This window comes from Psychrobacter sp. AOP7-C1-14, assembly GCF_052376135.1.
Taxonomy (GTDB): Bacteria; Pseudomonadota; Gammaproteobacteria; order Pseudomonadales; family Moraxellaceae; genus Psychrobacter.
Genome location: NZ_JBQSVH010000008.1, coordinates 1 through 57,671, shown reverse-complemented (window position 1 = coordinate 57,671; position 57,671 = coordinate 1). Strand labels below are relative to the sequence as shown.

Annotated in this window: 49 protein-coding genes and 4 pseudogenes (1 of these 53 running past the window's edge); 22 read left to right on the top strand and 31 right to left on the bottom strand. The window is 42.0% G+C overall.

The window, feature by feature from the left end:
• On the bottom strand, positions 1 to 704 hold the 5' portion of the coding sequence (gene pdxA / locus ACT3QN_RS07485; protein ID WP_444522731.1) for a 4-hydroxythreonine-4-phosphate dehydrogenase PdxA. It extends 385 nt beyond the left edge of the window; 704 of the gene's 1,089 nt are visible here — the first part of the coding sequence; it begins with the start codon at positions 702 to 704; its stop codon lies off the left edge, out of view.
• 296 nt (positions 705 to 1,000) lie between these two features.
• On the opposite strand from pdxA, the gene dnaB reads away from it, so the two are divergent.
• The 3 genes from dnaB (at position 1,001) to argF (ending at position 4,815) form a co-directional block, all read left to right on the top strand.
• Positions 1,001 to 2,404, top strand: a complete 1,404-nt coding sequence (gene dnaB / locus ACT3QN_RS07480) for a replicative DNA helicase (RefSeq protein ID WP_444522730.1) — start codon at positions 1,001 to 1,003, stop codon at positions 2,402 to 2,404.
• Positions 2,405 to 2,567: 163 nt separating this feature from the next.
• Complete coding sequence (alr, locus tag ACT3QN_RS07475) at positions 2,568 to 3,674, top strand: alanine racemase (protein ID WP_444522729.1); 1,107 nt, start codon at positions 2,568 to 2,570, stop codon at positions 3,672 to 3,674.
• Positions 3,675 to 3,891: 217 nt separating this feature from the next.
• Positions 3,892 to 4,815: an ornithine carbamoyltransferase gene (argF, locus tag ACT3QN_RS07470; RefSeq protein WP_444522728.1), complete on the top strand. Its 924-nt coding sequence runs from the start codon at positions 3,892 to 3,894 to the stop codon at positions 4,813 to 4,815.
• 134 nt (positions 4,816 to 4,949) lie between these two features.
• On the opposite strand, the gene rpiA is transcribed toward argF, so the two are convergent.
• Complete coding sequence (gene rpiA / locus ACT3QN_RS07465) at positions 4,950 to 5,609, bottom strand: ribose-5-phosphate isomerase RpiA (protein ID WP_444522782.1); 660 nt, start codon at positions 5,607 to 5,609, stop codon at positions 4,950 to 4,952.
• Between the two features lie 306 nt (positions 5,610 to 5,915).
• Between rpiA and ilvA the strand changes: the two genes are divergently transcribed.
• The 8 genes and pseudogenes from ilvA (at position 5,916) to ACT3QN_RS07425 (ending at position 12,662) form a co-directional block, all read left to right on the top strand.
• A complete protein-coding gene (gene ilvA / locus ACT3QN_RS07460) occupies positions 5,916 to 7,469 on the top strand; it encodes a threonine ammonia-lyase, biosynthetic (protein ID WP_444522727.1) in 1,554 nt (517 codons plus the stop codon).
• Between the two features lie 345 nt (positions 7,470 to 7,814).
• A pseudogene (locus ACT3QN_RS07455) lies at positions 7,815 to 7,955 on the top strand (excalibur calcium-binding domain-containing protein); the annotation flags it as partial.
• Positions 7,956 to 8,037: 82 nt separating this feature from the next.
• Entirely contained in the window at positions 8,038 to 8,457 is a 420-nt protein-coding gene (locus tag ACT3QN_RS07450; RefSeq protein ID WP_444522726.1) for an RNA-binding S4 domain-containing protein, read from the top strand.
• A gap of 207 nt (positions 8,458 to 8,664) precedes the next feature.
• Positions 8,665 to 9,162: a low molecular weight protein-tyrosine-phosphatase gene (locus tag ACT3QN_RS07445; protein ID WP_444522725.1), complete on the top strand. Its 498-nt coding sequence runs from the start codon at positions 8,665 to 8,667 to the stop codon at positions 9,160 to 9,162.
• A 306-nt stretch (positions 9,163 to 9,468) separates the two neighbouring features.
• Complete coding sequence (murB, locus tag ACT3QN_RS07440; protein WP_444522781.1) at positions 9,469 to 10,509, top strand: UDP-N-acetylmuramate dehydrogenase; 1,041 nt, start codon at positions 9,469 to 9,471, stop codon at positions 10,507 to 10,509.
• Entirely contained in the window at positions 10,499 to 11,287 is a 789-nt protein-coding gene (locus ACT3QN_RS07435) for a YdcF family protein (RefSeq protein ID WP_444522724.1), read from the top strand. Before murB ends, ACT3QN_RS07435 begins: the two co-directional genes overlap by 11 nt.
• 116 nt (positions 11,288 to 11,403) lie before the next feature.
• The gene (gene ccoS, locus ACT3QN_RS07430) at positions 11,404 to 11,664 is read left to right on the top strand and encodes a cbb3-type cytochrome oxidase assembly protein CcoS (protein WP_444522723.1); all 261 of its coding nucleotides are present in this window, start codon (positions 11,404 to 11,406) and stop codon (positions 11,662 to 11,664) included.
• A 98-nt stretch (positions 11,665 to 11,762) separates the two neighbouring features.
• Positions 11,763 to 12,662, top strand: coding sequence for a sulfite exporter TauE/SafE family protein (locus tag ACT3QN_RS07425; RefSeq protein ID WP_444522722.1), 900 nt, complete (start codon positions 11,763 to 11,765; stop codon positions 12,660 to 12,662).
• A gap of 109 nt (positions 12,663 to 12,771) precedes the next feature.
• On the opposite strand, the gene ACT3QN_RS07420 is transcribed toward ACT3QN_RS07425, so the two are convergent.
• Both ACT3QN_RS07420 and ACT3QN_RS07415 read right to left on the bottom strand, forming a co-directional pair.
• Positions 12,772 to 13,926 (bottom strand): DEAD/DEAH box helicase, encoded by a 1,155-nt coding sequence (locus ACT3QN_RS07420; protein WP_444522721.1) that lies wholly within the window; start codon positions 13,924 to 13,926, stop codon positions 12,772 to 12,774.
• 290 nt (positions 13,927 to 14,216) lie between these two features.
• Positions 14,217 to 14,432, bottom strand: a complete 216-nt coding sequence (locus tag ACT3QN_RS07415) for a cold-shock protein (RefSeq protein WP_444520935.1) — start codon at positions 14,430 to 14,432, stop codon at positions 14,217 to 14,219.
• A gap of 445 nt (positions 14,433 to 14,877) precedes the next feature.
• Between ACT3QN_RS07415 and aroQ the strand changes: the two genes are divergently transcribed.
• On the top strand, positions 14,878 to 15,414 hold the full coding sequence (aroQ, locus tag ACT3QN_RS07410) for a type II 3-dehydroquinate dehydratase (RefSeq protein ID WP_444522720.1): 537 nt from the start codon (positions 14,878 to 14,880) through the stop codon (positions 15,412 to 15,414).
• Positions 15,415 to 15,537: 123 nt separating this feature from the next.
• Complete coding sequence (locus ACT3QN_RS07405) at positions 15,538 to 16,839, top strand: ABC1 kinase family protein (protein ID WP_444522719.1); 1,302 nt, start codon at positions 15,538 to 15,540, stop codon at positions 16,837 to 16,839.
• A gap of 27 nt (positions 16,840 to 16,866) precedes the next feature.
• On the opposite strand, the gene ACT3QN_RS07400 is transcribed toward ACT3QN_RS07405, so the two are convergent.
• Positions 16,867 to 17,697, bottom strand: a complete 831-nt coding sequence (locus ACT3QN_RS07400) for an ion transporter (RefSeq protein ID WP_444520932.1) — start codon at positions 17,695 to 17,697, stop codon at positions 16,867 to 16,869.
• A 317-nt stretch (positions 17,698 to 18,014) separates the two neighbouring features.
• On the opposite strand from ACT3QN_RS07400, the gene ACT3QN_RS07395 reads away from it, so the two are divergent.
• Positions 18,015 to 18,764, top strand: coding sequence for a YebC/PmpR family DNA-binding transcriptional regulator (locus ACT3QN_RS07395; protein ID WP_444522718.1), 750 nt, complete (start codon positions 18,015 to 18,017; stop codon positions 18,762 to 18,764).
• A gap of 81 nt (positions 18,765 to 18,845) precedes the next feature.
• Here the strand turns inward: ACT3QN_RS07395 and ACT3QN_RS07390 are convergent, their stop codons facing one another.
• Both ACT3QN_RS07390 and ftsY read right to left on the bottom strand, forming a co-directional pair.
• Positions 18,846 to 19,412: a methylated-DNA--[protein]-cysteine S-methyltransferase gene (locus ACT3QN_RS07390; protein WP_444522717.1), complete on the bottom strand. Its 567-nt coding sequence runs from the start codon at positions 19,410 to 19,412 to the stop codon at positions 18,846 to 18,848.
• 52 nt (positions 19,413 to 19,464) lie between these two features.
• The gene (ftsY, locus tag ACT3QN_RS07385) at positions 19,465 to 20,844 is read right to left on the bottom strand and encodes a signal recognition particle-docking protein FtsY (protein WP_444522716.1); all 1,380 of its coding nucleotides are present in this window, start codon (positions 20,842 to 20,844) and stop codon (positions 19,465 to 19,467) included.
• Between the two features lie 294 nt (positions 20,845 to 21,138).
• Here ftsY and ACT3QN_RS07380 point away from each other — a divergent pair, with 294 nt between their 5' ends.
• From ACT3QN_RS07380 to ACT3QN_RS07370, 3 genes are all read left to right on the top strand, one after another.
• A complete protein-coding gene (locus tag ACT3QN_RS07380; protein ID WP_444522715.1) occupies positions 21,139 to 21,288 on the top strand; it encodes a hypothetical protein in 150 nt (49 codons plus the stop codon).
• A 65-nt stretch (positions 21,289 to 21,353) separates the two neighbouring features.
• Positions 21,354 to 22,841, top strand: coding sequence for a M16 family metallopeptidase (locus tag ACT3QN_RS07375; RefSeq protein WP_444522714.1), 1,488 nt, complete (start codon positions 21,354 to 21,356; stop codon positions 22,839 to 22,841).
• A 211-nt stretch (positions 22,842 to 23,052) separates the two neighbouring features.
• On the top strand, positions 23,053 to 24,498 hold the full coding sequence (locus tag ACT3QN_RS07370) for a M16 family metallopeptidase (RefSeq protein WP_444522713.1): 1,446 nt from the start codon (positions 23,053 to 23,055) through the stop codon (positions 24,496 to 24,498).
• A 146-nt stretch (positions 24,499 to 24,644) separates the two neighbouring features.
• Here the strand turns inward: ACT3QN_RS07370 and ACT3QN_RS07365 are convergent, their stop codons facing one another.
• Both ACT3QN_RS07365 and ACT3QN_RS07360 read right to left on the bottom strand, forming a co-directional pair.
• Positions 24,645 to 25,160, bottom strand: coding sequence for a hypothetical protein (locus ACT3QN_RS07365; protein WP_444522712.1), 516 nt, complete (start codon positions 25,158 to 25,160; stop codon positions 24,645 to 24,647).
• A 322-nt stretch (positions 25,161 to 25,482) separates the two neighbouring features.
• On the bottom strand, positions 25,483 to 26,349 hold the full coding sequence (locus tag ACT3QN_RS07360; RefSeq protein ID WP_444522711.1) for a D-Ala-D-Ala carboxypeptidase family metallohydrolase: 867 nt from the start codon (positions 26,347 to 26,349) through the stop codon (positions 25,483 to 25,485).
• 284 nt (positions 26,350 to 26,633) lie between these two features.
• Here ACT3QN_RS07360 and rodA point away from each other — a divergent pair, with 284 nt between their 5' ends.
• Both rodA and ACT3QN_RS07350 read left to right on the top strand, forming a co-directional pair.
• Complete coding sequence (gene rodA / locus ACT3QN_RS07355) at positions 26,634 to 27,776, top strand: rod shape-determining protein RodA (protein WP_444522710.1); 1,143 nt, start codon at positions 26,634 to 26,636, stop codon at positions 27,774 to 27,776.
• Positions 27,777 to 28,723: 947 nt separating this feature from the next.
• Positions 28,724 to 29,065, top strand: a pseudogene (locus ACT3QN_RS07350) (septal ring lytic transglycosylase RlpA family protein); the annotation flags it as partial.
• A 162-nt stretch (positions 29,066 to 29,227) separates the two neighbouring features.
• On the opposite strand, the gene radA reads toward ACT3QN_RS07350, so the two are convergent.
• From radA to ACT3QN_RS07280, 14 genes and pseudogenes are all read right to left on the bottom strand, one after another.
• Positions 29,228 to 30,667: a DNA repair protein RadA gene (radA, locus tag ACT3QN_RS07345; protein ID WP_444520922.1), complete on the bottom strand. Its 1,440-nt coding sequence runs from the start codon at positions 30,665 to 30,667 to the stop codon at positions 29,228 to 29,230.
• A 377-nt stretch (positions 30,668 to 31,044) separates the two neighbouring features.
• Positions 31,045 to 31,755: an LPS export ABC transporter ATP-binding protein gene (gene lptB, locus ACT3QN_RS07340; protein WP_444520956.1), complete on the bottom strand. Its 711-nt coding sequence runs from the start codon at positions 31,753 to 31,755 to the stop codon at positions 31,045 to 31,047.
• 143 nt (positions 31,756 to 31,898) lie between these two features.
• The gene (gene lptA, locus ACT3QN_RS07335) at positions 31,899 to 32,456 is read right to left on the bottom strand and encodes a lipopolysaccharide transport periplasmic protein LptA (protein ID WP_444520921.1); all 558 of its coding nucleotides are present in this window, start codon (positions 32,454 to 32,456) and stop codon (positions 31,899 to 31,901) included.
• A gap of 88 nt (positions 32,457 to 32,544) precedes the next feature.
• The gene (gene lptC, locus ACT3QN_RS07330; protein ID WP_444520920.1) at positions 32,545 to 33,129 is read right to left on the bottom strand and encodes an LPS export ABC transporter periplasmic protein LptC; all 585 of its coding nucleotides are present in this window, start codon (positions 33,127 to 33,129) and stop codon (positions 32,545 to 32,547) included.
• Positions 33,126 to 33,692, bottom strand: coding sequence for a KdsC family phosphatase (locus ACT3QN_RS07325; protein WP_444522780.1), 567 nt, complete (start codon positions 33,690 to 33,692; stop codon positions 33,126 to 33,128). The genes lptC and ACT3QN_RS07325 overlap by 4 nt, the downstream gene beginning before the upstream one ends.
• A 77-nt stretch (positions 33,693 to 33,769) precedes the next feature.
• The gene (locus tag ACT3QN_RS07320) at positions 33,770 to 34,762 is read right to left on the bottom strand and encodes a KpsF/GutQ family sugar-phosphate isomerase (RefSeq protein ID WP_444520919.1); all 993 of its coding nucleotides are present in this window, start codon (positions 34,760 to 34,762) and stop codon (positions 33,770 to 33,772) included.
• Positions 34,763 to 34,975: 213 nt separating this feature from the next.
• Complete coding sequence (gene hfq, locus ACT3QN_RS07315) at positions 34,976 to 35,503, bottom strand: RNA chaperone Hfq (RefSeq protein WP_444522709.1); 528 nt, start codon at positions 35,501 to 35,503, stop codon at positions 34,976 to 34,978.
• Between the two features lie 326 nt (positions 35,504 to 35,829).
• Positions 35,830 to 36,996: a tRNA (adenosine(37)-N6)-dimethylallyltransferase MiaA gene (gene miaA, locus ACT3QN_RS07310; protein ID WP_444522708.1), complete on the bottom strand. Its 1,167-nt coding sequence runs from the start codon at positions 36,994 to 36,996 to the stop codon at positions 35,830 to 35,832.
• A gap of 73 nt (positions 36,997 to 37,069) precedes the next feature.
• Positions 37,070 to 38,812 carry a DNA mismatch repair endonuclease MutL gene (gene mutL / locus ACT3QN_RS07305; protein ID WP_444522707.1) on the bottom strand — a complete coding sequence of 581 codons (1,743 nt, stop codon included), beginning with the start codon at positions 38,810 to 38,812 and terminating at the stop codon, positions 37,070 to 37,072.
• Between the two features lie 41 nt (positions 38,813 to 38,853).
• Positions 38,854 to 39,384: a tRNA (adenosine(37)-N6)-threonylcarbamoyltransferase complex ATPase subunit type 1 TsaE gene (gene tsaE, locus ACT3QN_RS07300; RefSeq protein ID WP_444522706.1), complete on the bottom strand. Its 531-nt coding sequence runs from the start codon at positions 39,382 to 39,384 to the stop codon at positions 38,854 to 38,856.
• On the bottom strand, positions 39,384 to 40,004 hold the full coding sequence (locus ACT3QN_RS07295) for a 6-pyruvoyl trahydropterin synthase family protein (protein ID WP_444522705.1): 621 nt from the start codon (positions 40,002 to 40,004) through the stop codon (positions 39,384 to 39,386). Before ACT3QN_RS07295 ends, tsaE begins: the two co-directional genes overlap by 1 nt.
• Positions 40,005 to 40,276: 272 nt before the next feature.
• Positions 40,277 to 40,609, bottom strand: a complete 333-nt coding sequence (locus ACT3QN_RS07290; RefSeq protein WP_444522704.1) for a YnfA family protein — start codon at positions 40,607 to 40,609, stop codon at positions 40,277 to 40,279.
• A gap of 138 nt (positions 40,610 to 40,747) precedes the next feature.
• Positions 40,748 to 41,209 (bottom strand): methyltransferase family protein, encoded by a 462-nt coding sequence (locus ACT3QN_RS07285; protein WP_444522703.1) that lies wholly within the window; start codon positions 41,207 to 41,209, stop codon positions 40,748 to 40,750.
• Positions 41,210 to 41,317: 108 nt separating this feature from the next.
• Positions 41,318 to 41,902 (bottom strand): annotated as a pseudogene (locus ACT3QN_RS07280) (DUF7822 domain-containing protein).
• Between the two features lie 168 nt (positions 41,903 to 42,070).
• Here ACT3QN_RS07280 and htpX point away from each other — a divergent pair.
• Positions 42,071 to 42,974 (top strand): annotated as a pseudogene (gene htpX, locus ACT3QN_RS07275) (protease HtpX).
• Between the two features lie 122 nt (positions 42,975 to 43,096).
• Here htpX and ACT3QN_RS07270 read toward each other — a convergent pair.
• The 4 genes from ACT3QN_RS07270 to ACT3QN_RS07255 all read right to left on the bottom strand — a co-directional run bounded on the left by ACT3QN_RS07270 (position 43,097) and on the right by ACT3QN_RS07255 (position 48,403).
• Positions 43,097 to 43,489 (bottom strand): GFA family protein, encoded by a 393-nt coding sequence (locus tag ACT3QN_RS07270; protein ID WP_444522702.1) that lies wholly within the window; start codon positions 43,487 to 43,489, stop codon positions 43,097 to 43,099.
• Between the two features lie 206 nt (positions 43,490 to 43,695).
• Positions 43,696 to 45,357: an alpha/beta hydrolase gene (locus tag ACT3QN_RS07265; RefSeq protein ID WP_444522701.1), complete on the bottom strand. Its 1,662-nt coding sequence runs from the start codon at positions 45,355 to 45,357 to the stop codon at positions 43,696 to 43,698.
• Between the two features lie 254 nt (positions 45,358 to 45,611).
• On the bottom strand, positions 45,612 to 46,886 hold the full coding sequence (locus tag ACT3QN_RS07260) for a saccharopine dehydrogenase NADP-binding domain-containing protein (RefSeq protein ID WP_444522700.1): 1,275 nt from the start codon (positions 46,884 to 46,886) through the stop codon (positions 45,612 to 45,614).
• Positions 46,887 to 47,161: 275 nt separating this feature from the next.
• Complete coding sequence (locus ACT3QN_RS07255; RefSeq protein ID WP_444522699.1) at positions 47,162 to 48,403, bottom strand: carboxynorspermidine decarboxylase; 1,242 nt, start codon at positions 48,401 to 48,403, stop codon at positions 47,162 to 47,164.
• A gap of 99 nt (positions 48,404 to 48,502) precedes the next feature.
• Between ACT3QN_RS07255 and ACT3QN_RS07250 the strand changes: the two genes are divergently transcribed.
• Positions 48,503 to 49,168 carry a DUF924 family protein gene (locus ACT3QN_RS07250; RefSeq protein ID WP_444522698.1) on the top strand — a complete coding sequence of 222 codons (666 nt, stop codon included), beginning with the start codon at positions 48,503 to 48,505 and terminating at the stop codon, positions 49,166 to 49,168.
• A 135-nt stretch (positions 49,169 to 49,303) separates the two neighbouring features.
• Here the strand turns inward: ACT3QN_RS07250 and ACT3QN_RS07245 are convergent, their stop codons facing one another.
• The 3 genes from ACT3QN_RS07245 to lpxB all read right to left on the bottom strand — a co-directional run bounded on the left by ACT3QN_RS07245 (position 49,304) and on the right by lpxB (position 53,066).
• Complete coding sequence (locus ACT3QN_RS07245) at positions 49,304 to 50,557, bottom strand: CAP domain-containing protein (RefSeq protein ID WP_444522697.1); 1,254 nt, start codon at positions 50,555 to 50,557, stop codon at positions 49,304 to 49,306.
• A gap of 291 nt (positions 50,558 to 50,848) precedes the next feature.
• Positions 50,849 to 51,727 (bottom strand): ribonuclease HII, encoded by an 879-nt coding sequence (locus ACT3QN_RS07240; protein ID WP_444522696.1) that lies wholly within the window; start codon positions 51,725 to 51,727, stop codon positions 50,849 to 50,851.
• A 22-nt stretch (positions 51,728 to 51,749) separates the two neighbouring features.
• On the bottom strand, positions 51,750 to 53,066 hold the full coding sequence (gene lpxB / locus ACT3QN_RS07235; protein WP_444522695.1) for a lipid-A-disaccharide synthase: 1,317 nt from the start codon (positions 53,064 to 53,066) through the stop codon (positions 51,750 to 51,752).
• Between the two features lie 429 nt (positions 53,067 to 53,495).
• Here lpxB and ACT3QN_RS07230 point away from each other — a divergent pair, with 429 nt between their 5' ends.
• The gene (locus tag ACT3QN_RS07230) at positions 53,496 to 54,578 is read left to right on the top strand and encodes a 3-deoxy-7-phosphoheptulonate synthase (RefSeq protein WP_444520901.1); all 1,083 of its coding nucleotides are present in this window, start codon (positions 53,496 to 53,498) and stop codon (positions 54,576 to 54,578) included.
• Between the two features lie 117 nt (positions 54,579 to 54,695).
• Here the strand turns inward: ACT3QN_RS07230 and pepN are convergent, their stop codons facing one another.
• Positions 54,696 to 57,296: an aminopeptidase N gene (gene pepN, locus ACT3QN_RS07225; RefSeq protein ID WP_444522779.1), complete on the bottom strand. Its 2,601-nt coding sequence runs from the start codon at positions 57,294 to 57,296 to the stop codon at positions 54,696 to 54,698.
• Positions 57,297 to 57,671 lie beyond the last annotated feature (375 nt).

The window sequence follows — 57,671 nt, the reverse complement described above, 5'->3', positions numbered from 1 at the left end:
AAAATACGAGGCTGCGTGAGACCAAATTTCTCTCGCATATCATCAATGACAATTTGTACCGTTTGGCGCACGTTATCCGCAGTAATCGCAGCAGGAATGTCTTTTAATGGCAAATGCGTAGTAACAAGCGCTACTTTCATCGCTTGATTGGCAAGCATCATGACAACTTTCTCACAGCCACTTTGCTGCATAAAAAATTCAGTATGACCACTAAACATGGTGCCATCTAACAGCTTGATACCAGCATCTATCAACGCTGATTTTTGTAGTGGACCTGTGACGATGGCAGCGATTGTATTATTTATCGCCAGTTTATGAGAAATATCTAACTGCTGAGCCACCATCGCTGAGTTAGCAATATTGATTTGACCGCAGACAACGGGTGCGGCACAAGGAACATTCAGTAGGATAAAAGCACTATCATCATCTATATCTTGCTGTGATATCTGCTCTACCAAGTTAACATCAAAGTTATCGGCATTTATATCTGTATTGATAGTATGCCAACTAGGTATACTTTTAAGCACGCCCGCCGTGACTAATTCCTCTGCACGAGCTTGCATCGCTTTAGCATCAGCAGTCACCCAAATTGGCCGAGCAAAGTCTTGCAACTTACCCTCTGCGGCTAGACCTAATACGACGTCCATTCCAATACCCGCAGGCTCACCTGTGGTGATTAATAGTGGTCGTTTTTCTTCTATCATAACAATAGCCTTATTTATTTAAATTGTTGATTTTATTATATTTATAATTCGTATTTTAAGTTTTTATACTTAGACATTGTATGGTGTTTCTTAGTTCATTAAAAATAATCACTTCAGATTTAGTTCTTTAACAAGTCTAAAAAACCACATTATGTGTTAAACTTTCGCATCTGATTGTAGCATTTACAGACAAACCTAAAACCACGTTTTAGTACTTCTATCGTAGAGGCTCGCTATGTTTGTATTGCTCTATCATCAACATTTTTTTTATACCCATTTTAACTCATTAGGCACTCATGGCAGAAAACGACAAAACCGACGACTTACTCAATCAGACACCGCCGCACAATATTGATATTGAAAAGGCATTGCTCGCGTCTTTGATGAGTATCGAAGAGGCGTACGACAAGATTGCCGACATTGTCACCAAAGATGACTTTTATGCTGGGCGACATCAATACATTTTTGATGCCATTGCCCATTTGGCGGCAGTGAATGAGCCTTATGATACGGTCATGGTACACGACTGGCTAGAAGCGCAAAAGCTACTTAAGGGCGCAGGTGGTGACAGTTATTTGGCGGATATTTTGAGCCAAAGCCCTGCTACCTTGTTTAACCTGACTGCCTACGCCCAACGCGTACGCGAGCTATCAACCCTACGCCAACTGATTACCACTGGTAATGATATGTTGACGCTTGCCTATAATCCAAAAGACCAAAGCGTTAGTGACATTCTAGACAATGTCGAGGGCAAGATATTTAGTATCAATGAGCAACATAACAAACGCGCGGAACAGCGTGGCCCTGTGGGTATTACCTCTGTCTTGACCAATGTTATCGATAAGATTCAAGAACTCAAATCAAATCCAGATGGCATGATTGGTTTACAGACACCATTTGCCGAGTTGAATAACAAAACACAAGGTCTACAAGCAGGAGATTTGATTATTGTTGCTGCGCGTCCTTCAATGGGTAAAACCACTTTTGCAATGAACTTGGCAGAAGGGATTTTGTTTAATGAAGATTTGCCAGTTGTGGTGTTTTCGATGGAGATGCCTGCTGAGTCTATCGTCATGCGTTTGCTATCGTCATGGGGTGCGATTAATCAGACACATCTACGTTCTGGACAAATGAACGAAGATGAATGGGCGAAAATGATGAACGCCATTCAGCATTTACAATCAAAGCATTTATATATTGATGACAGTACTGCCCTACCGCCGTCTGAGATGCGCTCACGCTGTCGCCGTATCGCTAAAAACCATGACGGCAAATTAGGTGCTATCATCGTCGATTATCTTCAGTTGATGAAAGTACCAAGTCTAGATGGTAACCGTGTTGGCGAGATTTCTGAGATTTCTCGTAGTCTAAAAGCACTAGCACGTGAGCTTGAGTGCCCAGTCATTGCGCTATCGCAGCTTAACCGTAGTCTAGAAAACCGTCCTAATAAGCGTCCTATTATGTCGGATTTGCGTGAGTCTGGTGCGATTGAGCAGGATGCTGATTTGATTACCTTCATCTATCGCGACGAGGTTTATAATGAAAACTCAGACCACAAAGGTGTGGCTGAGGTCATCATTGGCAAACAGCGTAACGGCCCTATCGGTACTATTCGTTTGGGCTTTGAAGGTCAATTTACCCGCTTCATTAACCTAACGCCAGAGTACTACCAAGGCGTGAGTTTTGAAAATGACGAGTAACCAACTTTATAACGTTTAAGTTCGATACAAAATCAGGTTTAAAGATAAGTCAGCAATTAATTTTCAATTAACAGTTTTCAATACAATAGCCAGTACCGCATCGATTGAATTGATGCGGTACTGGCTTTATAACTTCATAATTCTACTCATACAGAAGGCGATTATGCGCACAATCACTATAAAACCAAAAGCTCTCACTCATAACCTAAATCAAGTAAAACAACGTGCATCCCAGTCTAAAGTGTTGGCTATGGTCAAGTCTAACGCTTACGGGCATGGCGTAGCGGCAGTCTTACCGGCATTACAGCAAGCAGATGGTATCGGTGTCGCTACTTTGACTGAAGCGTTAGAAGCCAGACAGTTAGGTTGGAAGAAAACCATCGGTTTAGTAGAAGGAGCATTTAGCGCTGATGAATGGCAACAAGCGATTGATCATGAGATTAGCTGCGTGATTCATCACGGGCCGCAGCTAGAATGGGCACTACAAAATATCCCGCCAGCTGACAGTGCAACTAGAGTGGCTTGGCTGAAATACAATACAGGCATGAACCGTTTGGGTTTCAATGCTGAGGGTGTGCTATCAGCAGCAAAACGCCTACATGAAGCGGGCTACCAGCTGATACTCACCACACATTTTGCCAATGCTGATGACCACGATCATCCATTAAATGCAATGCAGATTGAGCGTTTCTCAAGTGTACTGGCAACTTTAAAAGACACCATTAGCCCAGATATCCAAGGCTCATTATGCAACTCTGCTGGTATTGTTAATTTCCCAGAGTACCATTATGATTGGGTACGTCCAGGCATTATCTTATACGGTAGCTCGCCTGTCGTTGATAAAAGCGCACAAGAATTAGACTTGCAGCCAGCGATGGAATTTAGTGCTCAGATTATCGCTTTACAAACCGTTAACGCAAATGATGCGATTGGCTATGGTAGTCGCTGGCGTGCAAAGCAAGACACCAGAACAGCATTGGTAAGCGTTGGATATGGTGATGGCTACCCACGTGTGGTCACTGATGATGCTTATGTCACTGTTATAGATGCTAACGACAATCAAAGCTATCGTTGCCCTGTGATTGGGCGCGTGGCAATGGATATGATTGTCATTGATATCAGTGACGCACCTGAAAGGCTTGCTATAGATAGTAAGGTCATGCTCTGGGGCGATGCGCCGCGTGTCGATGAAGTGGCAGGTCATGCTAGGACAATTAGCTATGAGCTATTATGTCGCCTCAGCATACGTCCAAACCGTACACAGGCATAATCATTAGCGGCACAGTCATTAACATACAAGGTATTATGGCTTGCTAATATGATTTTGGTCTATTTGGCAAGCCATTTACTCTTGATAAAAATGAACGTTTACATTGAAAGTAAATACGCTATACTAAAAGTTTGTTGTCACCCCAGTATACGCACTGACGCGATGCTATTGAAGATTGATAACGTTTCACTGACTGCGATCGACTGCTAGGATTACTATGAGTTTGCGCCATTTTTTAACCTTATCTGATTTAACCAAACAAGAACTAGAAAACTTGATCAAACGCGCAAGCGAATTGCGTAAGATACAACACGCAGGCGAGATATACCAGCCTTTTGTTGGTCGTACGCTTGGCATGATATTTGAAAAATCTTCAACGCGTACACGTATTTCATTTGAGACGGGTATGGGTCAATTTGGTGGCAGCGCCATATTTTTATCGCCAAATGATACTCAGCTAGGTCGCGGTGAGCCACTAGAAGACTCAGCACGCGTGATTTCTAGCATGGTCGATATCATTATGATTCGTACCTTTGGACACGAAAAAGTTGAAACCTTTGCTGAATACTCAAGTGTGCCTATTATCAATGCATTGACTGATGACTATCATCCATGCCAATTGCTCGCTGATATGCAAACCTATTACGAGCATCGCGGTAGTATTGAAAACAAAATCGTCACATGGGTTGGTGATGGCAACAACATGTGCTCATCATTTATGCAAGCTGCCAATCAGTTTGGTTTTGAATTACGCGTGGCAGCACCTTATGGGTTTGAGCCTGATCCGAAACTTATGGAGCGTTTCTCACACTGCGTGAGTCTAGTAGAAAACGTACAAGATGCCGCAAAAGACTCTAACCTAATTGTCACCGATGTGTGGGCAAGCATGGGTCAAGAGTCTGAGCAAAATACGCGCGCACGTCGTTTTGCCCCTTATCAAGTGACGCCGTCTCTATTAGACAAGGCTGACCCTGAAGTAGTGTTTATGCACTGCTTGCCAGCCCATCGCGGTGAGGAAATCTCTCATGATATGCTCAACGACCCGCGCTCTGTCGTTTGGGATGAAGCCGAAAACCGCTTACACGCACAAAAAGCATTGATGGAATTTTTATTAAAAGACAAAATTAAGCTGCCTGCATAGCTTGTATTGTCTTAGGCTATTCTATAAAAAGCTAGTAAAATAAATGGTAAGATAATTTGCCAATAAACTCCTAAATAAGAAAGCCGTCCAAATCTGGACGGCTTTCTTATTTGTACAAATGACTTGAGGTTGCATTAACGCGTTAACGTCGTCACCCCATTAGCACCTGCTTTTAGCAAGACATCGGCTTGATTGGCTGCAAAGATACCATTACAGACCACACCTACGATATTGTTTAGTTCTTTTTCAAGCGCGATTGGATTACTTACATCCAAATCATAGGTGTCTAAGATGACATTACCATAATCAGTGACAAAGTCTTCGCGATAAACTGGCTCACCGCCTAATTTGGCTAATTGGCGAGCCACATAAGAGCGTGCTTGTGGCAATACTTCAATCGGTACTGGAAACGCGCGACCTAGTATATCAACGCTTTTACTATCATCGACCATACAGACGAACTTTTTTGAAGCTGCTGCCACAATCTTTTCGCGAGTCAATGCACCGCCCCCACCTTTGATAAGTTGCAAGTGCTCATTAACTTCATCTGCACCATCGATATAGACATCCAATGTACCAGCAAAGTTCAAATCGACTATTTCGATACCAAGCGCACGAAGCTTGTCTTCCGTCACCTGTGAGCTAGCGACAGCGCCAGCAAGCTTCAATTGTGGCAACAACTCAATCAAACAGTTGACCGTACTACCTGTCCCCACCCCAAGTATCATATCGTCTTCGATATAACTTAGCGCAGCTTTGGCCGCGGCTTGCTTTTGTGCTTGCTGATCACTCATCATAAATCCTTGGAAAATAAATGTATGGTCTTAAAAGAAGTAAAAGGCTAAAAGAGGTAAAATGCGTGGCTATTATAACCGATGATATTAATGGATGTTAGCGCATCATGACGCTAATTTATGAGTTCTATCATGCCAAGCTCAGTCTTAACTTCGTCAAATACCTGCACTTCATCTACATTTGAACTCAAAGTCCTAAGAAAACTGTAATTGAGTCTTGCAAGATACTAAAAATCGGCATAGGCTAATCTATTTCGTTTCTATATTCATCTACACTTTTTATATTCATTCTGTTTAGGGATTACTATGTTGTCACACTGGGTACGAGCCATCTTACAAGCCACCGTCTATGACGTTGCTATTCAAACACCACTTGAAACGGCACCCAAGCTGACCCAACGTTTTGCCAATGACATTCGTTTTAAGCGTGAAGACTTACAACCGGTCAAATCTTTCAAGTTGCGCGGCGCCTATAACCGTATCAGTCAGTTGAGTGATGAAAAAAAAGCGCGCGGCGTCATTTGTGCCTCAGCAGGTAATCATGCGCAAGGCGTGGCGTACTCTGCGCGTAAATTATCACTAAATAACATCATCGTTATGCCAACCACTACTCCTGACATCAAAGTGGATGCGGTAAGAGCACTTGGTGGTAATGTAGATCTACATGGTGATAGCTTCGATCAAGCGAACCGTTATGCGATTGACCGCGCTGAGCGCGAAGGACTTACCTTTATTCCACCTTATGATGATGAGTTAGTCATCGCAGGACAAGGTACCATTGGTCTTGAGCTGACTCAGCAGTGGCGCAATATGGACTATGTATTCGTTGCCGTTGGTGGTGGTGGCCTAGTTTCAGGGGTTGCCGCATTTTTAGGCGAAGTGGCACCGCATGTAAAAGTGATTGCGGTGGAAGCCGAGCAATCAGCTTGCCTAAAAGCAGCGCTTGAAACAGGTGAGCGCGTCAAGCTTGAGCAAGTAGGATTGTTCGTCGATGGTGTGGCAGTGGCGCAGATTGGCGAATTGCCTTTTGACGTCGTTCGTACGCAAAAAAGCGATAACTCAGGTCCTATCGTTGAACCTGAAGTGATTACCTGTACCAATGACGAAGTATGTGCGGCTGTCAAAGACATCTTTGAAGAAAACCGCAGCATCGTTGAGCCTGCTGGCGCACTATCTGTCGCAGGTATGAAAAAATATATCGAAGCCAATAATATCCAAGACAAAAACTGTGTCGGTATCATTTGCGGTGCCAATATGAATTTTGACCGCCTACGTTATATCGCTGAGCGTACCGAAATTGGTGAGAAAAAAGAAGCCATCTTTGGGGTCACTATACCTGAACAAACAGGTGCGTTCTTAAACTTCTGTCGCAGTCTACACGGTCGTAACATTACAGAGTTTAATTACCGTGCTGACAGCAAGAAATCACCAGACTCGATGGAGCCTGCCTCAATCTTCGTCGGCATTGCTCTAAAAGAAGGCGAAAAAGAGCGCCAGACGATCAGCAACCAATTGTCGAAAGATGGCTATACCGCTCACGATTTGACTGATGATGATATCGCCAAATCACATATCCGCCACCTAATTGGTGGTCATGCCCATGTCGAAAATGAGCAATTGCTACAAGTAGTATTCCCAGAACGTCCAGGTGCATTGCTAACATTTTTAGAAAAACTGGGTGATGACTTCAATATTACTTTATTTCATTACCGCAACCATGGTGCCGCCGAAGGTCGTGTACTGGTTGGTTTGCAAGCCTCTGAAGGCAACTCTCGTCAGCTACAAGATGCGCTTTTAGATATTGGTTATGACTGTGCAACGGTCAATGACAACGTTGGTTATCAGCTGTTCCTAAAATAATCAACATAGACATAACTTTTCATACCTAACGGCAGTTTTTAATTGTCTTAAAAACTGCCGTTTTCAAATTAATAGTGATTACAAGCTGGCAGGTATGGCACAGTGATAAACAAAGTACTAATGATATTGATATGTTTGATTTTTTTGCTTATAGGCTATAGAGTCCTTCAACCTAAAAATACGATAAATCAACCTGCAACCAATGCAGCGGTAAATATCGTAACGCAACCTGCGCTTACCTCTACTGAAATTGACAATATTGATGGCATAACGCCAACCTATGTTGATTTGGGTTCCACATCAGAGTCAGCTATAACTCCAGTGTTATCAACACAACCAGCCTCAAGCTTTTCATGTGATGGCAGAACACATTGTTCACAAATGACATCCTGCGCAGAAGCAACTTATTTCACAAACTATTGCCCCAATACAAAAATGGATGGCAACCACGATGGTGTACCTTGTGAACAACAGTGGTGCAACTAATTCACCCTCGTAATATCTATTTGCAAATATACAAATCGCCCTAATATATACTTGATATAGAAAAGTAGATATAGAGGATTTTATGAAGAAAGGTACTGATAAAAATCAGGAGCTGGTGAAAATCCGTCTCGATAAATGGCTATGGGCAGCCAGATTTTATCGTACACGCACCCTTGCCAAGCAAGCGATTGAGAGTGGACGTGTACACTATGCTGGTAGCCGTGTAAAAACCAGCAAAGAGATTTCGGTTGGAGATGAGCTAACCATTCGTCAAGGCTCAGCGACCGCAATGACCGAAAAGACGGTCGTTGTTGAGGCGCTATCTGCACAGCGTGGCAATGCGACCGCCGCTGAGGTATTATATTCAGAGACCAAAGAGAGCGAAACGCGTCGTGCTTACTATGCCGAGCAACGCAAACTGGCCAACCTTGCTCGTCCTGATAACAAGCCCAATAAAAAAGAGCGTCGCGATCTACAACGTTTTAAAAGCAATCAAGACTAAATATATCTTACGCTCTCCCCTTGTAGCTATATATTATATGGCCTCAAGTCCATTGCTAAATGACGCTATTGTTTAGTCTCCACCCTTGCCATTCTAAGCATTAAACGTTACGCTAGCCGCTGATTCAATCAATTGCATGCTAATAAAAGCCGCATTAATAGTGCTGGTCTCTTATAGCATGTTTTTTTTGTTGTAGAAGGTCATATTATGCTAATGAAAGCCTGTACTCCCTCGTCTGTGTTATTGGTATGTTTAGGGAATATATGCCGCTCTCCTACTGCTGAAGAAGTTTTTCGTCAGCAAGTAGCGATTGCAGGACTATCCATAAAAATAGATTCAGCAGGCACTAGTGATTGGCATGTTGGCAGTGCGCCTGATATGCGCTCGCAGCGTCATGCTAAGTCACACGGCTATAAAATCAACAAGCTGGTCGCGCGTCAAGTCAGTACCAATGACTTTCGTGATTTTGATTTGATTTTAGCCATGGACGCACAAAACTTATCTGATCTGCAAGCTATTAAAGATAGCATTACAAACGTAGAAGATAATTTGGCGACATTAGCTCTGTTCAGTGAAGAAGACCCGACATATAGCGGTGATGATGTGCCAGATCCATATAAAGGCGATAACGATGATTTCGAAGAAGTGATCGAGCGTATCGAATCAAGCGCCCAAGCTTGGATAGAAAGCTGGAAAGCCTGCTAGCCACATCATCTATATTTCTGCTACTCTTGCATCCGGTATCCTCTATAATATAGTTAATCCTCTATAAAAGAGCTACAGCGTTAACCTCGCTTGAAGTATCACAGTTACGTCTGCACTCAGTTGCCTTGTATCTCTTTTAAATTGAATCAACTATCGCTACCTTATCATTTACTATCCTTTTGCCATATAGGCTATGTTATGACCCAAGCTTCACGCCTTGACCACAATGCTCAGTCTACCATCACGACTAATGTTTCAGCGACTGCCTTAGTCAATGAGTCAATCGATTTGTCATCTGACAATACTATGGCATTGACCTGTGTTGCTAACTCTGTAGTGGCACTAGAGAATGAGGCGCAGCTTGACGACTTTATGGCAACTTATATAGAGGGTACGGCAGACAAATTACCATTATTTGTGCTATCTGGTGGTAGTAATGTTTTATTACCTATAGTGTTAAAAGCCACGGTATTACAACCAAAAATGCGTGGTATTTATCTGACCAATCAAACCAACGATTATGTTGATATCGAAGTGATGGCTGGTGAGAACTGGCATGATTTGGTCGTACATACGGTTAATCAAGGCTGGTATGGATTAGAAAATCTGGCGCTAATCCCTGGTCTGACTGGCGCGGCACCCATACAGAATATTGGTGCCTATGGTGTACAACTAGAAGACCGCTTACAGTATGTACGCGCCTATCATTTGCCAACACAAACTTGGCACCACTTATCAGCTGTTGATTGCCAATTCGGCTATCGTGACAGTATCTTTAAACGCACGCCAAACACATGGCTTATTAGCCGCGTAGGTTTCAGACTACATACTAATCCCGCTAATGTTTTAGCCAATTATGGCGATGTACAGACTGTAGCACAGCGTTATGCTGAGCAACGAGGGCGCGCGCAAGCGACACCTGCTGATGTGATGCAAGCCATCATAGATATTCGACAACAAAAGCTGCCAGATCCAAAACAGCTACCTAACTGTGGTAGTTTTTTTCAAAACCCTATTATCAGTCAGGAACAGTTCACGGCGCTGCAAGAAACCTATCCAAATATCGTTGGTTATGCCATAGCCGATGCAATGGTAAAGGTTGCGGCGGGCTGGCTCATTGAGCAGGCAGGCTTAAAAGGGAACGGCATTGCACCTATTTTTACGCATAAACAGCAAGCATTGGTGCTAACAAACCACAAGCCTCAGCAAGCCACGCAAGACGATGTAGCCATCGCACAGAAATATATCGCTGCTACCGTCTATGAGAAATTTACCATTCAATTGTCACGTGAGCCAGTTTGGGTAAATGCTGATGGCTCAATTGGATATGCTGAGCATGTGGCCTAAAAAATCATGGTCTAAGCGGCCATTATCTAAACGATTATGGCGATATTACTTGCAGTTTTCTGAACGCATGGTGACGCTCTTTCGCATTATTAATATTACTTTTATACTAGGCTCCACGTCTGTCATTTTAGTGCTTATTAGCTTATTCACCCCACTATTTTCGCAAGCGATCGTTTATATATTTTCTTTACTGCCGCTACCTGATCTGCCTTCTGCAGCCATCAGTTCTCCACCTACCGCCTATGTAGTACTAGGCGGCGGTCTGACCAATGACCATAACAATCAAATCATCTTAAATCGCTATAGCCTCAATCGTGCCCGTACCGCTGCTGGCGCTTATCATGACTTACCCTTACCAATCGTACTGAGTGGCGCGGAAGCTCCATGGCTCGGCCAATGGTTGACGGAACACGGGATCGATGAACTAATAAGCGAAAATGCCAGTATGAATACGTGTGAAAATGCCCGTTTTACAGCCAAACGTGTTCCACTACGTCATGTATATCTTATTACTGATAGCTACCATATGGCACGTGCACGTAGGCAGTTTGCCTTAAACGGTATCAATAGTACGCCACTCCCTGCGCCACTGCCAGTAAGACGCGACTGGATGAAGCCTGCACACAACTTAAGCCACTCACGGCGTGCTGTCTACGAAGTCGCTGCCTATCTGCGCGATGTGATACGCCCACAAATGGACTGCCGCCACGCCAATGACGTGACGTCACAGCAGCTACTGACTCCAAGAGGGAACGTTGCAAAAGACGCTAACGAATAAACGTTACAGACCTACACCATACCATTGAGAAACTTATTCTAAATACTATAGTAGCATCCACTATATTCGTGATGGGTGTATAATGATAAGAGACACAGCTATTTGAGAGATTTGCCATGCTCAGTATATTTTTATTAATTCCATTAAGTCTCATGCTGTTTGTGGTTGCTATTTGGGCAGTGCGTTATGCGGTCAAGTCAAACCAATTCGAAGATCTAGACAATGCATCACAGCGTATTATATTGGATGACCGTCAAGAACGCCGCCAAACCATGCAGGCTCATGAACGCTCAGCACCCGACCAGCAACAAGATAATACAACGGTAGCTGATGGAAATAACGATAATTCTGACATAGATAAAGATGCCAAAATCTAATTCTACTTACCTTATAAATGCGTAATTTATTGGTGCTGCTTCATCAAGTTATACAGTACGAGTAGGTTCGCCCTTCAACATTCTTAGGAGACGCATTCATGACCATCGCTTTACTTGTGGCGGCATTACTAATGGGATTCTTTGGTTCACCGCATTGCTTAGGCATGTGTGGAGGCCTTGTAACTGCATTTGGTCTGTCTATGAAAGATGTCAGCCCCGCCAAGCGCCGCGCTTTGGTTACTACTTATCATCTTGGGCGCTTAACGAGTTACGCATTGTTAGGCTTAATCGCAGGGCTTATCGGTATTACCGTATTAAAACCATTGATGATGGGTAATAGCACACCGCGTATTTTATTAGGACTGGTGTTGGTATTCGTCGGTGTAACGATGCTTGGTGCACCGTTTTTAACCAAACTCGAACGTTTTGGTATGCGCTTTTGGCAATACCTTAGCCCACTGCGTCAAAAGGTATTTCCACTTAATACCTTTCCGCGCGCACTCACAGCAGGTTTGCTTTGGGGCTTCTTACCTTGTGGCTTGGTATATGGTGCTCTACTGATTGCGGTTGTTGCACATAATCCATTAAGCGGTGCTGCATTAATGTTTGTCTTTGGTCTAGGAACCATACCGATGCTCGTTGCGACGCATGAAACGGTCGGCTGGTTACGCGATAAAATTGGCCGTTTTCGCTTGAGACAGTTAAATGGTGCCGTTATGGTAATTTCAGGCTTGGCAGTAGCGGTCGTGCCGATGGTTATGGCAAATATGCATGGTGGGCATGGCGAGATGAATCATGGTAGCCACGCTGCTATGATGTCTGATATGGACTCTCATGATATGGGTCAGATGGATCATGATATGAATATGACAGAAAACATGGATCATAACATGCAAAATATGGACAACCATATGAACCATAGCATGCATGACATGAGTAATGAGTCAATGGACATGAATCACCATGAGCATACCGAAATGATGGAACACGCTCAATAAAGTTATTCATAACAGATACTATTAAAACTTAGCATATAAAAAAGCCCTCAATACCATTTTCGATATTGAGGGCTTTTCTATATGCTAAATAATACTCAGTTTATAGTAATTATTCCTGCCACTGCTCAAGCGTAAACTTAGTTTCTAAATGCTTTTCTAATGCTGGTATATTAAAAGCATCATCCTCACTGACGAAACTGATACTAATGCCTGTCTGACCCGCACGGCCCGTACGACCAATACGGTGTACATAATCATCTGGCTGATCAGGCAAAGTAAAGTTGACTACATGGCTGACATCATCGACATGGATACCGCGTCCTGCTACATCTGTTGCTACCAAGATAGACGCATGACCATCCTTAAATCGCTGTAAGTATTTCTCACGTTTTTGCTGAATAACATCACCTGAGAGCATGACGATATTATGCGCTTGACGCAATTTATGATACAGACGCTTTACTTGATCTTTACGATTGGCAAAGATAATAACCTTCTCTACTGCTTCATCACTAATGATACGCTGTAAGGCATCTAGCTTTTGATCTTCTGTTAGCAAATAGAAATGCTGATCTACTAGCTCACTGGTTTTATGTTCAGGCTCAATCTCAACAAACTGAGGCTCGTGTAACCAGCGATAGGCCAAATTCATCACATCTTGGTTAAAAGTTGCAGAAAATAATAAGCTTTGACGATCGGTATTGGCAGGCATTCGACCGACTAGGCGCTTGATATCAGGAATGAACCCCATATCTAGCATACGATCTGCTTCATCAAGTACCAATACCTCTACTCTATCTAAATACACCATACCTTTATTAGCAAGATCAATTAGACGACCAGGTGTCGCTACCAAGATATCGACATACTGACGTTCAAGCTCGTGCTGCTGAGTTTCATAGTTAGTACCGCCCATAATACAGACACTATGTAGCGAGGTATATTTGGTCAAAGCAATGCAGTCATCAAATATTTGCTGAGCCAGCTCGCGAGTTGGTGCCATGATCACAGCGCGTGGCTCACCAAGATAGCGCTCTTCATCATTGGTAAATGGACGCTTAAGTAAGGCTTCCATAATAGTCAGTAGAAAAGTCGCTGTTTTCCCTGTGCCCGTTTGTGCTTGCCCGATAGCATCTTGATTTGCCAATGTATGCGGTAATATCTTTGCTTGAATGGGCGTCAATTCCGTGAAGCCTAGATCACTTACTGCACGCAGGGTCGCTGTTGAAAGTGGCAGATCGGTAAACGTTGTAAAATTGCTCAAAAAAATATCCTTTTAAATGAATTACTTGTCTTTTATTAATTATAAATAGGCTCATAATGAACCTTTATAGTATCAAATGTAGCGTTTAAACCGCAGTCAGTAAGAGTAGCTTTATTAAGTTTGCAGAAAACCGTCAGACATATAGGCATAAAAAAAGCCAAGCCCAAATCCAATCCTACCAAATATGCTGTAATTCACTCAACATAGGTAAGATAAGATGGGCTTGACTCAGTAGTATATCAGTAGTTTGTACAGACATTATAACTAAACCGCTTTAATGTCTGAGCAAATTACTCTTCTGTCTTTCTGACTTCTTCAGCTTGCAGACCTTTGTCACCTTCTACTACGCTGAACTCAACTTTTTCGCCATCCTTTAGAGAACGATAGCCATCACCCTGAATCGCGCGGAAATGGACAAAAATATCTTCTCCGCTGTCACGTTGAATGAAACCAAAGCCTTTTGCGTCATTAAACCACTTAACGATACCTTGCTCACGAGCTGACATAATATTACTTCCTAAAAAAGTCCGCTTAGCCCTAGCTTCCTTTGCAACATTGCATATAAACAGGGTCTAAGATTATGAAATCAAAAATTAAGAGTATTACTACTCTACTTACCATTATCTATGTAGTGCTTTAATTATCTACATAGCACTTGCATAACGAATTCACCAAACGCATTTATCGTTATGAAATTTGACGATAGCAACAAACTTGCAATATTTATTGCATAAAAAATATCATAGCACGGGTTTTTAGCAACATAAAGACTTTTAATATGCTTTTTAATATCTAAATATTTTTTTAGACAAACTTTTATAACCTAGCTGGCAAGCTGTTATGATAAAGATCAAAATGCGCTAAAGCCAGCTTAGTCTAGCTGCACGCGTCTTAAGTTATTCATATATTATAATAAATTATCAACATCGCTCAATAGTTACCGAGACCATTATGACCACCTCTACTCCGATAAAAGCAGCTGAACAATCGACTAACGAAAACTTCAATAAAATACTGACTCATAAATTACTACTGGTAAATGGGGTAAATCTAAATTTACTAGGTAAACGAGAGCCGCATATTTATGGTCATACGACGCTTGCTGATATAGAGCAGCAACTAGTCGAGCGTGCCGCGCGCCATAGTGTAGAATTAATATGCATACAGTCAAACCATGAAGGTAAGCTAGTAGACGACATTCAGTATCACGGATTATTGGCGGATACATATGACCAAGTCGATGCTATCATCATCAATCCAGCTGCATTTACGCATACTTCAGTGGCTCTGCGCGATGCGCTATTGGCCACGCAAAAACCATTTATAGAAGTGCATTTATCAAACGTCCATGCACGTGAGCCTTTTCGGCATCATTCCTATCTAAGTGACGTTGCAGTAGGTGTTATTTGTGGCTTGGGACAATTAGGTTATCAAATGGCGCTTGATTACTGGTTGAGCAATATATATGCAGTTAATACAAACAAATAAAATGACGACGCTTACTTTTTTATAAATGATTGCACGCGTCTTCACACATTAGTTAAACAGTAATATTGTAATTAAAATAATAGAATTACGACTGAGCAAACAACCCATTATACGGTGACATGAATGGCAAAATCGTCCGGAAAACGCTTTATGAAACTTGCTGGCATGACAGCAAGTATTGCTGGCAAAGCCGCTAAAAACTCATTTAAGCATCTCTCAAGTGACGAAGAAAAGCGTCTGCAAGCTCGCTCAGATTTGATGCAAGACGTGGGCGTTCAAATTGCCGAGACGTTGGGTGAGATGAAAGGCGCAGTGATGAAGGTCGGACAGATTGCTTCACAGTATAAGGATGTGTTCCCGCCTGAGGTTGCGTCAGCGCTCGAAAAGCTACAGAAAGATGCACCACCAATGCCGTATGCGCAGATACGTGCCCAAGTTGAACGCGAGCTAAAAGCACCTATCTTAGAGTTGTTTAGCGAGTTTGAAGAGACACCTTTTGCCGCAGCATCCATTGGACAAGTGCACAAAGCGACGCTACCATCGGGTCAAAAGGTGGTGGTCAAAGTCCAGTATCCGGATGTCGATGAAAACTGTGATAGCGATCTCAAACAAGTACGCATGGCATTAAAAATCGCTGGCGTGCTCAATATGAGTAAGCAACTACAAGAGCAACTTTTTAATGAGATTCGCCAAAGCTTGCATGACGAATTGGACTATGTCAAAGAAGCTCACAACTTACGCGTGTTTGGTGCTTTTCATGCAGAAGATGAAGGCCTTATTATTCCTAAAGTGATTAGCAGTCATTCTTCTAAAAGGATTCTGACTTTAACTGAAGAGATGGGAGAGACTTTGACTGTTGCTGCGACATGGGACAATGACGTCAAACAAAAAATTGCTGAACGTCTGTTTCACTTTACCGCAGGTCAACTATTTGGGTTGTACCGTATGCACTGCGACCCTCATCCGGGTAACTTCGCTTTCCGTCATAACGGCAGTGTCGTGGCCTATGATTTTGGCGGTATCCGTAGTTATAGCGATAGCGAAGTGCAGATATTCAAACGCTTTGTCAAACATGCGCTAAAAGGTGACGTCACTGCACTCGAACAAGATTTGATTGCCCTAGATATTCGCCGCGAAGACGACAAGAACATCCCTGGTGAATTTTATAAACAGTGGCTATCGATTGGTATGAAGCCTTTATCCATTAGCCCCTATCAAGAAGGTGCATTTGATTTTGGTAGTAGTCAAGTACATCACGAAGCCATTGCGCAGATGCGCACCTCTTTGAAGTACTTCGGTCAGTTTCAACCTTCCGCTACCACCATGATGCTAGATCGTACTGTATCAGGACAATACTGGAATCTGGTCAATCTAGACGTCGAGATCGATCTCTCGCCACTGGTTGATGAGTACATCGATGCGTAGTAGATCCATTTGCTGTCACGATTGAGTCTATATGTGTAGCGCGTGTCCGCAGCGATCACAAAAGTCTGCCCCTACCGCATGACCAAACTTGCCGCAGTTTGGACAAGTCACTGGGTTCAACTGTGGACGCATATTACGAGCTAGCTCTGACGTAAAGATACCTGTTGGTACAGCAATAATCGAATAACCCGTGATCATGACCATGGTTGCGATTGCTTGTCCAAGCGGTGTTTTGGGTGACATATCACCGTAGCCAACCGTCGTCATCGTGACAACTGCCCAGTAGATAGACAATGGAATACTGGTGAATCCATTCTCTGGCCCTTCTACCACATAAATGATTGAACCGAAGATGGTTACCAATAGTACAAGCGATAGGAAGAAGACCGTGATTTTCTGCTGACTGGTTTTCAATGCGGAAGCCAAAAAACCAGCCTGTTGCATATAAGCTTTGAGCTTAAGAACACGGAATACACGTAAAATACGTAATACCCGTATCACGAGTAGATACTGCACGCCCACAAACATCAGGCTCAAGTAACTTGGCAATACAGACAGCAAATCCACTATCCCAAAGAAACTAAAAGCATAACGTAAGCGGTTGGGTGCTGAAAACAGTCTTAGCACATACTCAATAGTAAATAGGATGGTAAAAAACCATTCTGCATAAAAGAACAACGTGCCATATTGCAAACGCATATATAGCACACTATCAAGCATGACGACGGCCACACTGGCTAAAATTGCAATTAGCAATACAATATCAAAGAGTTTACCCAAACGGGTATCTGTGCCTTCGATAATGATATGCGTACGGTTACGTAAGTGTGTAAGAGCTTCGGCGGTTGGTTGCTTCATAGAATCAGTACTTTATAAAATCAATGGTTTGGTAGCACGCAATGACTTAAAATGTGATGGATAAGGGCAAGTTGGTCAAAATAGCTAAAACTGGTTTATAATATCGCTCACCTATCACAGTGAATACAATCTATAGGTTGCCACAGTGTAGCAAAAAAGCACTCTCAACAACATACAAATCGTTAACGTGCCAGTAGCGCTGCTGCCTCATATAGACAAAGTAATGATAGTATAAAATCAGGCAATCACATATTGAAGGTTGTTATTGTTCACTCTTTTTATTCATAAAAATAGTACGTAGAACTTAAGGATGTTATATGGCAGGCCATTCAAAATGGGCAAATATTAAACACCGTAAAGCCCGTCAGGATGCAGTAAGGGGTAAGATATTTACCAAGATTATTCGTGAAATCGTTTCAGCTGCCAAACAAGGCGATCCCGATCCTGACAAAAACCCACGCTTACGTGCCGTTATCGAAAAAGCGCTATCAGCCAATATGACGCGCGACACGATTAATCGAGCTGTCGACCGCGGTACAGGCGGCGGCGATAACGAGAATATGGAAGAAGTCAGTTACGAAGGCTATGGTGTTGGTGGTGTAGCTGTATTGGTCGAAACCATGACGGATAACCTCAACCGTACGGTTAGCGAGGTACGTCACGCTTTTACCAAAAACGATGGGAACCTTGGTACATCAGGCTCAGTGGCATACCTATTCACTAAACGTGGCGAAATCACTTTTAACGATGTTAGTTTAGAAGATGAAGTGATGCTCGTTGCACTAGATGCAGGCGCCATAGATATCGAAAATGACGGCGAAAGCTTACTCGTTATTACTGAATGGGAGAGTTTTGGTCAGGTCCAAGATGCCCTAAATGCGGCTGGTCTAGTTTCTGACAATGCCGAAGTTACCATGTCACCATCTACCACGGCTGAGATCGACAATGTTGATGATGCTGAAAAGATTATAAAGATGATTGATATGTTAGAAGATGCTGATGATGTGCAAGAAGTTTATACTAACGTAAAATTCTCTGCTGACGTCATGGCTCAGCTTGAAGCGTAATCTTATTAACTGTTAATAGAAAAGGGCCAGATACCAAAAGTATTTGGCCCTTTTCTATTAACACAGACCTAGATCTCTGCTTTACGTCCAACTTCCTTCTAGTGCTAATAAATATTCCTTTTTATCTAGCCCACCTGTATAACCACCAAGCTTACCATTGCTAGCAATCACTCGATGACAAGGCACGATAATACTAAAAGGGTTTTTGCCATTGGCCTGTGCGACCGCACGGAACCCCTTTGGACTGTTAACACGCTGTGCGAGTGTGGCATAGCTGATGGTTTCACCATACTCAATACCTTGCAGAGCCTGCCATACTCTTTGCTGGAACTCAGTACCCATAGAGAAGTCTAAAGGCAAATCCAATGTTTTACGCTTACCATCAGCATAGTCTTTGAGTTGGAAAATCGTTTCTATCAATAATGCTTGAGCAGGTTCATTCATGCTTAGGCTACTTTTAGCTATAAAGGTAAAATCTTCATCTGTCAGTTTGTAGTATTTTTTAAGTTTTGGCACAGATTTTGAGCTATGCCATGAATTACCTGCCAGCAGCCAGTTAGCTTCAACAAGCATAGGCTGGCCATGCTCGTCGACATGAGCAATTAGCGTTAATTGATGTGACCCAAAAGCTGCTGTGGTAACTATCATAGCGCCTATTTCCATATTGTCTTAAAAAATTTACTCACTAAAACTGGCTATTTTATTCTTTATCTTCGGTCTCGAACAAGGCGGCGACAAACTGCTTCGGACTAAAAGAGCGCAAGTCATCAATCGATTCACCCACACCAATATAGCGGATAGGCACATCTGTCGTTTCGGCAATATTAAATACCACGCCACCTTTAGCAGTACCATCTAGTTTGGTAATAGTAATACCTGTCAGCGGTACAATTTTATTAAACAGCTCGACTTGGTTGATAGCGTTTTGACCTGTACCAGCATCCAGTACAATCATCCCTTCATGCGGAGCACTTGGATCCGCTTTACGCATGACACGTACGACTTTCTCTAGCTCTGCCATCAAATGTGTCTTGTTTTGCAAACGACCAGCCGTATCAGCGATGAGCACGTCGATATTTTTTGCTTTAGCTGACTGCATCGCATCAAAAATTACTGAAGCGCTGTCAGAACCATGACCTTGCGCCACAACTGGAATATCATTGCGCTCACCCCAAATCTGTAGCTGCTCAGTCGCTGCCGCGCGGAACGTATCACCCGCTGCCAACATGACTGATTTGCCCTCACCTTGCAGACGCTTGGCAAGCTTACCAATCGTTGTGGTTTTGCCCACACCATTAACACCTACTACCAATATAACGAATGGTTTTTTACTAGTATCAATCACTAATGGCTCAACTTTTGGTGTAAGGATATCAACCAGTTCGCTTTGCAATGCTTTATATAGTGAATGGGCATAAATCAGATCACCACGATCTGTCTGCTCAGTGAGGCTCTTGATAATACGGTTCGTCGCGTTGACGCCGATATCAGCTACCAATAGTTGGTCTTCAACTTCTTCTAGTAGCTCATCATCAATCTCTTTACCACCGATCAAAATACTAACCATACCTTCGGCTAAGTTTTTGCGTGACTTACTGAGACCCGTTTTCATACGGTTGAACCAACTGCCTTTTTTCTTGTTTTCTTTAGGCTCTTGGGTCTCTTCAGCAGGCTCTTTGGTAGTAGCCGCCTGCGTGTCGCTATCAGATACTGGGTTTACACTTGGTGTATCACCCAATTGATCTTGTAACGGCATAGCAGGAACGGTTGATGCAGTATTGGACTGACTTGCGACACTTGTCTCTTCAGCGCTTAAAAAACTTTCTGGAGCACCTTTAGGAACATTATGCTCTTCTGTCATCACAATTGGCGTGGCCAACGCAATATTATCTGCAGAATCATTATTCGGGACGTCTTGACTTACCGTACTGTCCTGTTTAGGGGCAATATCATCGGCATCATCGACGATGGGTACAGATTGCACCGGTAGACTGGGTAAGGTAATATCATCGTCATCTAAGTCGTCGAGACTAGCATCAAGGTTAATGACTACGCGGTTAGTATTGTTTGGGTTATTCATAAACTTGCCCTAAAAGTTATCACTATCAATTATTTGTTTATTGTTAATGGATTTGTATGTTGCCATCTAGCTGCGAGCGACATGACACCTAATTTTGACTTATTTTAGCATATTTAAAGTCATGCTCAGCCCTTACCCTATTAGACTATCGTCAAAATTTATCTACTTAAGAAATTACTCTATGACTTGAGAAAGTTTTGCTTAAGGTTTGGACACAAAATTCTGACCCGCTACTTATCAGACTTCGCCTACTCTACCAAGACTTATTTGATAAATACTTATTAGGAATATTTTATGTCATTATTTTCTAAACACTACAAAAAAATTAATAGCATCAGTGTGGCTGTTCTACTAACGACGACTATATTGGTGACAGGTTGCACCACCACGCAAGAGTTTAGACCGACTGCTAGCGTTATGGTTGGTGCTCAGACCTCTTTGTAATGCCCTCTATTACTATGATTATCATTTAATTTTTCAGTCAACATTCTATATAAGTAGACCATATCATGCCATTGTCTTTACCTCTACCAGCTGCGCCATTACGTATTGCTTGTGCCTTAGCAGTAGCAGCATCACTTGCTGCGTGTCAAACCAACACGATGCCTACTAACTCTGCAACCACGACAAGCTCAATCGCAACAAATAGCTTGGCTCAAAATATGTCAGATGAAAGCAAAGACACTCAGCCATCCGAGTTGACAATGGACATGTCGGGCCGACATGAATATCAATTAGAAAATGGTCTAAAAGTCGTCATAAAAGAAGACCATCGAGCCCCAGTCGCTATGACACAAATCTGGTACCGAGTGGGCTCGGCAGATGAGCCTATTGATAAAGGTGGTATCTCTCACTTACTCGAGCACATGATGTTCAAAGGTACTACCAATGTTTCTAGCGATGATTATGAGCGGCTAATTGCTAAATTTGGTGGCGTCAACAACGCTTTCACTAGCTATGACTATACTGGATACTACGAGCTGTTTCCTGCCAATCGTATGCCATTGGCATTGGAGCTTGAAGCAGATCGCATGAAAAACCTTACCTTTGATGACAATGAATTTGCCAAAGAACATCAAGTAGTTATGGAAGAGCGTCGTCAACGTACTGATGACAATCCGCTTGCCAAAGCCTATGAATCATTTCGTCTGTTAGCGCTACCTGACAGTCCAAAAGGCGAGTCTGTCATTGGACCTATGGACGAGCTAGAATCGATTAAACTTTCAGACTTAAAAGACTGGTATAAGACATGGTATGCACCTAATAATGCAACGTTAGTCATCGTCGGTGACGTGCAACCACAGGAAGCGCTCACCCAAGTCAAACGTTACTTCAGTGATCTAGAAAAAAGCAACTTACCCAAACGCACTTCTGTCACTCAAAAAGGTTTCCGTGGTTACCAAAAAGTAGACTCTGAACAAGCTGTGCAAGTACCCGTTCTATTAATGGGTTACAACGTACCGAGCCTTGCAACGGTAGGTGCAAGCAATGAAAAGCAAGCTTATGCCCTTTCACTCGCTCAAGATGTGCTCGATGGCGGATTATCTGCACGATTAGAGAGTCGCTTGATACGTGAACAGGGTCTACTGACCTCTGTTGGCACTTCTTATGACTTACTAGACCGCGGCGATGGACTGTTTTTAATACAAGCAACACCGCGTGAAGGCGTCAGTTTAGAGCAGGCACAACAAGCCATAACCTCAGAAATAGAAAAACTAAAAACCGATCCTATCGCCAAGGATGAAATCAGTCGCGCTAAAACCAATACGGTTACTGGTTTGATTTATGCGCAAGACAGTATGGAAGGACAAGCACGTATGATTGGCTCGTTACAGTCTATCGGTCTAGATGACAGACTGCTGGCAAAGTTGCCAGCTAAGCTCGATGATATCAGTGTGGCCGACATCCAAACTGCCAGTAAAAAATACTTGGTCAGAGACAACTTGACGGTGATGCATATCGTGCCACCTAAAGACAATGAAAAACCAACTAAATAATAGACGCTGTGTATCATCAAACGTCTCATAAACATGGCCACAAAACTGTATTCTTAATAAGAAGAAACTCATGATTCAGAATAAATACGACTCTAAAACGAAGCAAGAACCCTTTAAGACTACCTCGTCCTCTGTAAGAAGCAGTCCTTTTTCATCTAAAAAGCGATCCTACCTCAGTACCAGCATAGTTTTTGCTTTTAGTATATTGGCTATGGCTACTACTGCTCAGGCTGATACAACCGCTGCTGAAGATTACCGTGCGCCTGTTGCAATCGATGCAAGTACGCCTATAGCTGCCCTATCTAAGTTGACAAGCTTAGACAATGATAAACCTTTAAAAATCACCGTACCGACCATTCAACAGTTTAAAACTAAGGCTGGCGTACCTGTTATGTTTGTACAAACGACCACCCTACCAATAGTCGATGTAGACTTACGGTTTAATGCTGGTAGTGCGCGTGACGGTAGTATCAAAAAGGATGGTTTTGGTATTGCTAACATGACAGCGACGATGCTCGAACAAGGCTCCGAAAGTCTAGATGAAAATGCATTCACACGTGCCGTAGAAACTTTGGGTATCAACCTAAGCAGTAGTGCCTATAAAGACATGTTTATCGTTTCACTACGCAGCCTATCTGACGACCAGCATCTCCTGCCAGCCGTTGATTTAATGACACAGATGGTAAGTGAGCCTACGTTTGACGAGGAAACGCTAGCACGCAATAAAGCACGACTACTCGTTGGTTTACAGCAACAAAAACAAGATCCAAATAGTCTAGCAAGTATTGCTTTCAGCGATGCTTTGTACGGTACTCACCCATACGCACATCCATCAGTCGGTACGCTAGAAAGCGTTCCTACGATTGAGAAACAGCAACTGATAGACTTTAAAAACAAATATCTAGTGGCAGCAAACGCGTCTATTTCTATGACCGGCAATCTGACATTAGAACAAGCCAAAAAACTGGCAGAAGACATCACTACTAAACTGCCTACTGGTCAAGCTGCCGCCGAATTACCTGAGCCGAAACCGCTTACTAAAGCGCAGCACGTTCATATTCCATTTCCAAGCACTCAAACTACTGTACTCATGGGACAATTGGGTAGCAAGCGGGCAACTGACCCAATAGCACAGCAGCAGCAAACCAACTTTGCGGTTGGAAACGAAGTCATGGCAGGTAGTGACTTTAATGCGCGGCTAATGACAGAAGTGAGACAAAACCTTGGCTATACTTATGGAATCTCGGGATCAATGAATCCCATGCTCTCGCGAGGCCCCTATCAGATTGGTTTTTCGACACGTAATGATAAAGCGCGTGCAGCAATTGATGCAAGTTTAGAGGTTATCAATGGGACACTGGACAAGGGTATTACTAATGATGAGATGCGTTTGACTACAGATAACTTAAAAAACAGCTTCCCAATGGGATTTGCAAGCAATGCAGGCATTAATGGATTATTGGGAATGATGAATTTTTACCAATTACCGAATAATTACTTAACTGACTATACCAATCGCATCGATCAAGTCACACTTTCAGAGGTCAATCAAACCATGCGAGATACACTAAAGCCTGATAATTTCTTGATTGTCACTGTTGGACAAGAAAATCCGTGGGAAGAAAAGAAAGCGACAAAGAAAACCAGTAAGAAATAAGTTGATAGGAAGTAGTTTTAGAAATAAGAGTTATTGATCAAATAGAGACATTATGAGTGGTAAGGGATACTACTTGTAATGTTTACTTTAATGTTTGAACTATTATGACCTTTAAATAAGAAACAGAGCATTCCTAATACTTATTATTAGGAATGCTTAGCATCAGAGATTTTTAGCGCAACATCATAGACAAAATGCTCAGGCTTATAAGTAGCCCCATTATAGCTTAGACGGATAACGTGCTTATCATAAGACGTCACTTTATACTTACCATTGGCAAAATTATGTATCGTTGGCACAACTAATAGCGCTTCTACCTGACGGTTGTCTACTTTAACATTGAGACGCTGTCCCTCTCGCGGATATAAAAAATAATCACAATAGTCATTTACCATGACTTCTGATATGCGCTCAATAACCTGATTGCCTGTTTCTTCTTGAATTAATTTTGGACAAACATCAGAACGCTTAGATGCCAAACGTGCGTAAGAGTTCTTAATATTGTCTTCTATCTCCTTGGAGCTTTGTATATTTCTGGCAGAGTTATCTGTCACTGTCATACTACTTTCGGAGGACATTTCTGTACTACATGCGCTGACCATCAGTACGGATACGAGTGTAGGAATAAGTAAAACGCCATACTTGTTATGGGTCGGCTGCAAAAGACTCTGACGCCTAACTTTTGCTTTATAGTATCTTACTGTTGTTGAGCACTGATTTTTCATAAATTTCGCTTAAGGTAAATGCAGTCGTTTTTTGTAGATCATGGAGACAATTGATAGCACACATTATTAAAGCATAGCTTGCGAATACCAAACAAATTTTTGATGAACTTATGCGTACAACCTATAAATCCTACTAAACAATTGCAATAGTATTGCTTTTAGTAAATACCGTCGCAGTATATATAAAAATGAATATACATATCTAGCGTTATTATGATTCGTTTATCTTTATTCGACATTTTAATCAATAATAATCTACTTAATATCGACAAGAAGAAGAGCTACTAGCGTGATTAAATCCCCATTTACGGTAGCCATCAGTATCCAAATGAATAGCCCCTGTCGCATATAATCCTAAGCCGAAATTGTAAGACTGTCCCTGATATTGCCAAAACTGACATAGGCCATCTTGCAGGGTATTCAAGCGCCATAAATTATCTTCGTACTCAGGTACCCAAATATCTATGGCACTCGCATTCATATGCTTACTACTATCAGCACCACCTGCACAATCATTCAGTCCTGGGTTACGATATACCGACCGTATTTCACTGCTAGGCGGCAAAATGCCTTGATTTTTCAATTCACTATAGAGATGCAATGTCGGTACAATGTTAGGCCACAACTCTTGCGGTGGTAGCTGATAAGGTTCATATCCACATTTACTCCAGCTACGAGCGGTTGTAAGTAATTGAGATAGCGGTGGTACATTCTGTGACCCTACTCGTGAACTGAGATAGCGTTCATACGCTGCCACTTGCCTAGCACGATAGCTATTACTATTTAGCCATGCGTTAAAGTCCATATTTGTAGAATCTTTATAAGCACCATTGTAGGTGTTGTTTGACGTACTATAGGTGGCACCGCGCTTCACTATATTCACACGTTTGTTTTCTTCAATAGATAACCTAGCATCAATCTCAAAATCACGCTGCTTTTGTACAATCAAGTTCTGCATACTGTCGCTATTTGATGTATTCGTACTACTATTTTGACGTATTTGAATACGGCGTTCACTATCATCACTGATAATAACGGCATGAGCAGTTATACTACCAGCACAAAGTATGAACGTAAGAACAGGCTGGAAAATTTGCCTATACGCATAGGTTTTTGATTTCATCATGACAAGAAGCTACCGCTAAAAACGTTTTATCGATACTATCAAATTTTCAACAAGCAAGCTAAACTATCGCTTCTAATTTGAAGTCCCATATTGATAATTAACACTTATCCTTACAACTTTTATAATTGAGTGACTTTATTACTAATGTACCAATTAACTGACTGTTGATTGCTCGCGTACTTTTATTAGAAATGGCACTTTTAAGCTTATCTCACTCTATGCTTATTACGAGAAAACTTAGCTAGTACTTCCCTCCTACATCAATTGTTAGTCAAAATCTGCCTATGTCTTCTAGCCCGCAATATCGTTTTTCACGTCAGAGCCATCATCTGGGTCAAGGTCATGCACCGACACTATGGCAACGTATTCATATCGATCCATGGTTAACTTTACTACTACTGGCAGTTTGTTGTATTGGTCTAACGATTCTATATAGCGCTGCAAGCCAAGATATTGGTATGGTCATTCGCCAAATGGTCAGCTACGGTGTGGCATTTGCTGTGATGTTTACCATGGCCCAAATACCGCCCAGTCTCTATCGTACTTTTACGCCTATATTTTATGTCCTAGGACTCATACTATTAGTATTGGTAGATATTATTGGTGAAGTGCGTATGGGTGCTCAGCGCTGGATCAACTTACCAGGCTTTGGTAGTGTACAGCCTTCGGAGTTTATGAAACTTGGCATGCCAATGATGTGTGCTTGGTTTTTGTCTAAGCGTGATCTGCCACCGTCAGCGTCTAGCATTGCTATCACATTAGCTTTGATTATTGTACCTGTGCTATTAATTGCTAAAGAGCCTGATCTTGGTACGTCACTACTGGTCGCTGCCAGTGGTATATTTGTACTTTTCTTAGCAGGCCTCTCGTGGCGTTTAATCTCTGCCGCTGTAATCTTAGCTGTACCCTTTATAGCTTTCGCTTGGAATTTTTTACTCCACGACTATCAGCGTACGCGGGTATTGACACTCCTCAATCCTGAAGCAGATGTACAAGGTGCGGGATGGAACATCATTCAATCGAAAACCGCCATCGGGTCTGGTGGTCTCACTGGAAAAGGCTACCTAGAAGGCACTCAATCACATCTACACTTCCTACCAGAAGGCCATACTGATTTTATCATTGCTGCTTTCTCCGAGGAGTTTGGTTTACTCGGCGTGATGCTACTAATGTTTATCTATTTTTGCCTTCTATCACGTGCTCTATATATTGCTTTCACTCATCCTGATGTCTATTGCAGGTTGTTAGCTGGTGCTATCGCCATGTCTTTCTTTGTTTATATATTCGTCAACGTCGGCATGGTTGGCGGCATCTTACCTGTTGTAGGTGTTCCACTACCATTCATTAGTTATGGGGGTACGGCAATTGTAACTCTGATGGCAGGATTTGGCTTACTTATGTCTATTCATACTCATAAATCTGGCTAGATTACCTATGACTTCATAAAAAATGATATATGTTCGTGTAGGAAACAATAACAGTTACAAACCTGAAATAATGAGTCATTCTACTCGCTATTATTCTGATGATAAACGAGCATAATTTCTGATATTGGTTAACTAACCACAGATACGGAAAGATTTTATTGCTTGTTTTTTACAAAAAATTGCGTTAACCTCATTTCACTATACTCTGATACATAACATGTACATAGCTACTAACAAACATTGCATTCAAATATATTTAGGTTGTAGCTTAGCTGTATAGTTAACATCTTGTAGATTCCAGACTTTCAAATACACTACTTAATTAACGGTTTGATAACAAAGCGATACGCGATGTTTTCTAAACCTTCTATTAATGTAGCACTCTAAAGAAGTTTGTATATCGCACATCATGTAAATACGACATAGTGATATTGTCACTCAGTCTTTATTCTAGACTCTGTATTCAATAGTTATCGCTAACTATCATTTGAGCGTATCGTCAGTCACTCTAGCCATTATATTCGCTAGACACTGATGATAATGAAATGAAAAATTACCATACATCAATATTTATAAGAGCCATCTATTAACCGATATGAAAATAATAGGTTGATATTATGCTCAGTCTAAACTATTTAGCGTTAGGTTTTGATGTATAAGTTATAGAGGTATTTATGAATAAGCGTTTATCTGGTTTACTTACCATGTCGGCAATGTTGTTTGCTGGCTCTGCAGTCGCTACCAATGCAAATGCTGTAGAAGCAAAAACCACACTTGCTATGATTTCACAAGATAACGCCTCCCACATCGACCGTGTACTTGGTGAACTGAGCCGTCAGCACGATGGCGCATCAAGCTTAGTAAAATCAGCCCGTCAGCCTACTTCATTAGCCCTCAGTAGCTCATTATTGGCTAATGATACTACCCAAGTTACTAATGATGAAGATGTACTAGAGCGTCTAACAGCTGTGGCCTCTAACTCAGTCAGTAAATTCAAGCAAACTGGTCTTGCTTCATGGTATGGTCGTAAGTTCCATGGTCGCAAGACTGCTAGTGGTGAAACTTTTGACATGAATGCTCTAACTGCAGCGCATCGCTCATTGCCACTAAACTGCTATGTCAAAGTTACTAACAAAACCAATGGTAAAACGGTCGTCGTAAAAGTGAACGATCGCGGCCCATTCCATGGTAACCGCGTGTTAGATCTATCCTATGGCGCTGCCAAGAAACTTGGTATTACAAGTAAAGGCGTGGGTAACGTTTCTATTGAGCGCGTTGCAGGACCATAGTTTCAAGTATGGGTTTTAGAGACTGATAACATTGCTAACGTATATAACAAAAAACGCCTAACTAATTATTAGTTAGGCGTTTTTTATGATTTATATTTATTGTTCCAAACTAATAGCAATGACTTAACTACTTAAAACCAAGCACTATGAATTGTATATACCTTATAATTCAAATGCGCTTTCGATAGCATCATCAAGTCGCTCAACCGCAATTACATTGATACCTTTAAACTGAGGCGCTCCCTTAGCAGGTGCATTGGCTTTTGGAATAATGGCATGCTTAAACCCATGCTTCATCGCTTCTTTTAAACGTTCTTGTCCATTGGGTACTGGACGAATTTCACCAGATAGACCTACCTCTCCAAACACGGCTAGTGATGATGGTAATGCCCTCTCTTTGATACTTGATGCACAAGCCAGCAATACGGCTAAATCAGACCCCGTCTCTATAACTTTTACGCCACCAACCACATTGACATAGACGTCTTGCCCACTGGTATGTATCCCACCGTGACGATGCATCACTGCTAATAACATAGATAAACGCTGGAAATCCAGACCCAGCGCCATCCTTCTAGGCGAACCTTGTGAATCATCGACCAAGGCCTGTACTTCTACCAATAATGGTCTTGTACCTTCACGGCTGACCATAACCACAGAGCCCGCAACAGGTTTGTCATAACGACTCAAAAATATTGCTGATGGATTGGCAACTTCTTTGAGCCCCATATCAGTCATACCAAAGATACCCAGTTCGTTAACCGCACCAAAGCGATTCTTGACCGCACGAATCATACGAAAACGCGAGTCAGACTGTCCTTCAAAATAAAGCACCGTATCAACCATATGCTCCAATACTCGCGGACCAGCTAGCGTACCTTCCTTGGTTACATGTCCTACTAAGAATAGCGCTGTCCCTGTTTGCTTAGCATAGCGCGTCAAAATCGCAGCAGATTCTCTAATTTGACTGACACCACCTGGCGCAGAGTTAATAGCATCCGTATAAATCGTCTGAATAGAATCAATAATCGCAATGGCTGGCTGCTCTTGCGTCAATGCAGCACAGATAGTCTCTACATTAGTTTCGGCCAGTACACGTAGCCTATCAGCAGGTAGGTCTAAGCGTTTGGCTCGCATAGCCACCTGTGCCAGTGACTCTTCACCTGTCACGTATAACGCACTGCCTGCCAATGAATCAGCCCGTGCCATGTTGGTCGCCGTTTGCAGCAAGATCGTTGACTTACCAATACCTGGATCACCACCGATTAACACTACGGAACCTGCCACTAGTCCACCGCCGAGTACGCGATCAAACTCACTGATACCAGTTGGTAGGCGTGTGTCAAGTGTGACGCTTACTGCGTTAAGTGGCATAACGGCGCTATGAGTACCAGAGTAATTACCAGCTGGCGCACTACTGCTACTATGAGCAGCAGCTCGAGCACTATTAGGCTTAGCAGTACTCTTGTTATGATGTGGCATACTGACATTTGGGGCTTCAACCAAGCTATTCCATTCCCCACAATCTGTACACTGACCTGCCCATTTACCAAAATGCGCACCGCAATGCTGACAGACATAGCTGGTTTTATTTTTTGCCATAGCTTATAAGCCTTATTCAGAGGATCAATCGAGAATAATGAAGAAAGTATTGTCACGCCTTGTGAGCGTTGATTCAGAAGTATTTGTTATGATAGCCAGCCATTATTTTGTAAGCTGTACTTTAAAGAGGATGATGTTAATTGTAGATATAAGTAGTAACTGGCTTACAAGTTCTATAAAGAGTAATTTCAGCCAGCTCTATTAGTTAATTAGAAAGTACAAAATTATTGCTATGCGTTTTACGCAGCGTTTAGAAAATAGAACATATAAAAAAGTAAGGAAGATAAATACCAGAATAACTCTACTTTTAGTGCTTTGTTTTATAGTGAAACGATCATATAAAATAGATTATAGGATAAAATATTTAACGCTTTCACTTATACTTGAAAGTCTTTGCCTAGATAAACAGATTTTACTAAGTCATTTTCTAACACTTCAGCTGAAGTGCCTTCTGCAATGATAGCGCCTTCTGATACGATATAAGCCTTTTCACAAATCGCTAGTGTATCTCGAACATTATGATCGGTTATTAGAACACCTATGCCGCGATTTTTTAACGTCAAAATAACGTCCTTAATGTCGCCAACCGAGATCGGGTCTACCCCTGCAAATGGCTCATCCAATAAGATAAACTTAGGATCAGCTGCCAATGCTCGCGCAATCTCACAGCGACGACGCTCACCGCCTGACACGCTCATACCCTGAGACTTGCGTACATGTTCTAAATGGAATTCGCCAATTAACTTTTCAAGCTCTTGCTGCTGTTCCGCTTTACTTAATTCTGTACGAGTCTGTAAGATAGATAGGATATTATCTTCGATAGATAACTTACGGAAGATTGATGCTTCTTGCGGTAAATAGCCGATACCTGCACGCGCACGCTCGTGCATAGCATACTTAGATAAGTCCATTTTACCTAAAGTAACACGACCTTTATCCATATTAACCAGTCCCACAACCATATAAAAGCTAGTCGTTTTACCAGCACCGTTAGGCCCTAACAGTCCTACAACTTGTCCTTGCTCAACAGAAAACGAAACATCTTTGACCACCCAACGCTTGCCATAACGCTTGCCTAGGTTTTGCATAGTCAATCGAGCAACTGGTGCCGTGTTGGTATGTGATGCCGATAGGTCTAGATTTTTATCTTCGCTCATAAATTACTCTTACTTTCACACAACTTAAGCATTGCTAAGGACAGACTTATTAATTCGTAGTCTATTTATTTGGATTAACGCACGCCGCTTTGGTTTGTGCCGTTGTTAGGCGGGAATACCAACTCAACGCGCTGATTGCCACCAGCAGTCGCTTCGACATCACCTGCTTTTAGACTGTAACGAATAACATTACCAGCAAAGCTTGCACCGTTCTGAACCAGCTTAGCATTGCCAGTTAGCGTAATGATTCCAGACACCGCATTATAGTCAATTTTATTAGCCTGGCCTTTTGCCAAACCCTTTTCTTGCGTGACTATTTGCTGCATAGTAGCGGGACGGCCAGTTGCTACCGCTGAGTTAATGCTACGCTGCTGAGAAAGATTGACCGTGATGTTGTCGGCCGTCATTTTAAAGGTACCTTGAGTAATAATGACATTACCTGCATAACTGGTCACACCTGTACTCTCACTATAAGTAGCTTTATCCGCTAACAACTTAATCTGCTGATTAGAATCTGATGGCAGTGCGTGACTATAAAGCGGTAGCGCTAACAACATTACCATTGGCAGTGCATGTAACTTATGCAAGCAGACTGATGATGCGCGTAAAGTAGGCAAAAATTTAAGTTTCATATAAATAACTCATTTCATAATAGGTGGTAGGATTTGCAAACTTTATGCTAGCCGCTATTTTTAACACAGTGAATAAGAAAGGTTTCGATTAAAATAATGCTTGATCTTGGCGTTCAGATGGAGAAAAAGCGACAGCGACTTGGCCAAACTCATACTCACCCGTTTCAAGATTGGCAGTCATACTAGAGGCTTCAAACCGGTTCATGCCTTGTTCGACTTTTACAGGTGCATCACTATACACTTTACCTGACTTCGTATTACCCTTTAACGTGCTACCAGTTACTTTTATCGGTTCAATATCAGGAGTATCTTGGTTACCTTCGCTTACTAGTGTAAATCCACCTGATAAGCTAAATTCTCCTGTCTGTTGACTAATCGCTGCACTGCCTGCCTGAATGCGATAACGTTGCTCTGCAGACGGTTCCCAATTCATAGTAATACCTGACATTTCATCCTGATTGGTCTCAGGATTATGGGTCAAAGACTCAGCTGTAAGCTCATATTCGGTTTCGCCTTGCTCGTTTGTCTGCACGGCTTTGATATCGGTGGCTTCGTAATCGACATCTGTTGTTTCAATGTTGACTGGCGCTGCTACATCGCCTTGTTGTTGAAAAAACCAACCCGCGATACCGGCAATAATTAAGGCTAATATAATCAAGACACGTGTATTCACAACTGTTTATCCTGATTTTGTGCCTCATCAAGCGTATAATGCGCGATAAAGTCTTGATAATGTCCATGACCTTTTAGGATAAGATCACATATCTCGCGCACTGCACCAGTACCGCCAGCACGAGTCGTTACCATATCGCTACGCTGAATAACTTCAGCATGCGCGTTAGGTACCGTTGCTGCAAACCCTACTGTTTGCATCGCCTTGATATCTGGTAAATCATCACCCATGTAAGCACAATCGGCAGCAGTAATATTAAGCGTAGGATCTAAAGACGATAGCAGCTCATTTAGCGCGATTAACTTATCATCACGTCCTTGCACCACATGGTCGACGCCCATTTCTGCTGCGCGCTTATTTACCATCGCACTACTACGGCCCGTAATAATGGCGGTCAAAATACCGTAACGCGCTAGAGACTTAACACCTACACCATCCTGTACTGAGAATGCTTTGGTCTCAACGCCATTAGCATCATAGATAATTTGACCATTGGATAAAATACCATCGACATCCATGACCAATAATTTCACTTGTCCGGCTTTCTGTATTAAGTCTTGCATCATTCATCTCTTTTTAATATTTATTTTCGAAGAGGTACTCTATATAGCTTAACTATTTCAACACTAACTCACAAACCTTATTTAACACCAGCTTGCAGCAAATCATGCACGGTAATAATAGCTTCTAAACGATCTTCATCATCAATAATCAATAACTGACTGATACCACTCTCATTCATGACACTCAGCGCATCTGACGCACGCATCGTTTTACTGATATGACGTGGGTTACTGACCATTACTTCATGCATTGGCGTTTGTAAATCGATGCCTTTTTCCAACCCTCGGCGCAAGTCACCATCTGTGAACACACCAACGACTTTATTGTCATCACCAGTCACTACCGTCATGCCCAAGCGACCAGCAGACATAGTAAATAAAGCTTGTTGCAATGGAGCTTGCTGATGAATCAAAGGCAAATCTTCTGATTTGGTATGCATTAAATCTTCGACGCGCGTCAACAGCTGACGACCCAAGGCACCAGCAGGATGTGATAATGCAAAGTCTTCAGAAGTGAAATTACGTGCATGCACTAAAGCAACTGCTAACGCATCTCCGAGCGCTAAAGTAGCCGTCGTACTGGAAGTAGGCGCTAGATTAAGCGGACAAGCCTCTTGCGACTGACCAAGTGTCAATACAATGTCAGCTGCTCGTGGCAACATACCGCGCTTATCGCGACTGATACTGATAAGTGGAATGTTTAGATGTTTGACAACTGGCAGTAGCATCTTGATTTCATCTGACTCACCTGAATTTGAAATAGCAAGCAATACATCACCTTTCACAAGCATTCCCAAGTCGCCATGCCCTGCTTCGCCAGGATGCATGAAGAAAGCAGGCGTACCAGTTGAGGCGAAAGTCGCTGCGATCTTGCGGCCAATTAGTCCTGACTTGCCCATGCCCGTAACCACCACTCGACCCTTGCAAGTCAAGATGATGTCACAAGCCTGTGCAAATCGGTCGTCAATCTGCTCTGTTAGCAATGCCAACGCTGATATCTCAGTATTAATCGCCTCAATAGCAGTCGTAATAAATTGCTCATGGGTTAAGTTGTTTTTGGTATCACTCATGAATCCGCTCTATTTTTATAATGAATCAATAGTTTATTTTACTACACTACGTTTCATATTAGTAATGGTCTACATCAATATAGTTTTTTACAATCAACAAACAGCTTACTGCTATCTATACAAAAAAAACCCACTATTATCAGCAGGTTTTAAACGGATAAATCATACTTCAATAATTTGGCTTTAAACAATATGCTCGATTAATGCAACGAATTAGCTGTTATTATCGTTAGGTCCGTCGTTTGGCTTATCTTCAAAACCTATATTATCTGCCGTAGCATCAAAACCACGATCTTGACCAAAACCCCCACGCTCAAAACCACGATCTTGACCTTGGCCGAAACTACCACGTTCAAAGCCACGATCTTGACCTTGGCTAAAACCACCACGGTTAAATCCACTACGATTCGATGCAAAGCCACGCTCTTCGAAACCACTAGCAGCAGGGTTGCCACCACGTTCAAATCCACCACCTTGATATCCGGTTGGTGCTGCACTTTGAGGCTGAGCACTGGTACCTGTCGACGTACTACTACGCGGGTTACGTGCTGGTACTACTGTTGAAATGGCATGCTTATACACCATTTGACTCACTGTATTTTTTAAGAGAACAACATATTGATCAAATGATTCAATTTGGCCTTGTAGTTTAATACCATTGACCAGAAAAATAGAAACAGGAATGCGATCTTTACGCAGCGAATTCAAGAATGGATCTTGTAAAGTTTGTCCTTTTGACATGAAATCTCTCCTAAATATTATATAATTATGTTTTGAGTGCCAATTATTTTAAGTGTCAATTTAATTATAATGGCTAAAAGGTAGATACAATAAGGTGTTTTCTTTATAAAACGTATCTAAATAAATACTCGTTGCTCTTAAGTGATTCCACTTTATCGCGAATACGTTATTATTGTAAATAATTAAGTAACTAGTTGTTTCGTCAATATTTTCTGTATACAAAAGTTTATAAATAGCTGTTATAACAATACTCAACTCATTGAGCTAAATTATAACAGCTATTTATACCGATTTTTGAAACTAATTGTGATACCTATCATTACACTTTAAGATAAATACTCTCGTGCTTCGGCCATCGTTTCAAACGTTTGTAATATCATACGACTGCTAGTATCAGCTTCGTTTTCAGATTGCGAGATCTTACTTGACGATGTATTAGGCAATTGCATTACCTTTCGCAGCCATGTGTACTGACGTTTTGCTAGTTGTCTTGTAGCATATAATGCCTTATTTTGCATTTCCTGACAAGCAAGCGCCTCGGTCTCTTGTTTAGCTGTGTTCAATTGAGCGGCTGACTGAGCAACATTACCTAAGATTTCTTTTTCTCCGTTGACAGCTGTATGCGCTCCAAAAGCTTCATAAAATTGATGCTTATCTAGATGAGCCTCATCAAATATTGGATGATCAATATGCACCAAGTATTCTAGTACTTGCCTGTAACCCACACAGCGCATTGAAGGCATATTAGGCGTAAGCGGATACTTTTTTAGTAAGTTAATGACCTCAGTCACTAGCCCTTCATTCCACATGATGTCTAAGCGTTGTTCGATACGATCATGTAGCCATGGACGATCCGGCATTACCGACAGCGCATGCCACTGCTGCTCTGGATTGTGTGCCAGTGCTTGCTTTGGCTTGCGCTGCCAGTCACTTATTGGTATATCCGTTTGCAGATAGACTTCAACCGCACGCGTGATACGCTGAGTATCGGTAGCGTTCAAGCGCTCATGGCTTATAGGATCTATACTACCTAAATAATCATAGAGAGCACTAATACCTTCCTCTTGACGCCATTGTTCTACTCGCGCCCGTATACTATCATCACTATCGGGCACAGGAGACAATCCATCGAGTAGCGCCATGTAATACATCATGGTACCGCCGACTAGTAATGGTATCTTTCCTTTTTGATGACACTCATCAATGAGACGGGCAACATCACTAACAAACTCAGCCACACTATAGCTTTGCATAGGATCAATAATATCGACCAAGTGATGTGGGTAACGCGCCAGCTCAGTCGCTGTTGGCTTGGCTGTGCCAATGTTCATATCACGGTATATCAATGCTGAGTCCACTGAGATTAACTCAAAGCGGCCAGTATCGTATAGCTCGTACGCCAGTGACGTTTTGCCGCTAGCGGTTGGTGCCATGAGACAAACCACACTATTATCCGCCAGTTTGTGAGGCAGGCTGTCAGACGAACGATGCATAAAGTGGCCTTTCATAATATATGTATAACGGTTATTTTAATTATTATTAAATGCTGTCATTATTCTCAAATAGTCAAGAAAGCATTAACTTCACTAAACGGCGACTATCCATCGCTTTGATAGCATAATTCGTGATTATTTCAGTAAGATCATTCGCAAAAACCATTGAATCTTGCGCAGACATTTGCATATTGACCGTTATCAGTTGCTGATTAATCTCCATGGCGCTGTTTGGCAATTTATCTTTTTTGAATTCTTGCTGACTAGAGTTAAGTGATTCAAACAACTGGCTTACTTTAAACTGCCAATCTTTAGCACTTATCAGTAAACACTGCCCTTGATGATAAAATAACAGCCAAGGTAGATTTTTATCATCTGCGTTTGAGTCAATATCAATAGTTTCTATACTATCGACCATATCTAAGCAAATTGGCAAGGATGCCGAATTGGCTGCTCCAGTAGAGGAATGTGAAGTACTACTATCACTTGGTCCTGCCTGCTCACCAACATACGGTTGTACCGATTCTTGCAATGAAGGATTATTTGAATATGTTTGATTTGCAGTAGATTTATAAGACTGTCTAGTAGCTTCTACTTTATTATGCTGCCTTTGATGATTGGTAGGCTGACTACTGGACATCGGCCTTTCAGACGGACAACCTTCAGAAGCATTACTATTTGCTCGTTCCGAAGATATGTACTGACTATCAGCGTCTGTCGTTGGTACAGATACGGGGGCATTGATTGTTTTCAACTGAGAGCGAATCGTATGGCCTAAATGCGCCATAATATTATTCAATGGACTGATTTTGATACGTTGTTTAGATGGATGTACATTAATATTCAACCATTGAGTTGGTAAATCAAAATACAGCGCATACCCCATACCTACCAGCTGTGCGCCTTGTGCAAGTTGGCGTATTTGGTTACTAATCAACGCTTCCTTTACCAGTCTACCATTTACATAAATCAGTTTTGGTAAATCAGGTTTTTCATAATGCAATGGCCATAACCAGCCACTAACCGCTGCCTGACTAACATTGCCACCGCACTCTACAGACGACTGTACCAGACTCGACAAATCTATCGATATTGCTAATGCATTGTCTGTCAATGCTATACCAGTCGCTTGTTCCAACCGCGGCATTGGCAAGCGGCTATCATTGTGACTATTAGTACTCATAGCACTTGCAGATAATGATAGCCGCTGTTTATTGTCATGAAAAAGTGTCAAAGCAACATCAGCACGTGCCAGTGCGACTTCTCGGACAATAGTTTCGATATGACCGAACTCAGTAGCAATAGATTTTAAATTGCCACGGCGGGCAGGCACGTTAAAATACAGATCTTTTACGACGATCGTTGTACCGCGGTTATGCACAACTGGTAATAGTTTCGGTGTGTCATCTAATACGCCAGCGACCTGTAATTGACGACCAATACCACTCTCATCATGACTACTGGTTAGGGACAAACGCGAGACAGCAGCCATCGCCGCTAACGCTTCACCACGAAAACCCAACGTCGTAATACCATGCAAATTAGCAACATCGGCAACCTTACTGGTCGCATGACGAGTAATCGCCATGACCATGTCATCAGGATGAATACCGACCCCATTATCCACTACTTCAATCAAGCCCATACCGCCTTGAGTAATGCGAACCTCAATGTTGGTCGCACCAGCATCAATGGCGTTTTCAAGCAATTCTTTAACCACTGCTGCTGGACGTGTCACCACTTCACCTGCTGCTAATTGATTAATTAGCAGCGGCGATAGTTTTTTAATACGTGTATTAGAATAATTATCTGGCATTGATAGATGTCATATTTTAGAAGAATAACAATTGATATGGTTTAGATAGTGAGCTGCGATAAGTCCAAACCTTTCGCTTGACCTGATTTTGATAACCTTAGCTGCACTTGGCGTGCTTCATTACCATTGTCATTGCTTGCATTTTGGGTCATATCGATGAATAACGTGGGCGGTGGTAGATAGCTATCAGCCCGGCTCGCCCATTCAATAATGACTAAGGCTTCAGGTTCATCCAAATACTCATCAAACCCAATAAAAGAAAGCTCTTCAGGATCTTGCAAACGATATAAATCTGCATGATAGACTGGCTTAATAGCTCCATCCTGTTGCTGAATACTATAAGGCTCAACCAAGGTATAGGTTGGACTTTTTACTGCACCTGAATGACCAAGCGCTTGTAACCAGTAACGCGTCAACGTGGTTTTGCCCGCACCCAAGTCACCTGCCAGCCATACACTTCCTGTAAGTGGCAATGACGCTAATTGCTCAGCCAATGACTGAGTATCTTGCTCAGACGCTAGGGTCAGAGTCTTTAGGTATTTACCATTTTCTATAGATTGACCATCACACATCAGATTGAACCTGCTTGTACTTGCTCTGTTTGTACCTGCATGGTCACGGTTGGATTGGTGAAGCTTTCACCGCGAATCAGCTTGGCATACAGCTCGGGGTCAGTCCACTCAGCGCGAACTTGCTCACTAAATTCAAAGTCTTCTAAGACCAGTTTACCCATTTGATCGTTTGCGACATCATCAGCAAAGCACTGTGCATACCCTGTCGCCGTCTCGTGGGCGATTACTGAGTACACGCTCACATCTGCTTCACCATTTTGCATTTGTGTCTGGCGCAGTATTTCTTGCGCCCAAAAGAATATCACTCGTGAGAACTGCTCTGCCGATGGTGAAACTGGCAAACTTATCCAACGGGCGCTAAATTTCTTACACGTTGCGACATACTCAGGATCATCTTTGTTCCAAAAGCAAATAGCATGATCAAAGCTATCAATAATATCTTTGATCGAAGATTTTAGCAGACCAAAGTCATAAACCATTTGCCCATGGTCTAATCGAGTGGCCTCTAAAATCAGCTCAATCTGATAACTGTGACCATGAATCGAGTGCTTACAACGCTCAGAGCTACAGTTACGAACGATATGAGCATTTTCAAATTTGAATAGTTTACGAATACGCATAATAATTTGACCAAAACAGCAAGCACTATGGTGCTAAATGTTAATAAATAAGAGTTTACCGCGTTTATGAGTCGGTTTACGATCTATTATAGCAAATCGCTATGTATCCGTAAGTAAGCACTTATTAATACAATGATTGATTGAACGAATTAACTGATAACCTAGGGTTAGCCGTACTAACCGTTTAGTTGGTGTTTTTTTGATTGGCCATCGGCTTTTATAAGTACTACATTTTTAACCAGATACTGTTTTGACTGAAGCTTCGGTTTTGATCAGGGTCCGCGCGGTGCAAACATAATAATCGCCATTCCTAACAATGCAACTACTGAACCCAATATATCCCATGTGGTTGGTCGTATGCCATTGACCGTCCACAACCATAAAATCGCCATGCATATATACACACCACCATATGCAGCATAAACCCTACCCGCAGCGGTCGGATGTAACGACAGCAGCCAAACAAACGTAACCAAACTAAGCGCACCGGGTATCAGCAGCCAGATTGACTTGCCTTCTCGTAGCCATAGATAAGGCAGGTAACACCCTGCAATCTCAGCCAATGCAGTAAGCGCAAACAGCCCAAAGGTCTTTAATTCTGTCAAAAATTACTACTCCTCACCCAACACTCCCCAATAGTGATAAAACTTGTCAAATATTATACGGTGTTATCAGAAACCAGTACTCTATCCTCTATAGCCGTACAATCGAACACCCTACCTCGACTGAATACTCTATAAGCTTTATATCCACCTGCGTACTCTAGATAGATAAGCCTGATATTCTCTACCAAATTTTTGTGCCATCATTTTTTCTTCTGGCTGTATTTGAAAACGTGTCATATAAATCATAAAGACAGGTACTAATATAAATGGTAAAAGGTGAGACAGATAAAAGGCCCAACCTAGCAAGACAAGCACCAATCCTAAATACATTGGGTTGCGAGTATACCGATAAATGCCACTTGTCACTAGGTTTGTAGATTTTTCTGGTGTATGCGGATTCACAGTGGTTTGTGCTTTTTTAAATTGAGCCACACCCATGACCCCACTACCCAACCCAATAATACTCAAACCAATCGCCAGCGTATTTGATCCATCAAAATCGAACTGTAAACTAGCTATAGTTTTAGAAGCGCCATACATAACAGCTGCTGTAATAATAACTTGCGCTACAGGCGGAACTTTAAGTTCTAGAGCGTTCATGATTAGGCCTTTTTTATTTCTATTGAGCATTAATAACGTTTCTACATTTCCTACAGATAAACATTAGTCATCACCCTCTCCAGAAAAGTCAAAGTAAAAAATATTCGATCAAAGACCCAGACCAAGACTAAAGATAGCTTGGTCTAATTTATTCGCAGACAATGCCTTCGCGGGTGTTGGACGGCGGCCAAACAGTTTTGCCAATAAGCCAATAGATCTTGGTTGTTCGTTCATGACTTTGGCAGGTGGCAACAGTGACTGATATGCCGCCTCTATTTCAGGCTGCAGATTCTGTACTTGATTGAGAAGTGCCAGATTTTGCGCTTCTATTGGCGTCTCGCTCATAGCAAAAATCTCGCCACACTCTAAAATAAAATACTGTTTTTGGTTCTCTGGCATTTTTAAGAACTTAAGCGCTTCTGTAATTGGAGCCTGAGTAGCAGGTAGCGTAATAGCTGCTAAGAATGCTTCAAGGTTTTGCACACCGCTGGCATAATCTCCAATAAGAGCAGTCTTTTCAGGATTATCTCAAATCACTGACAGACAGGCTTGCGGATTACCAGAGAGTAACACCTTAAAGACTATTGGAATATCATAGTTATATTCTGATATGCCAGTTAACACACGACTGCTATCATTTTGATTTGCTTCGGGAATAATGTTAGTTGAATACAAATAACTACGGTTCGCCATAATAATCACTTCAGTTTATAATAAAATTAATCGCTATACGCTGTTTTGACTTTTTGTTTACAGCAGTAGCATCCATTCAATATAATTTAGATACAACTATAGCAAACAAACCTCTTAGAGAGTGCTCTATCGAGGGCATACCGACACTTTACATAGGAAGTTCGCATCATGATGCGCATTGGATTATTTTTATTGACCAACTTAGCAGTGATTGTGGTATTTAGCATTGTGTTTGGTATTTTATCGAGGTTTTTTGGCCTTGGTGGCGTACATACGGCAGGCGGACTCAATTATGTTAGCCTTGCCATTATGTGCGGCATCTACGGTATGGTTGGCTCGATGATATCGCTATTTTTGTCAAAGTGGATGGCTAAGAGATCAACTGGTACGGTCGTCATAGAATCCCCACGTAACGCTACTGAGCAATGGCTTGTCGATACGGTAGCCAAACAAGCAAAAGCGGTAAATATCGGTATGCCTGAGGTCGGTATTTTTAATAATTCTCAGCCAAATGCGTTTGCAACTGGTTGGAATAAGAACAAAGCGCTGGTGGCAGTGTCGTCTGGTCTACTACAAAATATGAATCAAGATGAGGTCGAGGCCGTATTGGCACACGAGATTGGCCATGTGGCTAATGGCGATATGATTACGCTTACCCTTATTCAGGGAGTGGTCAATGCATTTGTGATGTTCTTTGCTCGTATTGTCGGTAATTTCGTGGACCGTGCTGTGTTTAAAAACACCAGTGATCGTCCAGGTATTGGCTATTTTATTACCAGTATTGTGATGGATATTCTGCTTGGGTTTTTGGCATCTGCTATCGTGATGTGGTTTTCACGCTTACGTGAGTTTCGTGCCGATCAGATGGGCGCAAAACTTGCCAGCCGCGAAAAGATGATCAGTGCGCTTGATGCTCTTCGTCCTTCCGCACAGCGCCCCGACCAAATGCCTGAGAGCATTTGCAATCTCGTCTGAGCAAATGCAAGGCTTTAGTATTGCAAATCTATTCCGCTCACACCCAACGCTTGATGACCGTATTGCGGCGTTGAGAGAATATAATTCTAGTAAATAGAGATAACCAGACTCTTTGTGCACTGCCACACAGAGTTCAACCTACTAAAATTACTATTATGAAATAATATTTGTTATTTGGAGCTATTATAAACAACAAATATTAAGCTAATTATAAATAGCTCACTGACCTTCTGAATACTGCTCCATATCTTCATATTCAAGCCACGGCAGATCGTGTGACATCCAAATATGAGATTCAGGTTTTATTTTAGGATCATCATCCAATGTTGCCACACGAAGAACAATATGTGACTGTGCAGGTCTTTGAGCAATTAAATGAGAACCACAACACTTACAGAAATGACGGAATTTTCCTGCTGATGATTCATAGGTAGAAATAAACTCCTCTCCTCTGAGCCAACGAAAATTATCACGTTGAATACCTGCTACTGTGGCAAATGCTGCTGCATGAGCTTTACGGCAAGTATGACAATGACAGTGAACAATAGGCATATCCAAGGAATCCACTTCATAAATAATTTTTCGACATAAACAGCTTCCTTTAATTGCCATAGAAATGCTTCCTTTTTCATTAATAGCAGACGTAAGTATAAATTGATGAGCTATTTTTCAAACCTGCAAGTTAAAGCTCATTCAAAAAAAGCTCATTCGAAAGTAGTTAATCGCAGTAGGTAACAACAATAACATAATATTACCGCTAGCCCTGATAGTAGCGGCTATCCTGCCATAGCCGCTACGATTTATATCAAATATAGATATTACTTCTCTTCCTCAGACCCAAAAAGCGATATCAAGCCATCCCCGATAATTCCTCGCCAAGAAAAGTAATCATGCCCTGCACCATATTCTTCATAACGAGTGTCATATCCTTTTGCCAACAGCACATCACGCAGATGGCGATTGGTTCCTAATATACCGTTGCTACTACTATCACCACGAGCCGTTTCAAACACGCCAGCACTCAAAAACAACCGAACTAGCACTTTCTCCATTTTTATTACTTCAGACGCCACAAAGTGCTTATCATCTGCGGTTTGCTCCTTTGGCTTCCACCAGTAAGACCCAGACATAGAGATAACGTTGCCAAATATATCAGGATGACGTAGCGCAATCGTCGTCGCAGCCAATCCGCCATAACTAGACCCTGCAATCACCGTTCTATCTTTTGGTATTGCTCTCGGTAGCTTTTTGTTCATTTGTGGCACTAGCTCATTGGCCATGACATCTGCAAAAACTGGATTAGCAGGCAATTCACGCGCACGAGCATCTCTATCAGGATTGCTAATAAATACCGCTGTTACTGGTGGGATTTTACCTTCTATAATCAGATTATCCAATATCGTTGGTAGCTCCACTGTATCGATATAAGACTCAGCATCAAAGATATACAACAACACTTCATCCCCTGCTGTATTACTATTTATAGAAGGCGTATAGACAGTAATGTCACGGGTATTGCCTAATGTCTCACTGGTAAATTTAAAAGTAGACAACGCTCCTTTAGGGGTTTCTTTTTGCACATCTACCCAAGGCCTTTTTGGCACGCCTTCTAACGTAACAGTAGATTTGGTTGTGTACTTGTCAATTGCTGAGCGAGGCCATGGATGGTGATTATAGGGATCAGCTTGAGCCACAGCTCTTATCGCCACTCTACGTGCAAATCCAGACTCTGGTGGTTGAGGCACATTAAACGCTATCTGATAAGAAAAATGGGTGTCTTTTGGCACTACAAAACTCTTATACCAAACATCAGAATCAGCCAGCTGTTGTAGCGACTCGTGATTGTTAGAAGGTGCGCCTAAAAGTTTTACGTTGTCGTAACTGCCCTGCGCCAAGAACGTCATCACAGTACCAGCAGCAGTATCTTCAACGAGCGGTGTGCCTAATACCTCTACATCCGCCCAAAAACTATCGCTACTCTGTCCTTTTGTCAGCGACTCACGTAATGCTGTTACTTTTGGACTGAGTAACGTGTCAGAGCTTTCTAAAGCACTTTCTAAATTCTGTTCTTCTAAACTGATACGTTGCTCAAGCACTACTTGGTATGCACCTGATCCGGACAAGCGCCATGTCGCATCGCAGTTTTCTGCCACTAAATAAAAATTTTGCTTACCACTCTTATGATCAATTAAACGGCGCGATACTGTTCCTGTAGCATCTATGACATCCATCGTCATCACATCACTACTCTCTACATACCCAGTCAAATAGTCACCCGTCTCGCAAGGAACATTGATATCCAGTGGCTGAGGTTTGGTATTATTTTTTTCACTGCTAGGATGATTTAATTCACCTTCTAGAGGACTTTCAATCGTTAACATCGCTGTCTCCAAACCAAATGCCGAAAATGACGTCGAATATAACAAACAAGTGAATCCTGCTGTAACCCATTTTTTAGAGAAAAATCGTGCGTATGTCATCCACTGCTCCTAACTTTATTTACTGACAAACCTCTAACCTCCACCGTTACAAGATGTCTAGCAAATGATACAAAGGTGCAATACTAGCGTACTTTTCCTATAAATGATATTGAAAATCATTATCATTTAAACTCTATAACACTTAATGAACTAACAATAATTCATCTTTTCTTAGTTTCGAGCATGTAAAAACGAAAAAAGCCCACCTGACTTAATTAAAGTCAGATGGGCTTGAGAACAGATATGACGACTAATTAAATATCAAACTCAAGCGCTCTATCACCATTCTCATCTTTGATACGAGTTGGCAAACCAATCTTGTTCAACAGATTGATCAATGGTTTAGCATCTAGTTCTTCAACGTTAACCATTTTACCAGCATCCCATTCGCCAGTCGCAACCAACATAGCAGCAGCAACAGGTGGTACACCTGCGGTATAAGAGATACCTTGGCTACCAACTTCATTGTACGCATCTTTATGATCTGAGACATTGTAGATAAATACTTCAGTCTCAACGCCATTGATCTTGCCTTTGACTTTGTCACCAATGCAGGTCTTGCCCGTATAGTTCGGTGCAAGCGAGCTTGGATCTGGTAATACTGCTTTGACGACTTTTAGCGGTACTACTTCTTGACCTTCAGCAGTCATTACTGGCTGCTCAGACAGCAACCCTAAACTTTGTAGCACAGTGAAGACATTAATGTAGTGCTCACCAAAGCCCATCCAAAAGCGAATGTTTGGTACATCTAGATTGGCTGATAATGAGTGGATCTCGTCATGACCGCTTAAGTAGCTATTTTGTTCACCAACCACTGGTAAATCGTCCGTACGTTTGACTTCAAACATTTTGTTGGACTGCCACTTGCTATCTTGCCAAGAGTAAACCGTACCAGTGAACTCACGGAAATTAATCTCTGGGTCAAAGTTGGTCGCAAAGTATTTGCCATGGCTACCTGCATTGATATCGATGATGTCAATATCAGTCACAGATCCTGCATCCATCATGTCATAGCCAAGACGCGCATAAGCGTTGACCATACCAGGATCAAACCCTGCACCTAAAATAGCAGTAACATTGTTGTCTGCACAGCGGTCTTTGCGTTGCCACTCATAGTTGTTGTACCACGGCGGTGTCTCACAAATCTTGTGTGGATCTTCATGAATGGCCGTATCTATGTAGGCAGTACCCGTCTCAATGCAGGCTTCTAGTACGGTCATATTGATAAATGCCGAGCCAACATTAATAAGTATTTGAATTTCAGTGTCTTGTATTAGCTGCACAAGTGCTTGGCTATCCATGGCATCGACTTGATGCGTGTGCAAGACCGCAGCTTGCTTAAAGCTGTCTTTTTCTTTTACGCTTTGGGCGATGGCATCACATTTGTCTTTGGTACGCGAGGCGATATGAATCTCACCAAGCACATCGTTGTGCATTGCACATTTATGCGCGACTACTTGAGCGACACCGCCTGCTCCGATGATCAGTACGTCTTTTTTGTTGGACTTAGCTTGTTGGTTTGTGTTCAATGAACAATCCTCCTTTGGGTCCCTGTCGATACCATCGATAGTGGCTATGCAAAACAGAAACGAGTGAATGATATGCGTGAATTAAAAAGGAAGACCGAGGAAAACCCACGCACCCGTCGGGCAAACAATACTCCGTTATTTGCCCGAGGCGATTATAACAATTTTTATTCCTTTATCGGTAAAAAATAATGTATCAATAGCAGATACCTTTAAATCACCCATTATTGAGACTAAGCCTTTGTTTTTTAATGTAGAAAAGACATGAAAATATCGCGTTAAGACAAGCTGGCTTTATAGTCTTGATAGTCAAATTCGCGCTGGATATCGATACTGCCATCCAAACGGCGAATGACAATCGCTGGCATGTTAACACCATTGAACCAGTTTTTCTTTACCATCGTATAACCAGCTGCATTACCAAAGCTAATCTGATCGCCTATCTGTAAATTATCTGGCAAATCATATTCACCAAAGATATCGCCTGCTAAGCAAGAGCGACCATAAATAATAGTATTGCCTGCCGATTCAGCATTAGCTTTAGAAGGTACGGCTTCCGCAGGATTACCTATCGGCGCGATATTGGTAGCGGTATGGTTAATCGCAGCAATCGGTGCGGACTCACGATAAATCAATAAATCCAGCATATGCGCTTCGATAGAAGCATCAACGACTGCTAGGTTTTTTTCATTATGCATGGTATCTAACACGGTGGTCACCAACGTGCCTGCGCCATGAATACTGGCTTCTCCCGGCTCAAGGTACACTTGCACGCCATAGGTTTCACTAAATGATTTTAATCTGTCAGCGAGCTTTTCTAGTGGATAATCAGGCGCGATAAAGTGAATGCCACCGCCCAAGCTCACCCACTCAAGCTGTGCTAATACATCACCAAATCTTTTTTCGATATCAGCCAGACTCTCACTAAAAGCGTCAAAGCTGTCGTTTTCGCAATTGTTATGAATCATAACACCCGTAATATCACCAAGTACCGCTGCAATTTTCTCTTTATCGTGCTCACCCAGACGGCTAAAGGGACGCGCAGGATCAGCAATTAAAAACGATGAGTTGCTGGTCTTAGGGTTGAGTCGTAGACCTACGGGTATATTTTGCGCGGCGGCTTGCGCGCTAAAAGCGTTAAGCTGAGAGATGGAGTTAAAGATGATTTTATCCGCATAGTTCAATACTTCAGGGATTTCATCTGCACTATAGGCAACGCTATAAGCATGGGTTTCTTTTTTATCGCTGCTATTGGCATCATCGTTATTACCAAAGGTTTCATAGCCCAATCTGACTTCGTTCAGTGAAGACGAAGTCGTACCATGCAGATAAGGCTGCATCACATCGAAAACACCCCATGTGGCAAAGCATTTTAGTGCTAGCAATGCTTTTGCATCAGACAACTCACATAGCCTAGCGATGATTTTCATATTGGCAACGATGGCCGCTTCATCAAGCACATAGTAAGGCGTTGGTGGCAATGATGCGTTGGTAGAATTCTCTAGATTTTTTGCATTCATAATAGATTACCTAATAGAAACCCTGCTGTTGGTATCTTGACAGACAGATATAAATATTTGCGCTATAGTAGACTAAATTCATTATAATTAGAATATCTTATGTCACTTTCAACCGATTATTCCACCTCAGCCAGTCAATCTCATTCATCACAATTGGATCCTGAAAACATAGATTTGACGTATCTAGATCCTGATGCGCGCGCCGTGCTGGATTTTTGGTTTGATAAAAGCAATGAAGCTTATTGGTTTGAACAAAACGATCGTTTTGATAAGCAGATACAAGATAAGTTTGGCAGTATTTGGCACGAAGCCAAACAAGGCGAATGTGTCACTTGGCGTATCGCAGAGTCTTCGTTGGATGGTAATAGTTCGATAACAGCATTGGCAGGACGCTTAGCAGAAATTATTGTGCTCGATCAGTTTTCACGCAATTTATGTCGTGGACAAGCAAGTGCATTTGCGCAAGATGGTATGGCCTTAGCACTGGCGCAAGAAGCCATTCAACAGCCTTATTTTGATACTCTACCGATGCAATGGCGTAGATTTATTATCATACCGTTCATGCATTCCGAGTCAGCCATGATTCATAAGCGTTATTTGCCATTGTTTGAACAATTGGATGATGCCAATACGCTAGATTTTGAACATCGTCATAAACAAATTATCGATCAATTTGGTCGTTACCCACATCGTAATGATATATTGAATCGTATCTCAACCGAAGATGAAAAGAACTTTTTAAAACAGCCTAACTCATCGTTTTAGAATACATTTCTCATATTACATGAAGATAGTCAAAGTTATTACACAAAAAATTATCACATAAAAATAAGGGCTGAATCATATTACTGGTTCAGACCTTTTTTTTACGATAGAGAGTTAGAATGTATTAGACACTTATTAGTAATTTACCTTACCAGTGGTAAACGTAAATGACTGCTGCTCTAATGTTTTATCGTCCACCAAAATATCAAAACTGACCTTATATTTACTATTACCATGAAGTCCACAATTGCCACCTTTATTACTACCTGACTCACAGCTTTTGAGTGCATCAGTTAATGGCAAAATAAATGCTTCATTCGTTGGTAGTGCGTAATTCGTACCTTCGTACGGATCATTGTCAAAATCAAGCAGTTGAATCGGTACATCTATATTGCGCTGCACATCATGAAATTTGACGTTGTTGATCTTAACTTTATCAGCGGATGGCATATTGATATAAACTGGCTGTCCGATAGGATCAGTACGTAAATTGCGTCCAGAGCCTCTGACTGGATTTGGTGTTTCGTTATACAGCGCTGTGACTGTCCCGCTTACATCTTGACATGGGTACGTAAAAACACCTTCAAGCGTTTTATTTGCCGTGGTTTTGGTCGCTGCAGCATTGCTGACTAAAACATAGCCTTTATTGTTAGTCGCACTTTTGCCATTAGGTGTATAGGTCACCATACCTGTTCCTACTACGTCTGAGGTTGGCAACATCAAAGAACGCAGGTGATACGGTGCTGACAACAACGACTTTGCCATAGAACTTGCTACGACCTCTGTATTAGAAAAATTGCCCGCCGAACTATAATAGACAGACTGGGCAATATTTTCCGTAACACCATATTGCGAGTTGCCATAGTCCGCATTGATCAATCGATCTGCCAGATCTAATCCACTGAAAAAAGGGTTGTTGCTACCTGTCGCACTAGCAATATCAGTTATTTCATTTTCGAAGTGCGCATTAAAACTAATTGGTGAGCTGTTCGCAAATACATACTTTATATAGTTCGCGTGCTGAATAGCCAGATCGTCTAGTTCTGTATCAACGGATAGACCGTTTAGACCACAGCTGGTTCTTGCTAGACTAAACTGATTATTCGCACCTAATGCTGCTTGTATATTGTTATCAGCTGACCCATTACCACCAGCGTTAGGAATACCATCGCTTGGCTCGTCACCCTGACTAGTAGGTGTCGCTATAATCGGAGCAGAAATAATAGGTTCTGATGTTGTCGGCTTGGCAGCTTCATCATTTTGTGAACTGTCTGGTGTATTAGCAGACGTAGAGCCACTATCAGAATCACCACCGCCTCCACAAGCGCTAAGAAACATCGTCAAGAATAGCACTGCCGCAATATTTTTTTGAGGAGTATAAGAAGTCATCGCCCATCCTATAAAATAATAACCTGTTTGTGAAAAGCAATGAGAATAAAAACCAGCTAAAGGATTGTTAGTAACTGATTTGACAGTGTTTTATTTCTATAAATATCTATTGTATTATAGAAAATGAACTTTTGCTGATTATTTTGTAAAAAACCTGTTACTCGCTGATTGCAAGTAACAGGTTTTTTTTAGATTTATAAATCAATACTAGGCTTAGACTATTTTTAAGGAAGACAAACCATCTATAAATCACTCTTTTTTGGTATCTGCTATACAGTCACTTGTTTATAGCTACTGTACGTCTAAAGCTTTTCTCACTGGTGCAAAACTACGTCTATGCGTTGGCAAGACCCCATGTTTTTCAATTGCCTCCATGTGCGCGCGCGTCGGATAACCTTTATGTTTGGCAATGTTGTATTCTGGATATTGAGCATCCAGTGCATACATAGTTTGGTCACGACTTACTTTTGCCAATATACTGGCTGCAGCGATACTAGTATGGCGCGCATCCCCTTTTACCCACGCTTGGCAGTCAATCGCAGATGACGCTACCTCTAGTTTGTTAAAGCTATTATAATTCAGGTCAGGACAACGATTTCCATCAAACAGTACTTCAACTTTCAATTGATCGAGCGACATACTTTTATCATTCCCAGCTATCGAGAAATTTGCAAAAATCACGTCTAACAATGACTCAGTACACAAGCGCATACCGAGTATTGTTGCTTGCAGAATATTTACTTGGTCAATCACTGCGGCTGGTATATCAGCAATGATATAGCCAACTGCCTGCTGCTGAACCAATGGATAAAGGATATCTCGCTTTTTTTCACTCAGTTTTTTGGAGTCTGTCAGTATCGACAACGGCGTTTCTTTGAGCGGTTGTTCTTCAATCAATCCTGACCAAGTCACCGGTAATATTGCCGCTGCCACATTAACGCTACCTAACAATGGTCCACGTCCTGCTTCATCAACGCCAATCTGTAGTATTGATTGCTTTGTCTTTTGGCCATTATTAGTCAGATTCTCAGTTAGCAACTCAGAAGTATTCATTTGCCCATATAAGTGTATGGGTGCAGCTAATTGAATATATTGTCCCTTGACATCAATGTGCTCAATCTTGATGTCAATTTTTTGAACTGATCTTTCTTTGTTTTGGTTGATATGCATAATATTAGACGGTCTTTTTCATTTAATTAGGATTGACGTTAGTCGTGTTTTGGATAAACCATTGCTCTATCACACTGTTCGCAGGCTCATGGTTACTTTGCTGTTGCAACGACTGCTTTGTCACTAATAAGTCGTGTAATTGCTCGGCATAAGCGCGTGGTTGCAGCAATCGCATGACGGTGCGGCAAATATTGTCACCGCTCGCCTGCTCTTGGATTAGCTCAGGTACAATCGGTGCATTAGCCAGTATATTAGGTAATGCTACATACGGTACTTTTACCAGACGCTTGGCAATTTGATAAGTTAGCTGATTTAACTGATAAACCACCACCATCGGCCGTTCGAGCAGCATTGCCTCGAGCGTTGCTGTTCCAGATGCCAACATCACGATATCTGATGCCGCCATTGCATGTTGGCTAAATTCTGGCTGAGTATCATCGTAGACCACCACAATTGCCGCACGCAACTGCTCTGAGCGTTGGTCAATAACTTCTTGTACGATATATTGATGATTTTGGTCGACCGTCGGAATGATAAAACACAGCTTAGGATCTAATAGGATTAACTTTTGGATACCATCAAGCATCAATGGCAAAATAGCCGTAATTTCACCGCGTCTAGATCCTGGCATCACACAAATAAGCTGACTCACATCATCAAAGCGTTCAATAAAAAACTGCTGTAGTCCGTCGTTGTGCCAGACCAACTCACTGCGACGTTGATTGATTGGTATATCAATCAATGTCTGATCAATGGTTCGTAATAATGGATGGCCCACACAGATCGCTGGATGATTATGTCGCTCATAAACTGGCAGCTCAAACGGGAATAGACATAACACCAAATTGGTCGCCGCTTTAATATTATGGATACGCGACTCGCGCCATGCCCAGATAGATGGACTGACGTACTGCACACAGAACACGCCTTGGGGCTTTAGTTTTTTGGATACTCGTAAATTAAAATCGGGCGCATCGATACCGACAAACCAATCAATACTAGCGGCTTTAAATGCGCTCAGTAGCTCACGGCGCGCTTTAAGCAAATCGGGTAGCTGCGACATGACCTCAACCAGACCCATCACTGCCAAGCGCTCTAACGAAAAAATACTCTGTAGCCCTTGTGCTTGCATCTTTGTACCGCCCACGCCTACCCAGACAATATCATCACGTAGATTATTCATTTGCCGCATAAAATCTGCGCCTAAGCTATCACCAGATACTTCACCTGCGACGATACCTATCACTAGTGATGTAGCTTTTACACTTGGTAGTTGAAGATCCGTCTCAGCTTGATGAATGAGGTCAGTATGGTGATAAGACGTAGCAGAATCTTTCATGACAAGCTCTCGATATTAGAAATATACAAAATAAGATAAATCGTTATTATAAAATATAACGCAATAAATCAGTGATAGGTTTTGACGGACAATGTGTGCACCCATCCGTACTATTTTAACACCATAGTTTTGACGACCCATCGCTAATGTTGCCATCATACTTGACGATGATACAAATAGCGAAATTCACACATAAAATCTGAGTGTTATGCATAAAAAACTCAAGCAACTCTTATTAATAGATAGAAAAACCAAATGCTAAACGTGCATTTAGAAGGCCAAACATCACACTAAGTCTCTATAAGTATAACTAAGTTTTGTTTTCCACATTCCAGTTATCAGTCAATTAACTGCTCGACTACCCTTGTCAACCAACACTTTTGTCCGCATAATGAATGTTCCTATAAATCAGCTAGACGATATATAACCATGACAACATCAGTTACCCATAATGCAGATATTGACGACGTGAATATTGAAAAATTTATTCCTTTGATTACCCCCGCCGAGCTAAAATCCGAGCTGCCTTTATCAGACGACGCGTATAACACCGTACTAAAAGGTCGTAATACTATTCAAGATATCTTGGATGGTAAAGACAAGCGTCTGTTTGTGGTCATTGGCCCCTGCTCTATTCACGATATCAAAGCCGCTCACGAATATGCCGATCGTTTGGCCGTATTGGCAAAAGAAATCGAAGACAGTGTATTTGTGGTTATGCGTGTTTATTTCGAAAAACCTCGTACGACGGTTGGCTGGAAAGGCATGATCAACGACCCAGACATGAATGACAGCTTTGATATAGAAAAAGGCTTGCGCACAGCTCGTAAATTGCTACTTGATCTGAACGAAAAAGGTCTACCTTGCGCGACTGAAGCACTTGATCCAAATACGCCGCAGTACATGCAAGATCTCATCAGCTGGTCAGCTATTGGCGCACGTACTACTGAGAGCCAAACGCATCGTGAAATGAGCTCAGGTTTGTCATGTCCAGTTGGCTTTAAGAACGGTACTGATGGCGGTATGACGGTTGCTGTAAATGCCATGCAAGCGGTTAAAGAAGGTCATAGCTTCTTAGGTCTATCGTCAGATGGTAAAGTCTCTATCATCAAATCTAAAGGCAACCCTTACGCACATGTGGTACTTCGCGGCGGTAATGGCAAGCCTAACTATGATGAAACTGCAGTTGCTCAAGTTGAAAATGAGCTGGCAAAAGGCAAAACCAATAGTAAGATTATGATTGACTCAAGCCATGCCAATTCAGGTAAAGATCCTTACCTACAACCGATGGTTATCAAAAACGTTGCCGAGCAAATTCAAAATGGTAATAAATCAATTATCGGTATGATGATTGAGAGCCATTTAAAAGGCGGCAATCAAAAGCTGACTGCTGATTTGAGTCAGCTTGAGTATGGCAAATCGATTACCGATGGCTGCCTAGATTGGGATAGTACTGTTACAGCATTACGTGAATTACGTGATATGGTAAAAGATGTGCTACCGAATCGCTAATAGCTATCAGCGATAACTTATCGTCGAGTAAACAATAAAAAGCCCCTTTCGCACTAATGCGAAAGGGGCTTTTTGTTTATGAACGCTCTATTTTAATTAAGAACATACTGCTCTCAATTAACTTTTTGCAGCACCTAACACACTCTCTAAGCTTTCAAGCACATGCTTAGATGAGACATTCTTGCGCAAGTCTGTTAGTTGCTCATGCGCCATTTGACGGCGCGGCGCAGCCAACGTATTCCAGCGAGCTAATACTTGCAGTAAGCGCGACGCTAGTACAGGATTGGCATTATCTAATTTCTGAATCACGCCTGTATACATCTCTAGACCCTCTGCCGTCCAAAGTACCGTCGGTTGTGAGCTAAAAGCACTGATTACTGAACGAACGCGGTTGGGCGTATTCCAATCGAAGTCTGTGTGCGTCAGTAGCGACTTCACCATATCAGGCGTTACATCGTCGGCGGCAGCTTGTACACTGAACCACAAATCGATAACCAGATCATTTGCTTGGAAACGCTCATAGAAGTCCGCTAAGTACTTATCTGCATCTACCAATTGATGATTGACCATGGCCTTCAATGCACCGAAGCGCTCAGTCATACAGCTCGCATTATCATACTGTTGCTGTGCCCAGTCAGCTGCATCATCCACATTGGCAGTCAACGCCATATCAAGTACGACATTACGCAGCGCACGAATGCCTCTAGCTTCAGCGCTGTCCTCATAAGACTGCATTGGCAAGTTGCTGTACAGCTTAGCCCATTGGTCTTTTAACTTATCAGCTACTTGCTTGTATAGCCCATCGCGTTGCTCTTTAACCAGCACTGGATCGTAGTCTTTAGAAATAGCAGAAGCCAACTCTTGCGTTGATGGAATATCAAGCAATCGTGTCGCTAGCATGGCATCATCAGCCGCTAAGACAGGCAACGTCTGCGCCAATGCTTCTAAATATACATCAGGGCTGCTCTTCGTACCTTGTCCTTGCAGCAAAATACGGTTGACCAGCATTTGGGTTACTTGCCAGCGGTTAAACCCATTGGTTTCATGCTTGAGTAAAAATGCCAAATCTGCATCTTGATAGTCGTAGTTTAGCTGTACTGGCGCGCTAAAATCACGTAGTAACGACACGATAGGCTCGCTTGTGACATTCTCAAATACAAAAGTCTGCGTTGCCTCGTCAAGCAATAACATACGCTCAGCAACGATAGCGCCTGAGTCTTTGTCAAATAATGCCGTTGCTACTGGTATCGGCAATGGTTTCGGCGCATCAAAGCCTTTCACGTGGCGCGTCTGCTGATTCAAAGTAATGGTCAGCGTCTGCGCGGCGCTATCGTAGGTTTGAGAGCCTGATACTACTGGCGTACCAGGTTGACGATACCAATCAATGAAATTCTCGATTTTATCATTAGTGATACTAAGTGCTGATAAAAAGTCCTCAACTGTTACCGCTTGTCCATCATAACGACGGAAATACTCATCGGTACCTTTACGGAAATCATCTGGCCCTAACGTATTGGCAATCATGCGCACAATTTCAGCGCCTTTCTCATAAACAGTCGTCGTATAAAAGTTATTAATCTCAACGAAGCTCTCTGGACGAACTGGATGTGCTAATGGACCTGCATCTTCACTGAATTGATGAGCACGTAGAGTCGCTACGTCATCGATACGCTGTACTGCACTTGACTGTTGATCTGCGGAAAATGACTGATCACGATAAACGGTAAAACCTTCTTTCAAACAAAGCTGAAACCAATCACGGCAGGTGATACGGTTGCCAGTCCAATTATGAAAATATTCATGAGCGATAATGGCTTTTACACTAAAGCTGCGCGCATCAGTGGTCGTCTCAGGGCTAGATAACACACAAGCGGTGTTAAAAATATTCAGACCTTTATTTTCCATCGCACCCATATTGAATTGGCTGACCGCTACTATCATATAGCGATCCAAATCATAGGCTCGCCCGTAATTAACCTCATCCCACTTCATAGCATCTTTTAAAGCCTGCATACCGACATCGCATTTATCAATATCAGCAGACTTGGCATACAGCTCAAGCAATACTTCGCGGCCTTCGCTAGTTGTATAAGAATCTGTCAATACATCTAAATCAGCAACCACACAGGCAAATAGATAACTTGGCTTATTGGTTGGGTCATGCCAGATAGCGTAATGACGGTCGGGCGCATCGGCTACTCCACCCGCTTCAACTAAGTTACCATTGGCCAATAACGTCGGATAACGCTTGTCTGCCTCAAGTCGCGTGGTAAATATCGCTAGCACATCAGGGCGGTCTGGATAAAAAGTTATCTTACGAAAACCCTCTGGCTCGCACTGAGTCACGAACATCGTGTCGTCACCACTACCAGCCATATATAAACCTTCAAGCGCCGTATTAGTCTGTGGGCAGATGCGCACTTGAATATCTAGAGTAGCTCGCTCAGGGGCGTCACAAATCGTTAGCTTGCCTGCTTCCTGCTGATAATTTTCAGTGGTCAACGTCTTACCGTTCATCGCAATCGTTAGCAACTCTAATGACTCACCAAATAAGACAATATCCCCTGCTGTTTGGCGTACCATCTCAAGCGTACTGTCTACCTGCGCATAGTCTTCAAATAGCTTAATATCTAGATGTACTGTCTCGACATCAAAACTTGGTTTCGTATAGTCTTTTAGATTAATCTTGCTTGGTGCATGAGGCGGCACATCTGGCATTTCAGGGTTGATGATTTGTGCATCAGTTTCAGCAGTAGACATATGGTGTCCTATTATTATTGGAGATTTGGTTATAAGTTATTTTTACTGGCGATGAAGTGTCATTTCGCTATTTTGTAAGATTTTAGCGTAAATAAAGGCTTTATCTGCATGCTAATCACATAAACTCGCTATATAGACAAAACTTGATAGTTAATCTTAAGCTGACTTCTATTACTAAATTGACTTTATCGTTGGGCTTATAGCTAGATTGACCTAAATCGCTAAATTTCAAGTATGTCGATTAAGATATCGTCGTTTTAAAATGATTTAAATATGAAACGTATGTTATCCATTGGATAATGTCATTTAAAATGATTTAATAGTCGTACTGAT

Excerpts from the sequence above, each read along its gene's own strand:
- dnaB (WP_444522730.1), top strand. The coding sequence starts at position 1,001 with ATGGCAGAAAACGACAAAACCGACGACTTACTCAATCAGACACCGCCG.
- alr (WP_444522729.1), top strand. The coding sequence starts at position 2,568 with ATGCGCACAATCACTATAAAACCAAAAGCTCTCACTCATAACCTAAAT.
- argF (WP_444522728.1), top strand. The coding sequence starts at position 3,892 with ATGAGTTTGCGCCATTTTTTAACCTTATCTGATTTAACCAAACAAGAA.
- rpiA (WP_444522782.1), bottom strand. The coding sequence starts at position 5,609 with ATGAGTGATCAGCAAGCACAAAAGCAAGCCGCGGCCAAAGCTGCGCTA.
- ilvA (WP_444522727.1), top strand. The coding sequence starts at position 5,916 with ATGTTGTCACACTGGGTACGAGCCATCTTACAAGCCACCGTCTATGAC.
- ACT3QN_RS07450 (WP_444522726.1), top strand. The coding sequence starts at position 8,038 with ATGAAGAAAGGTACTGATAAAAATCAGGAGCTGGTGAAAATCCGTCTC.
- ACT3QN_RS07445 (WP_444522725.1), top strand. The coding sequence starts at position 8,665 with ATGCTAATGAAAGCCTGTACTCCCTCGTCTGTGTTATTGGTATGTTTA.
- murB (WP_444522781.1), top strand. The coding sequence starts at position 9,469 with ATGGCATTGACCTGTGTTGCTAACTCTGTAGTGGCACTAGAGAATGAG.
- ACT3QN_RS07435 (WP_444522724.1), top strand. The coding sequence starts at position 10,499 with ATGTGGCCTAAAAAATCATGGTCTAAGCGGCCATTATCTAAACGATTA.
- ccoS (WP_444522723.1), top strand. The coding sequence starts at position 11,404 with ATGCTCAGTATATTTTTATTAATTCCATTAAGTCTCATGCTGTTTGTG.
- ACT3QN_RS07425 (WP_444522722.1), top strand. The coding sequence starts at position 11,763 with ATGACCATCGCTTTACTTGTGGCGGCATTACTAATGGGATTCTTTGGT.
- ACT3QN_RS07415 (WP_444520935.1), bottom strand. The coding sequence starts at position 14,432 with ATGTCAGCTCGTGAGCAAGGTATCGTTAAGTGGTTTAATGACGCAAAA.
- aroQ (WP_444522720.1), top strand. The coding sequence starts at position 14,878 with ATGACCACCTCTACTCCGATAAAAGCAGCTGAACAATCGACTAACGAA.
- ACT3QN_RS07405 (WP_444522719.1), top strand. The coding sequence starts at position 15,538 with ATGGCAAAATCGTCCGGAAAACGCTTTATGAAACTTGCTGGCATGACA.
- ACT3QN_RS07400 (WP_444520932.1), bottom strand. The coding sequence starts at position 17,697 with ATGAAGCAACCAACCGCCGAAGCTCTTACACACTTACGTAACCGTACG.
- ACT3QN_RS07395 (WP_444522718.1), top strand. The coding sequence starts at position 18,015 with ATGGCAGGCCATTCAAAATGGGCAAATATTAAACACCGTAAAGCCCGT.
- ACT3QN_RS07390 (WP_444522717.1), bottom strand. The coding sequence starts at position 19,412 with ATGATAGTTACCACAGCAGCTTTTGGGTCACATCAATTAACGCTAATT.
- ftsY (WP_444522716.1), bottom strand. The coding sequence starts at position 20,844 with ATGAATAACCCAAACAATACTAACCGCGTAGTCATTAACCTTGATGCT.
- ACT3QN_RS07380 (WP_444522715.1), top strand. The coding sequence starts at position 21,139 with ATGTCATTATTTTCTAAACACTACAAAAAAATTAATAGCATCAGTGTG.
- ACT3QN_RS07375 (WP_444522714.1), top strand. The coding sequence starts at position 21,354 with ATGCCATTGTCTTTACCTCTACCAGCTGCGCCATTACGTATTGCTTGT.
- ACT3QN_RS07370 (WP_444522713.1), top strand. The coding sequence starts at position 23,053 with ATGGCTACTACTGCTCAGGCTGATACAACCGCTGCTGAAGATTACCGT.
- ACT3QN_RS07360 (WP_444522711.1), bottom strand. The coding sequence starts at position 26,349 with ATGATGAAATCAAAAACCTATGCGTATAGGCAAATTTTCCAGCCTGTT.
- rodA (WP_444522710.1), top strand. The coding sequence starts at position 26,634 with ATGTCTTCTAGCCCGCAATATCGTTTTTCACGTCAGAGCCATCATCTG.
- radA (WP_444520922.1), bottom strand. The coding sequence starts at position 30,667 with ATGGCAAAAAATAAAACCAGCTATGTCTGTCAGCATTGCGGTGCGCAT.
- lptB (WP_444520956.1), bottom strand. The coding sequence starts at position 31,755 with ATGCAAAACCTAGGCAAGCGTTATGGCAAGCGTTGGGTGGTCAAAGAT.
- lptA (WP_444520921.1), bottom strand. The coding sequence starts at position 32,456 with ATGAAACTTAAATTTTTGCCTACTTTACGCGCATCATCAGTCTGCTTG.
- ACT3QN_RS07325 (WP_444522780.1), bottom strand. The coding sequence starts at position 33,692 with ATGCAAGACTTAATACAGAAAGCCGGACAAGTGAAATTATTGGTCATG.
- ACT3QN_RS07320 (WP_444520919.1), bottom strand. The coding sequence starts at position 34,762 with ATGAGTGATACCAAAAACAACTTAACCCATGAGCAATTTATTACGACT.
- hfq (WP_444522709.1), bottom strand. The coding sequence starts at position 35,503 with ATGTCAAAAGGACAAACTTTACAAGATCCATTCTTGAATTCGCTGCGT.
- miaA (WP_444522708.1), bottom strand. The coding sequence starts at position 36,996 with ATGCATCGTTCGTCTGACAGCCTGCCTCACAAACTGGCGGATAATAGT.
- mutL (WP_444522707.1), bottom strand. The coding sequence starts at position 38,812 with ATGCCAGATAATTATTCTAATACACGTATTAAAAAACTATCGCCGCTG.
- tsaE (WP_444522706.1), bottom strand. The coding sequence starts at position 39,384 with ATGTGTGATGGTCAATCTATAGAAAATGGTAAATACCTAAAGACTCTG.
- ACT3QN_RS07295 (WP_444522705.1), bottom strand. The coding sequence starts at position 40,004 with ATGCGTATTCGTAAACTATTCAAATTTGAAAATGCTCATATCGTTCGT.
- ACT3QN_RS07285 (WP_444522703.1), bottom strand. The coding sequence starts at position 41,209 with ATGAACGCTCTAGAACTTAAAGTTCCGCCTGTAGCGCAAGTTATTATT.
- ACT3QN_RS07270 (WP_444522702.1), bottom strand. The coding sequence starts at position 43,489 with ATGGCAATTAAAGGAAGCTGTTTATGTCGAAAAATTATTTATGAAGTG.
- ACT3QN_RS07265 (WP_444522701.1), bottom strand. The coding sequence starts at position 45,357 with ATGACATACGCACGATTTTTCTCTAAAAAATGGGTTACAGCAGGATTC.
- ACT3QN_RS07255 (WP_444522699.1), bottom strand. The coding sequence starts at position 48,403 with ATGAATGCAAAAAATCTAGAGAATTCTACCAACGCATCATTGCCACCA.
- ACT3QN_RS07250 (WP_444522698.1), top strand. The coding sequence starts at position 48,503 with ATGTCACTTTCAACCGATTATTCCACCTCAGCCAGTCAATCTCATTCA.
- ACT3QN_RS07245 (WP_444522697.1), bottom strand. The coding sequence starts at position 50,557 with ATGACTTCTTATACTCCTCAAAAAAATATTGCGGCAGTGCTATTCTTG.
- ACT3QN_RS07240 (WP_444522696.1), bottom strand. The coding sequence starts at position 51,727 with ATGCATATCAACCAAAACAAAGAAAGATCAGTTCAAAAAATTGACATC.
- lpxB (WP_444522695.1), bottom strand. The coding sequence starts at position 53,066 with ATGAAAGATTCTGCTACGTCTTATCACCATACTGACCTCATTCATCAA.
- ACT3QN_RS07230 (WP_444520901.1), top strand. The coding sequence starts at position 53,496 with ATGACAACATCAGTTACCCATAATGCAGATATTGACGACGTGAATATT.
- pepN (WP_444522779.1), bottom strand. The coding sequence starts at position 57,296 with ATGCCAGATGTGCCGCCTCATGCACCAAGCAAGATTAATCTAAAAGAC.